General features: G+C 69.5%; 46 protein-coding genes, 2 tRNA genes, 1 rRNA gene and 2 pseudogenes (1 of these 51 cut by a window edge). 19 read left to right on the top strand and 32 right to left on the bottom strand.

Annotated elements, in window-relative coordinates; all coding sequences use genetic code 11:
• From ACZ5DS_RS04600 to ACZ5DS_RS04565, 8 genes are all read left to right on the top strand, one after another.
• A protein-coding gene (locus ACZ5DS_RS04600; protein ID WP_468234033.1) for an amino acid ABC transporter ATP-binding protein crosses the window boundary here: on the top strand, positions 1-15 show its 3' end. It extends 762 nt beyond the left edge of the window; only the last 15 of its 777 coding nucleotides appear in the window; its start codon lies beyond the left edge, outside the window; it ends in the stop codon at positions 13-15.
• Between the two features lie 76 nt (positions 16-91).
• Entirely contained in the window at positions 92-925 is an 834-nt protein-coding gene (locus ACZ5DS_RS04595) for a glutamate ABC transporter substrate-binding protein (protein ID WP_468234032.1), read from the top strand.
• 126 nt (positions 926-1,051) lie between these two features.
• The gene (locus ACZ5DS_RS04590) at positions 1,052-1,717 is read left to right on the top strand and encodes an amino acid ABC transporter permease (RefSeq protein WP_468234029.1); all 666 of its coding nucleotides are present in this window, start codon (positions 1,052-1,054) and stop codon (positions 1,715-1,717) included.
• A complete protein-coding gene (locus ACZ5DS_RS04585) occupies positions 1,714-2,661 on the top strand; it encodes an amino acid ABC transporter permease (protein ID WP_468234027.1) in 948 nt (315 codons plus the stop codon). The genes ACZ5DS_RS04590 and ACZ5DS_RS04585 overlap by 4 nt, the downstream gene beginning before the upstream one ends.
• Positions 2,662-2,837: 176 nt before the next feature.
• Positions 2,838-4,439: an FAD-dependent monooxygenase gene (locus ACZ5DS_RS04580; RefSeq protein WP_468234025.1), complete on the top strand. Its 1,602-nt coding sequence runs from the start codon at positions 2,838-2,840 to the stop codon at positions 4,437-4,439.
• 116 nt (positions 4,440-4,555) lie between these two features.
• On the top strand, positions 4,556-4,603 hold the full coding sequence (locus tag ACZ5DS_RS04575) for a hypothetical protein (RefSeq protein ID WP_309506048.1): 48 nt from the start codon (positions 4,556-4,558) through the stop codon (positions 4,601-4,603).
• Positions 4,604-4,674: 71 nt separating this feature from the next.
• The gene (locus tag ACZ5DS_RS04570; protein ID WP_468234022.1) at positions 4,675-5,220 is read left to right on the top strand and encodes a cupin domain-containing protein; all 546 of its coding nucleotides are present in this window, start codon (positions 4,675-4,677) and stop codon (positions 5,218-5,220) included.
• Positions 5,217-5,630 carry a rhodanese-like domain-containing protein gene (locus ACZ5DS_RS04565; protein WP_468234019.1) on the top strand — a complete coding sequence of 138 codons (414 nt, stop codon included), beginning with the start codon at positions 5,217-5,219 and terminating at the stop codon, positions 5,628-5,630. Before ACZ5DS_RS04570 ends, ACZ5DS_RS04565 begins: the two co-directional genes overlap by 4 nt.
• 195 nt (positions 5,631-5,825) lie before the next feature.
• Here the strand turns inward: ACZ5DS_RS04565 and ACZ5DS_RS04560 are convergent, their stop codons facing one another.
• From ACZ5DS_RS04560 to recA, 3 genes are all read right to left on the bottom strand, one after another.
• Positions 5,826-8,354 (bottom strand): ABC transporter permease, encoded by a 2,529-nt coding sequence (locus ACZ5DS_RS04560; protein WP_468234017.1) that lies wholly within the window; start codon positions 8,352-8,354, stop codon positions 5,826-5,828.
• A 177-nt stretch (positions 8,355-8,531) separates the two neighbouring features.
• Positions 8,532-9,377, bottom strand: coding sequence for a recombination regulator RecX (gene recX / locus ACZ5DS_RS04555; protein WP_468234014.1), 846 nt, complete (start codon positions 9,375-9,377; stop codon positions 8,532-8,534).
• A 4-nt stretch (positions 9,378-9,381) separates the two neighbouring features.
• On the bottom strand, positions 9,382-10,506 hold the full coding sequence (gene recA, locus ACZ5DS_RS04550) for a recombinase RecA (RefSeq protein WP_468234012.1): 1,125 nt from the start codon (positions 10,504-10,506) through the stop codon (positions 9,382-9,384).
• Between the two features lie 349 nt (positions 10,507-10,855).
• On the opposite strand from recA, the gene ACZ5DS_RS04545 reads away from it, so the two are divergent.
• Positions 10,856-11,599, top strand: coding sequence for a hypothetical protein (locus tag ACZ5DS_RS04545; protein WP_468234009.1), 744 nt, complete (start codon positions 10,856-10,858; stop codon positions 11,597-11,599).
• A gap of 81 nt (positions 11,600-11,680) precedes the next feature.
• Here ACZ5DS_RS04545 and ACZ5DS_RS04540 read toward each other — a convergent pair.
• Positions 11,681-12,016, bottom strand: a pseudogene (locus ACZ5DS_RS04540) (AI-2E family transporter); the annotation flags it as partial.
• Positions 12,017-12,040: 24 nt separating this feature from the next.
• On the opposite strand from ACZ5DS_RS04540, the gene ACZ5DS_RS04535 reads away from it, so the two are divergent.
• On the top strand, positions 12,041-13,684 hold the full coding sequence (locus tag ACZ5DS_RS04535) for a recombinase family protein (protein ID WP_468234007.1): 1,644 nt from the start codon (positions 12,041-12,043) through the stop codon (positions 13,682-13,684).
• 208 nt (positions 13,685-13,892) lie between these two features.
• Here ACZ5DS_RS04535 and ACZ5DS_RS04530 read toward each other — a convergent pair whose 3' ends face one another.
• The 6 genes from ACZ5DS_RS04530 to ACZ5DS_RS04505 form a co-directional block, all read right to left on the bottom strand.
• Entirely contained in the window at positions 13,893-15,332 is a 1,440-nt protein-coding gene (locus ACZ5DS_RS04530; protein WP_468234004.1) for a replication initiator, read from the bottom strand.
• A gap of 90 nt (positions 15,333-15,422) precedes the next feature.
• Entirely contained in the window at positions 15,423-15,755 is a 333-nt protein-coding gene (locus ACZ5DS_RS04525; RefSeq protein ID WP_468234001.1) for an SH3 domain-containing protein, read from the bottom strand.
• Positions 15,756-15,783: 28 nt separating this feature from the next.
• On the bottom strand, positions 15,784-15,975 hold the full coding sequence (locus tag ACZ5DS_RS04520; RefSeq protein ID WP_053661260.1) for a hypothetical protein: 192 nt from the start codon (positions 15,973-15,975) through the stop codon (positions 15,784-15,786).
• Positions 15,972-17,309 carry an FtsK/SpoIIIE domain-containing protein gene (locus tag ACZ5DS_RS04515; RefSeq protein WP_468233998.1) on the bottom strand — a complete coding sequence of 446 codons (1,338 nt, stop codon included), beginning with the start codon at positions 17,307-17,309 and terminating at the stop codon, positions 15,972-15,974. The genes ACZ5DS_RS04520 and ACZ5DS_RS04515 overlap by 4 nt, the downstream gene beginning before the upstream one ends.
• Positions 17,309-17,767, bottom strand: a complete 459-nt coding sequence (locus tag ACZ5DS_RS04510; RefSeq protein ID WP_468233995.1) for a hypothetical protein — start codon at positions 17,765-17,767, stop codon at positions 17,309-17,311. The genes ACZ5DS_RS04515 and ACZ5DS_RS04510 overlap by 1 nt, the downstream gene beginning before the upstream one ends.
• A complete protein-coding gene (locus ACZ5DS_RS04505; protein ID WP_468233992.1) occupies positions 17,767-17,979 on the bottom strand; it encodes a hypothetical protein in 213 nt (70 codons plus the stop codon). The genes ACZ5DS_RS04510 and ACZ5DS_RS04505 overlap by 1 nt, the downstream gene beginning before the upstream one ends.
• A gap of 431 nt (positions 17,980-18,410) precedes the next feature.
• Between ACZ5DS_RS04505 and ACZ5DS_RS04500 the strand changes: the two genes are divergently transcribed.
• Positions 18,411-19,214, top strand: a complete 804-nt coding sequence (locus ACZ5DS_RS04500; RefSeq protein WP_468233989.1) for a GntR family transcriptional regulator — start codon at positions 18,411-18,413, stop codon at positions 19,212-19,214.
• Positions 19,215-19,869: 655 nt separating this feature from the next.
• Positions 19,870-20,694, top strand: a complete 825-nt coding sequence (locus ACZ5DS_RS04495; RefSeq protein WP_468233986.1) for a radical SAM/SPASM domain-containing protein — start codon at positions 19,870-19,872, stop codon at positions 20,692-20,694.
• Between the two features lie 1,084 nt (positions 20,695-21,778).
• On the opposite strand, the gene ACZ5DS_RS04490 is transcribed toward ACZ5DS_RS04495, so the two are convergent.
• The 4 genes from ACZ5DS_RS04490 to ACZ5DS_RS04475 form a co-directional block, all read right to left on the bottom strand.
• Positions 21,779-22,153 (bottom strand): SH3 domain-containing protein, encoded by a 375-nt coding sequence (locus ACZ5DS_RS04490; RefSeq protein WP_468233984.1) that lies wholly within the window; start codon positions 22,151-22,153, stop codon positions 21,779-21,781.
• 495 nt (positions 22,154-22,648) lie between these two features.
• Positions 22,649-23,152 (bottom strand): glycine-rich domain-containing protein, encoded by a 504-nt coding sequence (locus tag ACZ5DS_RS04485; RefSeq protein ID WP_468233981.1) that lies wholly within the window; start codon positions 23,150-23,152, stop codon positions 22,649-22,651.
• Positions 23,153-23,220: 68 nt separating this feature from the next.
• A tRNA-OTHER gene (locus ACZ5DS_RS04480) sits at positions 23,221-23,311 on the bottom strand.
• A gap of 721 nt (positions 23,312-24,032) precedes the next feature.
• Positions 24,033-24,359, bottom strand: a complete 327-nt coding sequence (locus ACZ5DS_RS04475; protein WP_468233978.1) for a hypothetical protein — start codon at positions 24,357-24,359, stop codon at positions 24,033-24,035.
• Positions 24,360-25,161: 802 nt separating this feature from the next.
• On the opposite strand from ACZ5DS_RS04475, the gene ACZ5DS_RS04470 reads away from it, so the two are divergent.
• Entirely contained in the window at positions 25,162-25,998 is an 837-nt protein-coding gene (locus ACZ5DS_RS04470) for a helix-turn-helix domain-containing protein (RefSeq protein ID WP_468233975.1), read from the top strand.
• Positions 25,995-26,204: a DUF397 domain-containing protein gene (locus tag ACZ5DS_RS04465; RefSeq protein WP_468233972.1), complete on the top strand. Its 210-nt coding sequence runs from the start codon at positions 25,995-25,997 to the stop codon at positions 26,202-26,204. The genes ACZ5DS_RS04470 and ACZ5DS_RS04465 overlap by 4 nt, the downstream gene beginning before the upstream one ends.
• 140 nt (positions 26,205-26,344) lie before the next feature.
• Here ACZ5DS_RS04465 and ACZ5DS_RS04460 read toward each other — a convergent pair whose 3' ends face one another.
• The 3 genes from ACZ5DS_RS04460 to ACZ5DS_RS04450 all read right to left on the bottom strand — a co-directional run bounded on the left by ACZ5DS_RS04460 (position 26,345) and on the right by ACZ5DS_RS04450 (position 28,185).
• Entirely contained in the window at positions 26,345-26,542 is a 198-nt protein-coding gene (locus ACZ5DS_RS04460) for a hypothetical protein (protein WP_468233969.1), read from the bottom strand.
• A 230-nt stretch (positions 26,543-26,772) separates the two neighbouring features.
• Positions 26,773-27,930 (bottom strand): AI-2E family transporter, encoded by a 1,158-nt coding sequence (locus ACZ5DS_RS04455; protein WP_468233966.1) that lies wholly within the window; start codon positions 27,928-27,930, stop codon positions 26,773-26,775.
• Positions 27,931-27,990: 60 nt separating this feature from the next.
• Positions 27,991-28,185, bottom strand: coding sequence for a DUF3046 domain-containing protein (locus ACZ5DS_RS04450; RefSeq protein WP_468233963.1), 195 nt, complete (start codon positions 28,183-28,185; stop codon positions 27,991-27,993).
• Positions 28,186-28,265: 80 nt separating this feature from the next.
• On the opposite strand from ACZ5DS_RS04450, the gene ACZ5DS_RS04445 reads away from it, so the two are divergent.
• Positions 28,266-29,210, top strand: a complete 945-nt coding sequence (locus ACZ5DS_RS04445; protein ID WP_468233961.1) for a prenyltransferase/squalene oxidase repeat-containing protein — start codon at positions 28,266-28,268, stop codon at positions 29,208-29,210.
• Positions 29,211-29,222: 12 nt separating this feature from the next.
• On the opposite strand, the gene ACZ5DS_RS04440 is transcribed toward ACZ5DS_RS04445, so the two are convergent.
• The 3 genes and pseudogenes from ACZ5DS_RS04440 to ACZ5DS_RS04430 all read right to left on the bottom strand — a co-directional run.
• Positions 29,223-29,531 carry an AzlD domain-containing protein gene (locus tag ACZ5DS_RS04440; protein ID WP_468233958.1) on the bottom strand — a complete coding sequence of 103 codons (309 nt, stop codon included), beginning with the start codon at positions 29,529-29,531 and terminating at the stop codon, positions 29,223-29,225.
• Complete coding sequence (locus ACZ5DS_RS04435; protein ID WP_468233955.1) at positions 29,528-30,310, bottom strand: AzlC family ABC transporter permease; 783 nt, start codon at positions 30,308-30,310, stop codon at positions 29,528-29,530. The genes ACZ5DS_RS04440 and ACZ5DS_RS04435 overlap by 4 nt, the downstream gene beginning before the upstream one ends.
• 26 nt (positions 30,311-30,336) lie before the next feature.
• Positions 30,337-31,173, bottom strand: a pseudogene (locus ACZ5DS_RS04430) (AraC family transcriptional regulator); the annotation flags it as partial.
• Positions 31,174-31,275: 102 nt separating this feature from the next.
• Between ACZ5DS_RS04430 and ACZ5DS_RS04425 the strand changes: the two are divergent.
• From ACZ5DS_RS04425 to ACZ5DS_RS04415, 3 genes are all read left to right on the top strand, one after another.
• Complete coding sequence (locus tag ACZ5DS_RS04425; RefSeq protein WP_468233952.1) at positions 31,276-36,237, top strand: ATP-dependent helicase; 4,962 nt, start codon at positions 31,276-31,278, stop codon at positions 36,235-36,237.
• A 76-nt stretch (positions 36,238-36,313) separates the two neighbouring features.
• A complete protein-coding gene (locus ACZ5DS_RS04420; protein ID WP_468233949.1) occupies positions 36,314-37,168 on the top strand; it encodes an Fpg/Nei family DNA glycosylase in 855 nt (284 codons plus the stop codon).
• Between the two features lie 36 nt (positions 37,169-37,204).
• Positions 37,205-37,969, top strand: a complete 765-nt coding sequence (locus ACZ5DS_RS04415; protein ID WP_468233946.1) for an SDR family NAD(P)-dependent oxidoreductase — start codon at positions 37,205-37,207, stop codon at positions 37,967-37,969.
• A 321-nt stretch (positions 37,970-38,290) separates the two neighbouring features.
• Here ACZ5DS_RS04415 and ACZ5DS_RS04410 read toward each other — a convergent pair whose 3' ends face one another.
• The 9 genes from ACZ5DS_RS04410 to ACZ5DS_RS04370 all read right to left on the bottom strand — a co-directional run bounded on the left by ACZ5DS_RS04410 (position 38,291) and on the right by ACZ5DS_RS04370 (position 52,714).
• Positions 38,291-38,761 (bottom strand): Dps family protein, encoded by a 471-nt coding sequence (locus ACZ5DS_RS04410; RefSeq protein ID WP_468233943.1) that lies wholly within the window; start codon positions 38,759-38,761, stop codon positions 38,291-38,293.
• A 201-nt stretch (positions 38,762-38,962) separates the two neighbouring features.
• Entirely contained in the window at positions 38,963-39,337 is a 375-nt protein-coding gene (locus tag ACZ5DS_RS04405; RefSeq protein ID WP_468233940.1) for a helix-turn-helix domain-containing protein, read from the bottom strand.
• 109 nt (positions 39,338-39,446) lie between these two features.
• Positions 39,447-39,992: a CinA family protein gene (locus ACZ5DS_RS04400; protein WP_468233937.1), complete on the bottom strand. Its 546-nt coding sequence runs from the start codon at positions 39,990-39,992 to the stop codon at positions 39,447-39,449.
• The gene (gene pgsA / locus ACZ5DS_RS04395) at positions 39,989-40,747 is read right to left on the bottom strand and encodes a CDP-diacylglycerol--glycerol-3-phosphate 3-phosphatidyltransferase (RefSeq protein ID WP_468233934.1); all 759 of its coding nucleotides are present in this window, start codon (positions 40,745-40,747) and stop codon (positions 39,989-39,991) included. The genes ACZ5DS_RS04400 and pgsA overlap by 4 nt, the downstream gene beginning before the upstream one ends.
• Positions 40,744-42,216 carry a 30S ribosomal protein S12 methylthiotransferase RimO gene (gene rimO, locus ACZ5DS_RS04390; RefSeq protein WP_468233931.1) on the bottom strand — a complete coding sequence of 491 codons (1,473 nt, stop codon included), beginning with the start codon at positions 42,214-42,216 and terminating at the stop codon, positions 40,744-40,746. Before rimO ends, pgsA begins: the two co-directional genes overlap by 4 nt.
• A 93-nt stretch (positions 42,217-42,309) precedes the next feature.
• Complete coding sequence (locus tag ACZ5DS_RS04385) at positions 42,310-43,152, bottom strand: helix-turn-helix domain-containing protein (RefSeq protein ID WP_468233929.1); 843 nt, start codon at positions 43,150-43,152, stop codon at positions 42,310-42,312.
• Positions 43,153-43,443: 291 nt separating this feature from the next.
• Positions 43,444-46,188 (bottom strand): DNA translocase FtsK, encoded by a 2,745-nt coding sequence (locus tag ACZ5DS_RS04380; RefSeq protein WP_468233927.1) that lies wholly within the window; start codon positions 46,186-46,188, stop codon positions 43,444-43,446.
• A gap of 124 nt (positions 46,189-46,312) precedes the next feature.
• The gene (locus ACZ5DS_RS04375; RefSeq protein WP_468233923.1) at positions 46,313-46,993 is read right to left on the bottom strand and encodes a response regulator; all 681 of its coding nucleotides are present in this window, start codon (positions 46,991-46,993) and stop codon (positions 46,313-46,315) included.
• A gap of 273 nt (positions 46,994-47,266) precedes the next feature.
• The gene (locus ACZ5DS_RS04370) at positions 47,267-52,714 is read right to left on the bottom strand and encodes a HAMP domain-containing protein (protein ID WP_468233920.1); all 5,448 of its coding nucleotides are present in this window, start codon (positions 52,712-52,714) and stop codon (positions 47,267-47,269) included.
• A 411-nt stretch (positions 52,715-53,125) separates the two neighbouring features.
• Here ACZ5DS_RS04370 and ACZ5DS_RS04365 point away from each other — a divergent pair, with 411 nt between their 5' ends.
• A complete protein-coding gene (locus ACZ5DS_RS04365) occupies positions 53,126-55,882 on the top strand; it encodes a SpoIIE family protein phosphatase (RefSeq protein WP_468233917.1) in 2,757 nt (918 codons plus the stop codon).
• Positions 55,883-55,959: 77 nt separating this feature from the next.
• On the opposite strand, the gene ACZ5DS_RS04360 is transcribed toward ACZ5DS_RS04365, so the two are convergent.
• The 3 genes from ACZ5DS_RS04360 to rrf all read right to left on the bottom strand — a co-directional run.
• Positions 55,960-56,032: transfer RNA gene (locus ACZ5DS_RS04360), tRNA-Thr, on the bottom strand.
• A gap of 85 nt (positions 56,033-56,117) precedes the next feature.
• Complete coding sequence (locus ACZ5DS_RS04355; RefSeq protein ID WP_468235085.1) at positions 56,118-56,780, bottom strand: DegT/DnrJ/EryC1/StrS family aminotransferase; 663 nt, start codon at positions 56,778-56,780, stop codon at positions 56,118-56,120.
• 114 nt (positions 56,781-56,894) lie between these two features.
• Positions 56,895-56,989 (bottom strand): 5S ribosomal RNA (rrf, locus tag ACZ5DS_RS04350); the annotation flags it as partial.

The raw sequence follows: 56,989 nt of genomic DNA, 5'->3' as shown, positions 1-56,989 counted from the left end.
ATCCTGCACCACTGATCCGCCCGGCCCCCGGACGACCCGAGTCACCCGTCCCTCACGGACCTCGCCTTTCACCACTCAAAGGATGTTCACCATGAAGCTCCGCAAGGTCACCGCCGCCTCGGCCGCCGTACTCGCCCTCGCCGTGGGCGCCACCGCGTGTGGTGGCGGCAACAAGGGCAACGGCTCGGACGGCGGCAAGACGATCAAGATCGGCATCAAGTTCGATCAGCCCGGTCTCGGCCTGAAGCAGCCCGACGGCTCCTTCGCGGGCTTCGACGTGGACGTGGCCACCTATGTCGCCAAGCAGCTCGGCTACAAGCCGGACCAGATCCAGTTCGTGGAGACCAAGAGCGCCGACCGCGAGAACGCGCTGCAGCGCGGCGACGTGAAGTTCATCGCCGCCACCTACTCGATCACCGATGAGCGCAAGCAGAAGGTCGACTTCGGCGGCCCCTACCTGCTGGCCCACCAGGACCTGCTGGTCAAGAAGGACTCGACGATCAGCAAGGGCACGGACCTCAACGGTAAGAGGCTGTGTTCCGTGACCGGTTCGACCTCGGCGCAGAACCTCCAGAAGACGATCGCCCCGAAGGCCAACCTCAAGGAGAACAGCACCTACTCGGAGTGCATCGCCAGCCTGCAGAGCGGCGCGGTGGACGCCGTGACCACCGACGACTCGATCCTCGCGGGCTTCGCCGCGCAGGACAAGTACAAGGGTCAGTTCAAGCTCGCCGGTCTGAAGCTGAGCAACGAGAACTACGGCATCGGCGTCAAGAAGGGCGACACCGCGACCCTCGACAAGATCAACAAGGCGCTGGAGAAGATGGTCAGCGACGGCTCCTGGAAGCAGGCGGTCGAGAAGAACTTCGGCCCGGCCCACTACAAGTACGAGCCGGCCCCGAAGATCGGCCAGATCGTCAAGTAACGCGGGAACTCCGCCGGCGCTCACTCCGGCGGGTGACGCAGGGTTCCCCGAGGCGCGCCGCCGCCGCTTTCGCGGCGGCGCGCCCTGCCCTCCTCGTACGCCACACACCCGGAAGCGCGGGAGATCGTGTTCGACTTTCTTCAAGGTTATGACGTCCTAGGGGCGTTCTGGACGACGGTGCAACTCACCGCCCTCTCCGCCGTTGGCTCCCTGGTCTGGGGCACTCTGCTGGCCGCGATGCGGGTCAGCCCGGTGCCGCTCATGCGCGGGTTCGGCAGCGTCTACGTGAACATCGTCCGGAACATCCCCCTGACGATCATCATCCTGTTCACCTCGCTCGGCCTCGCCGACATCTTCCGCGTGACGATGGGCGCCTCCGACTTCAAGGTCCAGGGCTTCCGCCTGGCGGTCCTCGGCCTCATCGCCTACACGGCCGCCTTCATCTGCGAGGCGATCCGCTCCGGCATCAACACCGTGCCGGTCGGCCAGGCCGAGGCCGCCCGGGCCATCGGGCTGAGCTTCAGTCAGACGCTGCGCCTGATCGTGCTGCCGCAGGCGTTCCGGGCGGTCATCGGCCCGCTGGCCAACGTCCTGATCGCCCTGACGAAGAACACCACCGTCGCGGCCGCCATCGGCGTCGCCGAGGCCGCGGCCCTGATGAAGACCATGATCGAGAACGAGGCCCAGACCCTGGCGATCGGCGCGGTCTTCGCCCTCGGCTTCGTGGTCCTGACCCTGCCCACCGGCCTGCTCCTGGGCTGGCTCGGCAAGCGACTGGCGGTGAAGCGATGAGTTCCGTCCTCTACGACGCTCCGGGCCCCCGCGCCAAGCTGCGCAACGCGCTGCTCTCCGTCGTCTTCTTCGTCCTGCTCGCCGCGCTGGCGTGGTGGATCTGGCGGGTGCTGGACGACAAGAACCAGCTGCGCTGGGCGCTGTGGGAGCCGTTCACCACGTCCCAGGCCTGGACGACGTACCTCCTGCCGGGTCTTGCGAACACCCTGAAGGCGGCGGCGCTGGCCATGGTCATCGCCCTTCCGCTCGGCGCCGTCTTCGGCATCGCCCGTCTGTCGGACCACCGCTGGGTGCGGACCGTGGCAGGTGTGGTCGTCGAGTTCTTCCGGGCTATCCCGGTGCTGCTGCTGATGCTGTTCGCCAACGAGTTCTACAGCCGCTACACGCAGGTCACCAGCGACGACCGGCCCTTCTACGCGGTGGTCACCGGCCTGGTGCTCTACAACGCCTCGGTGCTCGCCGAGGTCGTCCGAGCGGGCATTCTGGCCCTGCCCAAGGGGCAGACGGAAGCGGCGTACGCGATCGGCCTGCGCAAGGGCCAGACGATGACCAGCATCCTGCTCCCGCAGGCGGTCACCGCGATGCTGCCGGCCATCGTCAGCCAGCTCGTGGTCATCGTGAAGGACACCGCGCTGGGCGGCGTGATGCTCGGCTACGGCGAGCTGCTCAGCGAGCGCGGCACGTTCGCGGCCAACTACGCCAACGTCATCGCCAGCTTCGTCGGCGTAGCCGCCATCTACATCGTGGTGAACTTCACCCTGACGTCCTTCGCGAGCTGGCTGGAGGGCAGGCTCCGTCGCAGCAAGCGCAGCACGGGTGCGGTGCTCGGCGCCGAGGACATGGAGGAGCTCAACCCCGCGGCGGTGGGCGGGACCTTCGGGACGGGGGCCGACGGTGCCGGTGCCGTCATCGGCATCAGCGATGTGGGGCGCAAGGGGAAGTGACGATCATTCAAACGGCATGACCCCTCCAGGGGCAGTGGCATGATCGCCACTGCCCCTGGTCACTTGACGCAAACTCTGCCAATGGGTTGCATACGTTCTGTGATCGTGCACCCCGCTTCACCTTCCTGTTCCTCTCCGTCCGTCAGGGCACCGCTGCGGGCAGGGGGCGCTGCGCCGTGGATCCGGTGATCATCGTCGGAGCGGGGCCCGTCGGGCTCACGCTCGCCCTGTTGCTGGCCCGTCAGGAGGTCCCGTCCGTCGTACTGGACGAGGGGCCCGGTAAGGAAGAACCACGCCCGGCGCGCACCGTCGTCCTGCGCGAGGACACGGCCGCCCTGTTGGAGCGGCTGACCAGAGTGGCGCTCGGTGACCACGGCGTGCGATGGACCGGATGGCGGTCGGTGCGGCGCAAGCAGGTGATCAGCGAGATCACCTTCGACGAGGGCGAGCCCGCCCCGCTGCACATCGCGCAGCACGTCATCACGGGCGCCCTGCGCGCCGCCGTCGCGGACGAGCCGCTGGTCAAGGTCGCCGCGGACAGCCGGCTCGACTCGATCGAGCAGGAGCGTTCCGGCGTCTCCGCCCACACCCGCGGCCCCAAGGGCACCTGGTGGCGCGGCAGTTATCTGGTCGGCTGCGACGGGCCCCGCTCGACCGTGCGCAAGCTGCAGGACATCCGCTTCCCGGGCCGTACGGCGGTGGAGCGGCACGCGGTCGCCACGCTGCGCGCGGAACTTCCGTGGGGCGGTCGGGCGTTGCTCCATCGGATGCCGCCGTGGCGGTCGTCCGGGCCCTCGGCCGGGGAGGTGACCGCCCGCCCCCTCCCGGACGGCGTGTGGCGCCTGGACTGGCTGCTGCCGCCAGGCAAGGACCTGGTCACGCCCGAGACCCTGGTGGCCCGGATCCGCGAGACCCTCGCGGGCTGGACGGACGCCTCCACACCGGCGTACGACCTGCTGGACACCGGCGTCCACATGGTGCACCACCGACTGGCCCGCCGCTGGCGCGCCGACCGGGTCTTCCTCGCCGGGGACGCGGCCCACCTGCTGGGCGCGCTCGGCACCCAGGGGCTCGACGAGGGCCTGCGGGATGCCGAGAACCTCGCCTGGAAGCTGTCCGTCGCCTGGCACCGCGGCCCGCGCGAGGCACTCCTGGACAGCTACCAGGCCGAGCGGCGTGCGGTGGTCGCCGCCCGGCTGCGCGCCGCCGACCAGGTGCTGCCGGTGCTGCGGGGCGGGGGCGGGCTGCGCCACATCGTCCCGGGCACGGCCCGGGGTCACGACGCACTGCTCACGGACGGTCACCTAGGGCGCGGCACGCTGGGCGCGCCCGCGACGTACGCCGACTCGCCGCTCGCGCCCCGGCATCTGGAGGCGGAGATCCCGGTCGACACCCCGCCCGGCGCGCAGGTCACCGATGTGCGTGTCACGGCGGAGGATGGTTCCTTCGTCCAACTGCGCGACCGGATGGGCCGCGGCGCCCTGCTCGTCGTGCTGATCGCACCGGGTACGGGCGTGTGGGACCGCAAGCACTGGGTGTCCGCCGGGGTCATGCCCCGGCTGGCCGCCGCGGTGGCGGCACTCCCGCACCCGGCCGAACTGCTGGTCGCCGAGAGCTACCCGGGTGCGCCCGCGCACAGCGTGCTGCTCGTGCGCCCCGACGGCCACCTCGTCACCGCGCTGAGCGGGGTCCGCCCGGCCGATCTGTACGCGGCGGCGGAGGCGACGCTGGGCGGCGCCGTGCGGGAGGAGGCACAGGCCGGCTCCGCCGTGCGCTGACCGTGTGCCACGTCACCCTCTGTCCACATGGTGACGGTGAGTTGACCGGAGTACAGCAGCGTGCTGTACTCCGGATCGTGACCGACACCTGTGTGCGCCTGTGGCGGAGGGTCCATATGGACCTCGTCCGCTATGCGGGCTGCGTGTGTCGCCCGTCCTGCTGAATTCGCTCCCCCTTCTTTCTCCGGGCGCCGTCGGGCGCCCGTTTCGGCGAACCTTCTTCAGGACGGTGCACGTGTCTTCCTCCCTCTCCGCATCCCCCGCCGCCACCGCCCGTGCCGTCGGCTCGGCACCGACCCAGGCGGACCTCCTCGACTTCGCGCGACGCACGGCCGCCGACACGGAGCTGATCGCCTCGCTCCCGCTCGACCCGCAGGGCCGCACCTGGGTGCGGCTGGAAGGGCCCGGCGGCAGCGAGGCCTGGCTGATCGGCTGGCCGCCCGGCACCGGCACCGGCTGGCACGACCACGCCGACTCGGTCGGCGCCTTCCTCACCGCGTCGGGCGAACTCACGGAGTACTCGCTGGCCGCCCGGCTGCCCACCGACGGCTGGAAGACCCTGGAACTCAGCGAGGGCGTGGACCGCGAGCGCCGGCTGCCCGCCGGAAAGGGACGCTCCTTCGGCCACCACCATGTGCACGAGGTGCTCAACGAGTCCCCCGACCGGCACGCGATCTCCGTCCACGCCTACTACCCGCCGCTGCCGCGGATCCGTCGTTACAGTCGCACGGGCCAGGTGCTGCGCCTGGAGCAGGTCGAGCGCCCTGAGGACTGGCAGTGAGCGGCGTCACGAACATACGGCCCGTCGGCATCGACGACCTGCTGGAGCAGGTCCGCGCGGGCTACCGGCGCATCGAGGCACAGGAGGCGCACGAGGCGGCCCGGACCGGTGCGGCCCTGCTGGTCGACATCCGGTACGCGGCCCTGCGCGAACGGGACGGGGTGATCCCCGGCGCCCTCGTCATCGAACGCAACGAACTGGAGTGGCGCCTCGACCCCCGGGGCAGCCACCGGGTCCCCGAGGCCACCGGCCACGACCTGCGCGTCGTCGTCATCTGCAACGAGGGCTACGCCTCCAGCCTGGCCGCCGCCTCCCTCCACCACCTGGGCCTGCACCGCGCGACGGACCTGGTGGGCGGCTTCCAGGCGTGGCGGTCGGCGGGGCTGCCGGTCGAGCCGGCGGCCGACTGACGTACACCCGGCTGAGCGTCCCGTCGAGCGGGTGACGGGCCGACGCACACCCGGCTGAGCGTTCCGTCGGGCCGGTGACAGCCTGACGGAACGCTCAGCCGGGCGGCGGATCGGTCGGCGGACGCTGCGACGGATCGCCGCGGCTGATCACGGCGGCTGATCACGGCGGCTGATCGGTCGGCTGATCGCGGCGAGCTACTCCTTCGCGGTGGCCACCGTCACCGCCCGTACGCGCAGCGCCGCACGCCCGGGAAGGGCACTGGAGACGAGCGCGAGCAGGGCGGCGATCGCGACCACGCCGACATACAGCAGAGGGGTGACCGTGGGGTCCGCCCGGCCGGTCATGCCGAGGCTGAACGCGGTGAGTACGGCGAGGGCGATGCCGCTGCCGAGCGCGGTGGCGAGGAGCAGCACGCACAGCGCCTCGGTGCGCAGCACACGCAGCACTTGGCGGCGGGTCGCTCCGGCGAGGCGGAGCAGGGCGAACTCCCGGACACGCTCAGCGACCGACATGGCGAGGGTGTTGACGACCGCGATGGCGGTGAAGGCCAGGACGAGCCCCATGGCCAGGTAGTTGACCTCGGCGTTCGCCTGCTGCCGGTCGGCCTGGAGGGAGTCCGCGGCGGCCGGCGAAAGAATCTGCAGACCCGGGAACTCACGCAGCGTAGTCGCGAGTTGTGTCTTTGTACGGGTCGTGCTGACGAGGACGGAGGAGGCGAGCGGGTTGTCGACGTGCTGGGCCACGAGGTCGTGGGCGAAGGTGAGGTCGCCGAAGCCGAGACCTCGGGCGTAGACGGCGGCGACGGTGAGCGTGGCGGGCGTGCCGTCGCCGAGGGTCAGTTTCAGGGTGCTCCCGGGCTTCAAGTGGTGCTGGTCCGCGGCCAGTTCACTGACGGCTACGGTGCCGGGGGCGAGCTTTCCGAGGGAGCCGGCGGTGACCTCCGGGTCCCAGGTGCGGGTCAGACCGGCCGGTGTGACGCCCTGGGCCGGGTACTTGTCGAGGCCGATGCGGACGGTCGTGCGGACCACCTCGGTGACGGTGTCGTGCTGCTCCCGCAGCCGCTTCGCGGCCTCGCCCGGGACGCCGGGTCCCTGGGCGGCGACGACCCAGTCGGCGCTGACACCCTCGCGCGCCTGGGTCCGGGCGGCGTCGCCGAGGGTCGACTGGACGAACAGGACGGTGCAGGTCATGCCGATGAGCAGGGTGAGGGGGGTGACGACGGAGGCCATCCGGGTGGCGTTGCCGCGCAGATTGGCGGTGGCGAGGCGACCGCCGTGACCGGTGAGCCGCAGCGGACCGGCGAGCAGGAGCGCGGCCGCCTTGACCAGCAGGGGGCCGAGCAGGGCGACGGAGGTGGACAGGACCACGACGGCGAGGAAGGTCACGGGAGTCGAGGCGGGCTCGGTGCGCAGGGAGGTGAGAAGGGCGACGAGGACGACTCCGCCGGCGAGGAGCAGCAGACCGGCGACGATACGGCCCCAGACCGGCCGGGTGCGTTCGGTCCTGGCCTCGGCCAGGGCTTCCGCGGGGCGGATCCCGGCGATCCTGCGGGAGGCGATCCGGGCCGCCGTCCAGGCGCCGAGCAGGGTGGCGGCGAGGGCGGCGAGCGGCGGGAAGACGCTGACGGTGTGCTCGAGTGTTGCGGGCACGGCGCCGAGGGCGACGAACCGGGAGTGCAGCCAGCTGCCCAGCGGCAGCCCGAGGAGTGCGCCGACGCTGCCCGCTGCCGCGCCGATGACCAGAGCCTCCCGGCCGAGCAGTGCGCGGATCTGTCCGGGTGTGGCGGCGATGGCGCGGAGCAGGGCGAGCTCGCGGTGGCGCTGCTGGACGGTGAGCGCGAAGGTGCCGACGACCACGAGCACCGCCACCAGCAGCGAGGTGCCGCCCATCGCGCCGCCCATGCTGACCAGCCGGGTGCGGGCGGCGGCCGCGTCCAGGAACTCGACGGGTCCGCGGGCGTCGCCGGTGCTGACCTGGGCGGTGGTGCCGTGCAGCGCCCGCATTACGGCCTGCCGCACCGTCTGCGGGTCGGCGCCCTGGGCCGGGAGCACGCCGAACGCGGTGACCTGCCCGGGGTGCGCGGCCAGCCGCTCGGCCTCCGCGGTGGCGAAGAACAGAGACGTCTGGTGGCGTACGGGGGTGGCCGGCGCGGCGATGCCGGTGATCCGGTAGGTCCGCGGGGACTGCGTCGACTGCACGGTCAGGCGGTCGCCGGGCCGGAGGCGGGCACGTGCGGCGAGGTTCTGGTCGATGACGAGATCGCCTGCGGCCTTGGGTGCGCTGCCCGTGGTCAGCCGGTAGGGCGTGAGCGCGGCGGAGTCCCAGGCGTGTCCGTAGGCGGTACGGCCTCTGGTGCCGGCCGGGGTCAACGGCTGGGCGAGGAAGGTCAGTTCGGGGACGACCCGGGCGACGCCGGGGGTGCCGGCGAGGGTCTTCTCCAAGTCCATGGTGAGCCAGGCGCGTTCGGCGATGGGTTTCGCCTTGTGCTTGACCTTGGTCTTGCCCTTCTTGTGCTTCACCGTGGTCCGGTGGACGTACTGGTCGGCGGAGACCACGACGGGAGCGGCGGCGTAGCGCTCGGTGCGGATCGTGCCGCGCAGGCCGGTGTCGAGGAGGGTGCCGCAGGCGGTGATCAGAGCGGCCGCGCACATCAGGGCGAGGAAGGCGCCGAGGAAGCCCGCCTTGCGGGCGCGGATGGTCTGAAGGGCGTAACGCAGCATCATCGGGCGGGCTCTCTTCTGTTGTGCGGCGTCTGGGAGTCCGTGCACCTGTCGGCCCTCGGCGCAGGCCGTGGTCCGACAGTGTGTGTACACACTCGCCCGTGCACGGGTCCTGAAGCACTGCGGTGGCCCGGCGTCTTGGGCGGGGGTTATCCCCACCGCAGGCCGGGCGCCCGGCTGTCAGAAGCCCTCGTCCGCCAGGAACTCCGTGTCCTCGCCCTCTTCCTCCAGGGCCTGGCGGACGACGCGGAGGGCCATGCCCTCGGGGTAGCCCTTGCGGGCGAGCATGCCGGCGAGACGCCGGAGCCGCTTGTCGCGGTCGAGGCCACGGGTGGCACCCAGCTTGCGGGCGACCAGGTCGCGGGCGGTCGCCTCCTCCTGTTCGGAGTCGAGCTGGCCGACGGCCTCGTCGATCAGCGCGGAGTCGACCCCCTTGGTGCGCAGTTCCCGGGCGAGTGCGCGCCGGGCGAGCCCGCGGCCGTGGTGCCGGGACTCCACCCAGGCGTCCGCGAACGCGCCGTCGTCGATCAGCCCGACCTCCTCGAACCGGGACAGCACCTCCTCGGCCACGTCGTCGGGGATCTCCCGCTTGCGCAGGGCGTCCGCAAGCTGCTTGCGGGTGCGCGGGGTCCCGGTGAGCAGGCGCAGACAGATCGCCCGCGCCCGCTCGGCCGGGTCCCCCGAAGACTCCCCCCGCTCGGCCCTCGACGAGGAAGGGGCGCCTTCGTCCTCACCGGGCGGCTCCCCGAAGCCGCCCTGCTGTCCGCCGCGTCTGCGACCGCCCTGCGGCCCGGCGGAGTTCCGGTAACCGCGGCCGGACGAGCCTCCCCCGTAGGGCTCTTCTCCCGGGTGCGTGCCGCCGTCCCCGTATCCGCCGTGCACGCCGTCACCGTCGCTGCCGTATCCGTCTCCCCCGTACCCGTCGTCACCGGCCATGGCGGAGCTCGCGTCGCCGCCGGTGCCCCTTCCCCGTGGGGCACCGGGGGTGGCGTACTCGTGCTCGGCCCAGTCGGTTCGTCGTGTCACGGGGTCAGCTCTTGGCTGTGGCGGCCTTGGGCTTGGCGGCCTTGGCGGCTGCCGGGGCGGGCGCCGTCTTGGCGTCGTCGGCCGCGGCGGTCACCGCCGCGTCCGCGCCCGGCTCGGCGGCGGGCTCCTCCGGACGGACACCGACGCCCAGCTTCTCCTTGATCTTCTTCTCGATCTCGTTGGCCAGGTCCGGGTTGTCCTTGAGGAAGTTGCGCGCGTTCTCCTTGCCCTGGCCGAGCTGGTCGCCCTCGTACGTGTACCAGGCGCCGGCCTTGCGGACGAAGCCGTGCTCCACGCCCATGTCGATCAGGCCGCCCTCACGGCTGATGCCCTGGCCGTAGAGGATGTCGAACTCGGCCTGCTTGAAGGGCGGCGCGACCTTGTTCTTCACGACCTTGCAGCGGGTGCGGTTGCCGACCGCCTCCGTGCCGTCCTTCAGGGTCTCGATGCGGCGGATGTCGATACGCACCGAGGCGTAGAACTTCAGCGCGCGGCCACCGGTCGTGGTCTCCGGGGAGCCGAACATCACGCCGATCTTCTCGCGGAGCTGGTTGATGAAGATCGCGGTGGTCTTGGACTGGTTGAGCGCGCTGGTGATCTTCCGCAGGGCCTGGCTCATCAGGCGAGCCTGGAGACCGACGTGGCTGTCGCCCATCTCGCCCTCGATCTCCGCGCGCGGGACGAGCGCGGCGACGGAGTCGATGACGATGAGGTCGAGGGCGCCTGAGCGGACGAGCATGTCCACGATCTCCAGGGCCTGCTCGCCGTTGTCGGGCTGGGAGAGGATCAGGTTGTCGATGTCGACGCCGAGCTTGCGCGCGTACTCGGGGTCGAGGGCGTGCTCCGCGTCCACGAAGGCGACCTGGCCGCCGGCCTTCTGGGCGTTGGCCACGGCGTGCAGGGTCAGGGTCGTCTTACCGGAGGACTCCGGACCGTAGATCTCGACGACACGGCCGCGCGGCAGGCCGCCGACACCGAGCGCGACGTCGAGTGCGGTCGACCCGGTCGGGATGACCTCGATGGGCTCCTTCGACCGCTCGCCCATGCGCATGACCGCGCCCTTGCCGAATTGCCGTTCAATCTGTGCGAGCGCGGCGTCGAGCGCCTTCTCGCGGTCGGTTCCTGCCATGGGTTCCACCCGGTTTGCTTGAGTCGATCGCTTCACGTCAAAGACGCTAACGCCTGCCACTGACAATGCGCCCCGACGTCGGCCCGGCCTGTGGATAACAAGGGGACATCTCCCCCCGAACCATCTCGAAATCCCTGTCGAGAGCCTCGCCCGAGCCCCCATGAGAATGGATGTTCGATTTTCGTGTCAAGCGCACCGCGTGGACTCCGGAGCCTCTCCCAGGCCGAGTCCGGAGCCTCTGCCCGACCGAGTCCGGAGCGCCCCTGCCAGGCCACTACTCCCGGTGTCGTACGTCGGGAGTCTTCGGCCGGACGACGACCGCGCGGGACGCTCTCGGGAGCCTGGGGCCATGAAGATTCCGCGCCCCGCCGAGCGCCTGTGCCATGCGACCGGTCTGCTCCTCGTCCTCTCCGGTCTCGCCCACCTCGTGGTGTTCGCGGTCGACGGCGGTCCCTGGGACGGACCCGTCTTCTGGCGCAAGCCCGTCACGTTCGGTCTCTCCTTCGGGGTGACACTGATCGCGATCACCTGGGTGACGTCGTACCTACGGATCGGGGGCCGGCTGCGCACCGTGCTGCTCGTCGTCTTCGCCGTGGACTGCGTGGTGGAGGTCGGCGGCATCACCCTTCAGGCGTGGCGCCGGGTGCCCTCGCACCTGAACATGGAGACCCCCTTCGACACCGCGGTGTCCATGTCACTCGCGGTGGGCGGAGGTGTGCTGGTGGTGCTGCTCACCGTCTTCGCCGTCGCGTCCTTCCGGCACCGGCCGACAGGTCCCGCCGGGATGCCGCTCGCGGTGCGCTCGGGGTTCGCGATCCTGCTCGTGGCGCTGGTCTCGGGAGCGGCGATGATCGCGCGCGGGGTCGTGCTGACCCGGACCGGCCACCAGGAGGCCGCCTACCACTCGACGTCCCCGCTCAAGCCGCTGCACGGGGTGAGCCTGCACGCCGTCCTGGTGCTGCCGCTGCTGGCCTGGCTGCTGTCCCGCACCTCTTGGAGCGAGCCGGCACGGCGGCGGATCGTGACCGTGGCCGTCGGCTGTTACGCGGCCGTCGTCACCGGTGCGGGGGTGTGGGCGGTGCTCACCTACTGAGCCGGCTCACCCTGGCCGACCGTGCACACGCCTTCGCTGCCCCACCCATCTCCGCCAGCCCCGTTGACCCACTCACCTCGGTCAGGAGGAGCCTTCCTCCGCCCCGTTCGCCCCGGACCCGGATATCTCCGGTCCCCTCGGCGGCAGTCCTCGTATGCGCGCGAGCAGCCCGGGGCCGGCCGCGGCGCGGCTGCGGTGCCCCTGCACCCGTGGGTCGTCCGTGACGTCGTACCGCTTCACGTACGCGCCGAGGAAGGCCTGAAGTGTGGCGACGGCGGGGATGGCGATCAGTGCGCCGACGGCACCGAGCAGCGCGGTTCCCGCGATGACCGACCCGAAGGCGACCGCCGGGTGGATGTCGACGGTCTTCGCGGTCAGCTTCGGTTGCAGCATGTAGTTCTCGAACTGCTGCCAAAGTGAAAGGCTGCTAAAACATGGGCCATGGCAACCGAAGAAGCGTCCAAGACTGAGATCAACCTTGAGCCCGACCGCTCGACCTGGAGCGCCGGCGAGCTGGCAGAGCTGGACCGGTGGCGCGAGATGCAAGCGGCCTTACCAAGTGACGCCCCCCGAGGGCTTCTGTCGGTGCGCCTCTCCGTCTTCAAGGACGAGACGACGTCGCCCATCCGGCAGGAACTAGACCTGTGGGCCCTGGCCACCCAGAAGGGCATCCGGGTTGTAGGTGTCGCCTCCGACCTGAACCAGTCGGCAACCAAGATTCCCCCGTGGAAACGGAAGGTGCTTGGGCACTGGCTTCACGAGAAAGCCCCTGAGTTCGACGTAATCCTCTTCTGGAAGCTCGACCGATTCATTCGCCGCATCTATGACCTGCACCTGATGATCGAGTGGTGCAAGGACTTCGGCAAGAACATGATCTCCAAGATTGAGGAGCTGGACTTCAAGTCCACCTTCGGTCAGATGATGGTGACCATGATTGCTGGCATGGCGAGGATCGAGGCGGAGAACCTAGGCATCCGACTTACCTCCCTCTGGCAGTATGCCCGCACTACGGAAAGGTGGGTTGTTGGAAAGCCGGTATTCGGCTACCACACGGTGAAGGACCCGAAAACCAAGGCAGTCTCTCTAGCTATCACTCCGGATAGGGCTCTCATGCTCCGGTGGGCTCGACTCATGAGAGTGAAGAGGAATAGGTCTTATGGGTTCATCTGCAAGGCCCTGAACCTTGCTGGATTCCGAACCGCACAAGGCAAGCTGTGGAGGGTTACCAGTCTGGTTCGCATTATGAGGAATCCGGCCCTCATGGGCGTGCGGGTAATCTCCGATGGGAAGCCCGGCCGCTACAACCCTCCCCGGATCTTCTACGGAGCTGACGGCAACCCTGTGAAGGTGGCAGAGCCCATCTACACCGAGCTTGAGTACACGGAACTCATTGAGTTCGATATGACTAGGGCTCAGGTGCATCCGCCGAAGCAGAAGAAAGCCACGAGCTTCCTGGACGTGATCAAGTGCGGCTACTGCCTGGGGAACATGATCTACCAGGCGAACAAGAGGAAACTGAAGAGCGGGGCGGAGAGGGTCAACGAGTACATCCGTTGCTTCTCCACGGTCAGCAAGCCGTGTGATCACAGGCCCTCGGCGAAACCGGACGATGCCTATGGCTCCCTCGTGCAAGCGGTGTTGGACGAGATCGGCGACTACGAGGTGGTTGAGCGCGTCTACCACAAGGGCGAGGAGACGACTAAGCGCCGGAAGGATCTGGAAGCGTCGATCCAGTTCTACGTAACCGGCCTCGCTCCTGGTGGACAGTTCGCGGTCGGCGGCTTCCTTCAGAAGACGGCAGAAGAAGCACTACAGAAGCACAACGCAGAGTTGTCGAGCCTGCCAGAGGAAGCCTCTACAGACAGGTGGAGCTACAAAAAGCTCGAAGGTACGTACCGCCAACGCTGGCTCATGGGTGACACAGAGCGTATGGAGGAAGACCTCAAGCGCGGCGGCATTCAGTTCCTGATCTATGACGACCACGCGAAGCTCATGGTCCCTGAGGATGTCAAGAAGAGGCTGGTCCTACGGGATGACTATTTCTCCGAAGGCCGAATTCGGGACAAGGTAACTACAGCAGTGTGAGCACATAAAAGCCCCCGTTATCCCTTTCCCGCCAGGGATAGCGGGGGCTGAGCTATATGCCCACTTTGACGCGCAGGAGGGCTCCGGGGGTTGTAAACCTTGTCTCGCACAACGGTCTCATTACCATTCACATCAACGCGGACAGTAATCACACGCACAGAACCTCCCCTCCGCGAAACCGAAGGAGTCATTCACAGTCGCGTATTCTTTACGCGACATATTTCCACCCCTCCGCGATCATCTCTCTTCTGATTTCCCGTAGGTTCGCTAGGTCTTCGGCTATACCGTATGCAATGTCCGCTTCTGCCGGAGAGTGCCCCGAGCCGACATAGCGCCAGGCTGATTCCGTTGCGATCTCTCGGTCCTCCAGGGCGAGCACGCCGCCGCCCTGGTAGTCCGCCCGTACCGCGCGCAGCTCCCCGTAAGTGGTGGAGTACTGGCGTGATTTGGTGAGCACGTGGCCCCGGTAGCCAAGCGTGTGGGCCCAGGCCCGCAGGTTCAGCGCCTCCAGTTCCGGCAGGCCGCCCAAGCGCCAGCAGGTAGCCATGAGGGCCCGCAGGTGGGCATTCACGGGGGCGAGACGGATGCTGTCGAAGTCCTGTATTCGGTAGTCGATGCCGCCCGAGTCGCCGACGCTTTTGGAGACGTATTTGGCGACGTAAGCCGCAACGGCACTATCGGTCACGGCGGATTCCGTGAATGCGTCGCTGCGGATCGGGTGTACGTCGATTTGTTCGCCCCACTTGATGACCCGCTCACCGGCTGCAGGGGAATACGGGGTGCGTACCTCAACTTGGTCCGCAGCCGACTGCACGGCGTCTGACAGCAGGTCGGTTGTGGCCCACAGGGGCGGAGGCGAAGAGGGACCGTCGGGCCCGTCGAGCCGGATAACCGCATGGAAGTGAACGGCGCCCCGCTTCTGGTATTCAGCGACTTTGGCAAAAGAGAGGGTCAGGTGTTCCCTTAGGCGGGTTTGTGTGATTCCTGCGGCCGTCGCCAAATGCCGCCTGAGCATGTGGCAGTAGCGGTTCCATAGCTTGCCGGCGGAGGCGTGCCAGAGGACGTGTCCGGGGTAGTCGTAGCAGTCCCGGCACAGCGGCTGACCCACCATGGGGTCTATTTCCTCGTGCCGCTGACCGCATCCGACCGGCCGCCCGTGTTCGCAGACACCGCCGTCCCGCCGAGGACGGCACACCCCGCCGTCGTGAGCACGGTGCACGGAGCCGAACGAGGAGGCAGTCAGGGTGACGAAGAGCCGCGGGTGACGCCGAACCCCGTCCGTGACGCCCTTACCGCCCAGCAGGCCGGAGCGGACCAGTTGGAACGTGTCGCCCGCGTGGAGGTAGGAGCAGGGCTCACAGCGCGTCTCGCGCCGGTTGCGGCAGCGCACCGGCATCCGGCCGCCGGGTTCGTCGCTGGTGTCGTAGTGCCGCAGCACTTCCCCCGTGACCGCATCACGAGTTGTGGTGTGCCCGGCGAGGTAAATCGGGTGAGCGCACCCGCCAATGGACTTGATCTGATCGAGCCAGCGCGCGTATCCGGGTTCGTGAACGAGCCGGATAAGGTCACGCTCGGTAGGCGAAAGAAGGCGCAGACGCTCAGCCTGATTGAGGACCGAGCGCCGCGCCTCATCCGACATCACAGACATGGGAGGACCCCTTTCACGAGGCACAGGCGCAGAATTCACGGGGTCAGTTCCCGAATTGGGCTGGTATTCGCGATGGAGTCGCGTCGGAAGTTATTTCTCTACCGGGTTGAGGTAGGCGTATTTGACCCAGCCGGTTTTACCCCTGTTCGGGCCGCTGGTGACTTTCCCGTAGCTCCACTGGTAATCCCTGTTGCAGTACTCAGTGAATCGAGCACCCTTGTACAGGATCCCCAGGGAGGCGTATTTCGTTCCGGGGCCACTGCGCAGGTTCACGGCAAACGAAACGTCTTTCGTCTGCGTCAATATCAGGTTGCACGCCTTCGGCAGGGAGGAAGCCGAGGCCGCCGGAGCGGTCAGCAGGGCGCCGCCGGCGAGGAGGGCAGCGGACGCGGCAGCAGCCGCAATGCGGGTGACGATCTTCATTTTTCTTCTCCTTGTTGATTCAGAGAGGTCAGCCGGTAAAGAGGCCGACTATGGCCGAAACAATTTCCATCACGGGGTACGAGAACGGCGTCATTGCCAGCAGGAACCCGAACAGGGAAATCAGGGTTGCCTGATACCAGCGGATTTCCCGTGACCGCGCGGTCAGGACCACGTACAGGAACAGGAACGAGTCGATGACCCATATCTGTGTCTGTGTCATTCCGTTATTCCTCCTTTCTCGAAAGTCACGGGGTCAGGCTGCGTCAGAAATGGGTCCGACGGAGAGTCCATCCGGGCGATCCCGGCAGCATCGGCGGTAGTGACAAGGCGGGAGCGGGCGCGCATCCACCGGCCGCCCATGGCGACCACGGCAACGCCCTGTTCGTCCTCGGTGATGCTCAGTGCGGTGATCACCGCATCCGGGTTGATGTCGCCCAAGGTCATCTCGGCGGACGACTCGTCATGCGCACGGTGGGCGACGCGTCCGCCGAGCTGGGCACGCAGCGCGGTCACGCGGGGGCCGATGTCGGAGCCGACCCGCTGACCGGCGATGACCAGGTGGACGCCGAGCGCCGCGCCGAGCTGGGCAACCCGCAGCAGCAGCGTTCCGCACTGCTCCGCCTCATCCTTCGACTCCCGAGAGCCGTCGGTGAGGTACAGCTCTGCCAACTCGTCCACGATCACGACGAGGGGCACCGGCCGCAGGTGTTCCGGCAGTTCCCAGACGGACCGCTTGCCCGCCGTACGGCAAACCCGCATGCGCGCCTGTATCTCTTCCACCACGCCGGAGAGCAGGCCGACCGCCTGTGTCCGGCCGGTGGCCAGCGCCGAGAGCCGCCCGCCGAACAGGCCCAGTTCCATGCCGCCCTTGCAGTCGATGCCGACCAGGGCGACCCTCTGAGGCGCCAGCGCAAGCACCAGCGCCGCCAGCAACGACGACTTCCCGGACTGCGTGGCACCCGTGATCAGCCAGTGCGGCACGCGCCGAAGGTCGATCACCCACGGGTCGCCATCCTCGATACGGCCCACGTCCGCCGACAGCAGCGCCGCAGCCGGCACACCGGCAGAGGGGACATCACCGGTCAGCGGATCAAGGGCCGTGACATGGATCAGTACCTGTCCCCGACGCGGGGAGGTGACCCGTACCCCGTGCACGTGCCAGGCGTGTTCCATGGCACGGGCCGCCGCGAAGTACGGCGCCGGAGTCTGCCCCGGATGCAGCAGCACCCGCAGCGTCAACCCGTTTTTCGTCGGCACCGGCCACGACAGCCGAGGAGACTTGGGCCGCAGCGCCTGCCCCTGCAGCACGAGATCACGGCCAATCACCCTCCGGTCCGGCGACGTACTCACCGACAAGCCGTTGAGTTGAGCCAGCCGCCGCCAGGTCGTGAAGACGCGCAGCGAGGTTCCGGGGTAGCCGACCAGCCACCAGCGCCAGGGCCACCGCCTCACCGGGATACCCCGAGCCGCAAGACGCGGTTCCCACCAGCGCTGTGTCAGCACGCCGACCAGGAGCAGCGCCGTCAGGACCCAGACCACCAGCGAGGCAGGCATCATTCCTCCCCGTTCTCTTTGGTCCGTGCGAGCACGAGCCGGGCGCGGATCATGGCCGTTTCGGCATGACGAGCCGTCAGGCCGAGGAGGAACCGAAGGGTGGGGATGTCGTCGGACGTCGCCAGCAGTGCCTCGGCACCGGCCAGCGCCCGCAGGTCTCGCAGCAGCGAGCCGAAATGCCCGTCGACGCAGAACACCGGGTCCTCGCAGTCCGCAACGTCCCCGCCGTCCATCTCCTCAGCGCCGACCGCCGCCCGCATCTCCCGGGCCATGCGGTCCGCCTCGTCAGCGATCACGGCCGCGCACGGGTCCTTGCACGCGAACACCTGTGACTCATCCGCAGGCGACCGCCCCACCGGAATGGAAGTGATCTTTGCCGTCAGGAAGTCGGCGTTGCACACCACGCAGGCCATGCCGTCCGCCTGCCGGGCGTTCAGGTGCCAGAAGTAGCGCTCCATCACGCGTCACCGCCCGCCGACTTCCCGCGCGGGCCGGCCGCCGGAGCAGCCGTCGAGGCGGAAGCACCGCCGGAGCCGGACACGGGTGTGATCGCATCGGCCCGATAGGTGGTTCCGCTCCGGCCGTCCACCGTCCAGTCGTTGGCCCACAGGTTCGTGACCCTGACCTCACTGCCCTCCGTGAGGCCCTGCGGCTGTCCGCTGGTGACCACGTGAACGACGTCTGTACGCCGTCCCTCCGCCTGTCGCACAGACAGGCCCGTGATCCACAGCGGGTTTCCCTCGCGGTCCCGGCGCGTCTCTCCTTCCGGCGTCGTACGCGGTTCCGGAGCGATCACACAGCGGATCGCGCCGAGCCGAGCAGCATCAATCGGCTTGTTGTCCAAGGGAGTTCACCTCGTTTCAGCACAACACACACCCGGCCACTCATCCGGATAAGTTGGGAGGATCATCTTGACTCGCCACCGAGGCAGGGTCAACCACTTATCCGGATGAGTGACGCTGGGGTGTGCGGCAGAGGGTCAACCACTTATCCTCATGAGTGCGCGCGTATACCACGCAGCACTGACAAGCACCACGACCAGCAGCTCAGCCCGCAAACCGCCCGAGTACCCACACCCCCGACCCGAGAAGGACACGAGCCATGGCAGCCCGAGAGCACATCGAACGTGCCCCGTCCATGTACTTGCAGGTAGCTCAGCGCATGGCCACCGACATCAAGAAGGGCCGCTACCAAGCCGGCGATCTCCTACCGTCCGAGTCGGAAATGGTGAAGATGTACGGCATCGGCAAGCACACCGCCCGCGCCGCCGTCGCCGAGCTGCGCCGCATGGGTCTGGTGGAGTCCTTGCAGGGCAAGGGCAGCAGGGTACTTCCCACCGGCGGAGTTCTCCCTGCCACCCGTGTTGACCGGTCCATCCAGCGCACCACGAAGGGCAGTTGGCACCTGCCAGAGATGACGGAGACGGAACCGCCCGCCGTCACCAGGACAGCGCTGGACGGTCCCCCGGCACTGCTGTTGGACCAGCAGGACCAGGACGCCATCAACGTGGACCGCCTGATCCACGATCCGGCCACCGGCGCCCGCATGGCTCACCGTGTTCTGATCCCGATGGCCACCGCCGCCGAAGTGCCCACGCTGGCCGAGCAGCCAGACGCCGAGATCATCGACCTGTACCGGCAGCTTGCCGAAGCCGGACTCAGCCTGTCGTTCACCGAGCATGTCACGGCCCGCACCCCCTATCCCGACGAGCGGGCCGCACTCGGACTCAGCGACGCCAGCCCCCTACTGATCACCTACCGCGTGACCACCGACGCGGACCAGGGCCGCCCGTTGCTGTGCGAAGAGCTGAAGGCCCCCGCCGTCACGTGCCAGCTCATCTACCCCGTGACCCCGACGAAGCCAGCCGCCAAGCGCGCCGCCCGCCGTCGATCCGAATCGGAGTAACTTCTCTTTACTTGCTCAAGGGCGCGCCTTCGGCGCGCCGGGCGGCCCTGCCGCCTCGGCCGGGCGTGCGGCCTTCGGCCGGTCCCGTCCGGTCGGCAGCCGCCCGACACCGCCACCGCACCCGACCAAGCAGAGAAGCCCCCCGCGGAAGATCCGTCGCGGGGGGCTTCATCGTCTGCTCCCTCGGCCGTCCGGGGAAGTCAGCCGCACGAAAGCGAGGCCCACTCTCCCATCACGGGCGCCAGCCCCGTCCGTTGACACGCCGTTGCCCGACGAGGGCAACGGCGCTCACCGTGGCATACGGCGCCGTGACGAACATGGTTGCGGGCGGTGGTACCAGGGGCGCTACAGCGCACCCCTGGACCCCGCCCACGCGTGGCAACCTCACGCGCGAAAAAGGTTTCGTCGTGGTCCAGATCCGTGCGCGCGTGAGGTCGCCACGCACGCGATCTCACACTTTCCGCCGTCGTGAGGTGCTGTAACCGACGACCCGTAGTCAGCCGGCACCGGCACGTCGAGGAGGCTTGCCGCCAGGGCGTGCCTGGTGGGTCTGGCCCCGTAGTCGGCAGGCGGCGTTCCCCCATTTGGGCCATTCAAGGTGCATCTTGGTATTGCGGAAATAATGATAGAAACCAGTCGACGCGAAAGGCTCCCCATGAGCGAAACCTCCTTTCTCTGGCTGGAGATAACAGGAAAGTGCCAGCTGGAATGCGTTCACTGCTACGCAGAAAGCGGACCCAGCGGCACGCACGGGAGTATGGCACGGCACGACTGGGAACGTGTCATCGACGAAGCCGCCGACCTGGGCGTGAAAATGGTCCAGTTCATCGGCGGTGAACCCACCCTGCATCCCGACCTCGCGCCGCTGGTCACTCATGCACGTAAGCGTGGACTGGGGATCGAGGTGTACAGCAATCTCGTGCGAGTACCTCCCCAGCTTTGGAACTTGTTCTCTGATTTGAGTGTTCGGCTTGCCACCAGCTACTACACCGATGACCCGCAGGAGCATGCCGTAATCACCAGCCGCTCAACCCATCACCGCACGAAAGCCAACATCGAGGAAGCGGTGAGACGCGGAATTCGGCTGCGTGTAGGAATCGTCGACATGCACGACGGGCAGCGCATCGCCGAAGCTCGTGAAGAACTGGCCGCTCTAGGCGTCACACGCGTGAAAGTTGACCGCATCCGCGGAGTGGGCCGCGGGACTCCGAATCGTTCGAAGGACGTCTCACAACTGTGTGGTGGCTGCACAAAGAGTCGCGCAGCCGTAGCGAGCAATGGCGATGTGTGGCCGTGCGTCTTCTCGCGCTGGCTGCCCGTCGGAAACGTTCTTCGGGAGCCCCTCTCGAATATTCTTTCCGGCCCTAAGATGGCCCGGACGACAGCGGATTTGAACGCACACTTCGCATCCCGAAAGAACAATCCAACCGAAGAAAAGAGCAAGGAGAGTGACCATGAACCGGAAATCCGTCAGCATTGATGACATCGAGACCAGGAAGCGACACGACACCCGTCACGACGAGGTGACGGAATGCAACCCGAACGACGACGATTGCCACCCTTGGGCTTCTGACGAGCCCAGCGATCCTGAAGACAAAACGTCCCCTCGGGACTAACGAGCTCGTTAGGCGACGCCCGGTGGGACTCCTTGTCGTGACCCACCGGGCGCGCCCCAGCGTGATCGAAGAGACGGACCCTAGTTCCGGCAAGTCCGCGCGTGCCGCTCGGCGGCGAACCGAGCAGGACCCGCACCCGTGATCAGGATCGGCCTTCGGCACCCTTCGCACCGTATGAACTCCCCGCGCCGATCCGTCTCGACCCACACGCGCGAGCCCGCCGCCGTACGCCAGTCATCCCGCCTCATCCCGTCTTCCCTTCCCCCTCGTTCCAGCTCTCGCGCGAGCAACCGGGCTCCCTCCGAACGCAGCCCCACCACCGGCTCACCGTCGGCCCGAGCATGGGGACACGCGAACCTGCCGCCGTCCGCCAGCCGTCCCTCCTCATGCCATCTACCGTTCCTTCTCAGCTATCGTCCGGCCGCGCATCATCAACCCGCCCGCCGCCGTTCTCCCACCGCCGCACCCAGGGCCTGAGCAATCACACGCGCGCTCTCTAGGCGGAGCCACACCACCGGTTCACCGTGGGGACCCGCGTGCGGTACCGCGCGCACCAGTCGCACGCAGAAGCCGAGTTGCTCAAGCGCAGCGTTCAGTTCCTGCGCCACTTGGTCCGCCTCCAGCCAGGCTGACACGTAGTCAACTCCTGTCACGAATACGGCGTCATCAGGACCGCCGTAGCCCCCGCCCGGCGACGTGTTCTCTACCATCGCGCAACTCTCCCCAGTCAAGCCGACTGTTCATGGGCGACCGGCCACCCCGCGAACCGAACGCGTGTGCAATCGGAAAACAGACCACGCAGTCTACTTCGAGCCAAGCGCATATGCACGGCTACTGCCTGTCAACTTTGGTATCGGTCCAGTCAATACGCCCCCACCAAGGGGCCCCCTCCCCGCCGAAGCAGAGAGGGGGCCGATCGCTGGTCGCACAGACTTACTGAACACTGGGTCAGTAGAGGTACATCTCCGAGACCCAGCCCGTGAAGCCCCGAGGCAGGCCGCCCGGCGAAGCCCTCTGAAGCCTCACCTTGTCCCAGCGCTGCCCGCGGCGGTCGCGAGCCGTCGCGATGGCCCGAACACGCTGCCCCCGGTAGACCAGACCGAGGATCGTCCGGTTCGTGCCCGGACCCGTGCGCACTCGCAACCCGTTGACCGTCGCCGTCTTGTACGGACCCTCGTTCTGGATCGCCGCCGTCCCGCCGGAGTGAACCACCGAGTACCCCGGATCCGGGATCACCGCCGATGCCACCGAGGTGCCCACCAGGCCGACGCCGGCCACCAGTGCACCCGACACGACCAGCGCCCGCAGGGCCTTACGTCCCATGATCGAAACCCCTTCAATTCGGAAGAGGACAGGCAGCTGCCAACCCACCGTTGGTCAGCCACTCATCCGGATGAGCCGCCAGCATCCAACACTCACACCAGAACGGTCAACCACTTATCCGGATAAGTGTGTGCCGGTCAAGACGACGGGCAAACGCACACCGGGCAGACAAAGCCCCGCCCGTGCGCCACGGGGAGCAGCGCACGAGCGGGGCGATCTTGGGTTCTGACTACCTAGCAGACGAACACGTGCAGGTCTCTGTGATCGGCTGCTTGGTGTTCAAGTCGACCATCACGACAGTGCCCAGACCATGGCAGGAGGGGCAGCCGCGAACAGTGCCCCGCTTGGCTCGCTGCCGACACAACTCGCCCCACTTCTCGACCAACTTGGCGTAACGGGGGTCAATCCATGTGGAGTCGTCCATCGCCCCTCCTCGCAGTCAGGTACCGAGTGTAGGGCCGTCAGCACCCGCTGTGATGGCCTTTCAGCCGGTTCTCAGGAGCCGGGGAAGATCTGCGGCGCCGTGCAGGAGCCCCCGCCGTTGTCGTCGTTGCACTCGGTGTGCATGCAGTCGCCGCCCTTGATCTCAGTCTCAGCCCTGTCGCCCCACAGGTACTCGTTGGGGGCGTAGCCGGCCGCGCGGATGGCCTCGGTGGTGTTGTCCAGCGTGGTCGCGTCTCGGCGCAGCGTCTCCGGGCCCTCGGGGCGGTGGTGGATGTAGCGACCGAACTGCTTGCTGCACACGTTGAAGTACGTCTCAGTGTGCAGGATGAGGGCGTGCCAGCCCATGTCAACGACGCGCGAGGGACGCAGAGCCTTGCCGCTCGTGTTGCTGTTCGAGGCGGCAAGGAACTTCAGCGCCTCGTCCACGATGGACAGGGCAAGGGCCTGGTCGTTGACGCCTTCGTTGTCGCGGATGACCAGGGCGGCAACACGGTTCGCCTCGTCCCCGCTGAGGAGGTCAAGCGCGGATGCCTTGTAATCGGTGCTCGTGCCCATTGGGTTCCTTCCTTGGCTCTTTGAGGTTCTGCACTTGCGAGCCGTCCGGCTGCTTACGCCATCGGCCGTCCCCTTGCCCGGAATCGAACCGGGGTCCTCACCAGCGCCAAGCCACCCGGGCCACGCTGAAGTGCCGCCTTCCCACTGGACTACAAGGGGTGGCGCCCGTGTCCGGGGTCGGACCGGATATCAGCCGACGCGGCCGTTGATATTCGCGACTCAGCTGTGTCTCACGGGCTCTCTGTCGCACACTCGCTGTTCCCCCCGCTTGAGGATCGCCCAACTCAGGGAGAGCGACAGAGGAATTGGTGCCCGCCCTGACCGGAGAGCGGGTGGGAGGGGGATCATCCGGCCAGGGCGGGGGCTAGGCGGGGGTTCGCAGACCCTTGCGGCGCTGGATGCAGAGCCGCGCAAGCGCCTGGAGCTGTCTCTGCTCCCGTTCCGTTGCCGGGCGGACGGAGACCCAGCGCGAGCACCACGGACGGCCCATGGGGCGGACAAGGGCAACCGTGGCTCCTCGTATCCCCGTGACTCTCGCGACCATGTCACGGCGGTTGTCGTAGACGACCATGCCGACCGTTATTTCAGGCAGCTTCGCGTCAGCCATCGGCCCGCCCCAGCGTCCGTGAGTCCTTCGGGTGGCCGTAAACCATGTGGTCGCGCATGGCGTACAAGACCGCCTTTCCTGCTGCGGCGTTCTTGGTCTCCAGCGACTCCTTGAGCGCCCCTCGCAAAGCCCGGCACATGGGGCACCGTTCGGGGTCAACAGGCCCCGCGCATGGCGCCCTCAGGGAATCCAGCTTGGCGGGGAACCGGGCTTTGAAGTACTCCCAGCTGCTGTCATCCAGCTTGGGGCCTTCCGCGCTGCATTCAACGTGGCTCACTCGTATCGCTCCCAGGAGTGGCCGCCCCGATGCGCTTCGGGAAGCCAGCAGACGAGGTCCCCGCCAGACGACTTGCAGACGTCACGGCGCTGCACCTTGATGTCGTCGGAGTCGTCGTCCCCGTCACAATTCCAAGTGATCCATACGGCGGCACCTTCGCCCAGGTCCCGCATGATCGCGGCGTGTTCGCCGTAGGGGTGCTTGTCGAGTTCGCACGACACGTCATCTGGCAACGGGATGTCGCCGAACGGCACGCTGCCCGGGAAGTCCAGTGCCGCCTTGCGCATCCCTTCGGGCACCTCCAGCCGCTTGTCACACGTCATCTCTCGCCTTCCTCTGCATCGCTTGCACTCGGGGATGCGGAAGGAGGGAGCGCTCCGCGCGGGAACGCGATCACACCGGACGCCGGATCACGCCTACCGCTGTAGCGCCTCCACCTCCCGTCAGCGCACACGCCGGTTCTCCCGCTCCACAAGGGACCGGAGACGCTGCGTGGTGGGGCTGTCGGACCGGTTGTCGGCCCCCCTGTGCTTCGGTGGGGCGTCGGGGCAGTTGGGCTTGCCGCACTGGCACGGCGGCCAGTTCAGCGCCGACTGGATCGGGGGCAAATCGGCGTTCACGCTGCTCCCTCCCTCACGTCCGTTGCCCGGCGGTGCGGATGCTGCCGGATCGCCTCGCTGGCGCTGCGGACGCTCGCCACGTTGCCAAGCCGATGCGCCGCTTCCCGCTGTCGTGCAGCGGCTGCGCAGAACGAGCAGCCGTCCACGGGTACAGGCTCAAGCTCCGGTGCGCGGAGCGCAGGCGTGCTATCGCTCATCGCTCAACCTCCTCTTGAGCCCGTTCTCAACAGCCCGCAGTACGGCGGGGGTCGACAGGGCGTAGCCGGCGCGCGGTACCCAGTCCGGGGCCAGGCACCAGAACCCACCAGCGGCTACGAGCGCTTCCAGCTCCGCCACGTCGTCAGCCGGGCGGGGCGTGGAGGATTCGTGCGGTTCTGCGAGATTGCGCTTACCGAACACGGCCGCTCCTCTCCGTAGTGCTACGACTACCGGGGAGGTTCAGCGTGGCCCATGCCTGGGAACCATTCAACCTGTTGGATGAGAACGAAAGGTCGGTGAACAACCCTTGAATCGCAAGGAGTTGAACCCGGATGCCTCTCCCCAGGCGGCCTACGGAGCACGTCTACGCCGCTTGCGGGAGTCACGCGGCTGGACCCAAGATGACCTTGGCGAACGCATGGAATATTCCAGTGTGCATATTTCAGCGGTTGAAACTGGGCGGAAGCCTCCAACCCTTCGTTTCTCGCGTAGCGCAGACAGGGTGTTCGGTATCGAGGGCACAGCTGACGGGTTCGAGCGCGAGTACCGCGAACTTCAACACGGCTCCTTGCTGGAGGGGTTCCCTGAGTACGTTGGGTACGAGGGGCGAGCAGTAGAGATCCGGTTGTTTGAGATTGGGATCATCCCCGGCTTGCTTCAGACACCCGCGTACGCACGCGCCCTGGCGGACGGTGATGTACGCCGAGGCACCATCACACCCGAACAAGCAGATGAACGCGTCTCGGTTCTGGCGGAGCGGCAGGCGACGCTAGTACGGTCCCGCCCGCCCACGATGCTTGTGGTGATAGATGAAAGTTGCATCCGCCGGCCCGTCGGTGGCGCCGAGGTCATGAGCGAGCAGCTGCAACACCTCGTTGAGTTCGCCGCACTACCGAACTCCATGCTTCAGGTTGCCCCGTACGACATAGGCGAGCGACGCCCGTTCAACTTGCCGATCAACCTACTGACGCTGCCGGACCGGTCCATGATGGCGTACGCGGAGTCCCAGGCCCGGGGGCACCTGGACCGCGAATCCACGTTCGTCCTGTCTGCGTTGTCGGCCTACCATCAGTTGCAGGCCGAAGCGCTGTCACAGACAGAATCCGTGGCCGTGATCAACCAGTTGCGAAAGGGCACCCCGTGACGACCGAATCCCCCCGCTGGGTCAAGTCCTCCTACAGCTCCAACGGCGGCAACTGCATCGAGGTCGCCGCAAACCTCGTCGCCTCGCGCGGCGTGGTCCCCGTCCGTGACTCCAAGACCCCGAGCGGTCCGGTTGTGGACTTCCCTGCTGACGCGTTCTCGTCCTTCGTGGCAGGCGTCAAGGCCGGAGAGTTCGGCGCAGTCTGACCGCCTGTCCCGGGTTCATCAGCTCGTGAGGTAGGTACACAAGCCCCCTTGCCCCGTTCAGGTCGGGACAAGGGGGCTTCCACTTGTTCGTCTCGCCTCTTAGGGCGTGCCCGGCGGGTCTGCCACGTGGCCCGCCGGACTCAGCACTTCTGGACGTCTACCGCGTGCCCGGGGCTGTCCATCTTGAAAGAGACCTTGTCCTGTGCCCGCAACGTCTTGCCTTCGGCAGGGTTCTTCAAGTCACGGGAGGAAAATTCCAGGAAGTGAGGACTGTTGTCCTCCTGAATCGAGCCGTGGTCGGATTCCGAGTCCCACTCCTGCACCTTGCCTGTGGACATGGGCGTGTCTCCTTCGTTCGACGACGCTGAGAGGCCCCCCACTGACGAGTCGGGGCTCGCTGCCATCGAATCCGAACTGTCGCGCTACGGCAATCGCTGTGGGCTGTACGGGGGATGTACCAGCAGCCCCGTCACACGACTCACCGGACACGCCCTAAGGCGCCTGGTTCCTGGTGCCGACGAAGGGCGCCGCCCACTGGGCATCTACGCCGGGTCCCGTACTTGAACTCTCATCCGGTTCGGACGACACGCACGGGCATAGCCTTCCTGGGCCTGGGGAGGGGGGTGCTTGTACGAGGTCTTGGGGTGTCGCTTCGTCGTGGTCCATCCCCTAGCTGGTCGAGGAGCTGACCGCGCTCCTCCGCACTCAGCTGGAGCACCCGGGCAGCTAGCTCACGGTACGTTTCCGCAGGTGAGAGCACGTTTAGTAGCCTTTCGATTTGCTGGTAGACCACGACGAAGACCAGCACCCACAGCGCGTACCAGGGATCGACCGTGAACGCGATCAGCATGGGCAGCGCGCCCGCGAGATACGTGCCGATGGTGGGGATGAACTGCGACACCAGGCCCACCCAGACACCCAGCACGGGCGCGTAGGGCACACCCAGCGCCTCCAGCAGGATGTAGTGCGCGATGCCGGAGATGAGCGCCATGAGGCCGCGCGAGTACAGATACCCGCCGGTCTTGTCCACGGCGATCTCCCACGCGCGCAGCACCTCGGCCTGCCGGGCGGGCGGCAGTACGGAGCACAGGGCGCGGCGCAGCCTGGGCCCGTCGGCGGCGAAGTAGAACGAGAACAGCGAGACGGTCAGCAGCTGGAACAGCCCGCCGAGCACCTGGGCGGACACGTCCAGCACGCCGGCCGCGCTGTTCTGCGCGTACTTGCGCAGCCAGCCGGAGCGGAGCAGGCCCTGCTGGATGTCCACGCGTCTGAGGTCGGTGTGGAACGTCTGGTTGATCCAGTGGATGACCGAGTCGAAGTAGTCCGGGAAGCCCTCGACCATCTTGATGATCTGGCCCGCGAGCATCGAGCCGAGCAGCGTGATGAAGCCGGCGGTGACGATCAGCAGGCCGAGGAAGACCAGGAAGGTCGCGAACCCCCTGCGCATGCCGCGGGCGGCCATCCAGCTCACGGCGGGCTCGATGGCGAGGGCCAGGAAGAACGCGATGAGGATGTTGATCAGCAGGCCGGTCAGCTGGTGGAAGGCCCAGCTGCCCAGCTGGAAGGCGGCGATCAGGGCGAGCGCGAGCACCATGGCGCGCGGCAGCCAGCGCGGCATGCGGGTGCCCGGCGCGGCGGCGCCCTCGGCCGGGGGCCGGGTGGGCGGCGTCGTACCGAACGAGGGTGCGTGCTGGGCGAGCTGCCCGGTGTCGTCAGTGGGTGGCACGGTGCAAGTCTCGCCCACGCCACTGACAGTCCGCTGCCCCCTTGCGATCTTCGCGCCCGGTCAGCGCCTCTCCCCCGGAACGTTCATGACCGAGCAGACCACGCGCCACACGTCCTTGGCCGCCCAGCCGGCGTCCAGGGCCTCGTTCACCGTGCGCCCGCCCAGCTGGGACATCACATGATCGCGCGCGAAGGTGTCGGCGTACCCCGGACCGAAGTGCTCCGCCATCCGCTGCCAGAAGACCGTCAACCGCATGACACCAGTATCCCGCCCCTGGGGGTGGGGCCTGCCGGGGACCGCTTGCCGAGACCGCTTTCCGTCCTACGGTCTGTCGCATGGCCGAAACAGGAGCTTCCCCACTCCCCCCTACGTCCCCGGCGCGCTCCCCGCTCTTCCGCGCCGAGCAGTTCGTCTGGCTGACCGCGCGCGTGCTGGAGCAGCGGCTCTTCGCGTACCACTTCCTGAACGGCGCCGCCGCTCCGGTGGAGGCGGCGCTGGACGCCTACCGCAACGAGGACGGCGGGTACGCCCACGCGCTGGAACCCGATCTGCGCGGCCCTGTGAGCCAGCCTCTGCACACTGCTCACGCGCTGCGCGTGCTGGATGCCGTCGGGCGCTGCGGCGGGCAGCGGGTGGAGCGGGTGTGCCGCTATCTGACCTCCGTCTCCACCGCGGACGGCGCCCTGCCGGCGGTCCGTCCCAGCCAGCGCGGCTACCCGGTGGCGCCGTTCGTCCCGGTCGTGGACGACCCTCCCAGCGAGCTGCTCGCCACCGGGCCCGTCGTGGGCGTGCTGCACCGCAACGAGGTGTGGCACGCCTGGCTGTTCCGGGCCACCGACTTCTGCTGGCTGGCGGTGGAGTCCCTGGACAGGTCCCATCCCTACGAGGTGGAGGCCGCGGTGGCCTTCCTGGACTCCGCTCCCGACCGCCCGCGCGCGGAGGCCGCCGCCGACCGTCTCGGCCGTCTGGTGCGCGAGCAGCGGCTGGCCGTCCTGGACCCGGACCGTCTCGACGCCTTTCCGGTCGCCTCCGGCTATGCCCCGGGCGAGCACCACTTCCCGCACGACTTCGCGAAGAGTCCGCTGTCGCTCGCGCGCGCGTGGTTCACGGACGAGGAGATGGCACGGTCCCTGGACTTCCTCGCCGCCGAGCAGCAGGAGGACGGCGGCTGGCCCGTCCGCTGGCGCCAGTGGGCGCCGGTCCCCACGGTGGAGGCGCGCCCCATGGTGACGATCGAGGCCCTGCGCACCCTCAGGGCGTACGGCCGCTTCATGGGCTGAGCCCGGCCGTCCTCACCCGCCGATCGCCCGCACGCCCGCCGTGACCACCACGGCCGCCGCGACGACCAGCAGGAACGGTGCGCGCAGCACGAGCGCCACGGCGGCCGCGCCGAGCCCTGCGGCCCTGGCGTCCAGGACGAGCGCGTGCCCGTCGGCGAACGTCTGCTGGGCGGTGAGCGCGGCGAGGAGGGCGACGGGCAGCAGGGCGGCGAGCCGTCGGACGAGCGGCCGCTCCAGGGCGCCTGCGGGCACGAGCAGCCCGGCGAGCTTGACGGCGTAGCAGCCGAGAGCGGTGATGCCGATCGCGATCCAGGTGTTCATCGGTCCTCCTTCGGTCCGACCGGTTCCTCGGTTCCGTCCCGTCCGGCTGGTGCGTCCTGTTGGCTACGACCGCCGCGCCGGCCCTCGGCGAACAGCGCGGCCGGCGCCGCCAGGGCCGCCACCAGGACCGGTACGCCGGCCGGCAGGACGGGCAGCAGGCCGAGGCCGAGCAGGACCGTGAGGCCCGCGACCGCGCGCTCGGTTGGCGTCTTCAGCATCGGGGCGAGCAGGGCCAGGAAGACGGCGGGACCGGCCGCGTCCAGGCCCCACGCGTCGGTGTTCCCGATGGCCTTCGCGCCGAGTGCGCCGAGCAGCGTGGTGAGGTTCCACAGCAGATACAGGCTGAGCCCGGTGACGGTGAAGCCGAGCCGCGCAGCACGCCGGGTCGGCTGGGCCAGGGTCACCGCCGTGGTCTCGTCGATCACCCACTGCGCGGCCAGCGGCCGCACCGCGCGCGGGAGGGCCAGCAATTGCGACAGGCGCAGCCCGTAGAAGGCGTTGCGCACGCCCAGGAAGAAGGCGCCGGCGGCGGCCGTGAACGGGTTGCCGCCGGCGGCGAGCGCGCCCACGAGGGCGAACTGGGAGGCGCCGGTGAACACCAGGAGGCTGAGCGCGCAGGTCTGCAGGAGCCCGAGTCCGCTGCCGGCCGAGGTCACGCCGAAGGCGAACCCGGACAGGCCGACGGCGACGCCGACGCCCAGGGCGTCCCGTACGACGGCTGCGTCGGGCTTTTCCGTGCCGTCGGCGGCCTGATCCGCCAGTGCTATGTCTTGTGCCACGCCCCGGACGGTACGGGCGGCCGTCAGCCCGGGTCTTGTACGTTCTTGCGCTCGCGTCGGTAGGCGCCCGGGGGTACGCCGACGATCCGGGTGAAGTGCCGGTTGAGGTGCGGCTGGTCGGTGAAGCCGACGGCCAGGGCCGCCTCGGCGGGTGCCGTACCCGCGTCGAGCAGGAGCCGCGCGCGGCGCACCCGGGCGTCGGTCAGCCAGGTGTGCGGCGGCATCCCGTAGGCGTCCCGGAACGCCCGCAGCAGGGCGAACGGGCTGGTTCCGAGGTCGGTGGCGAGGCGCTCCAGGGTCGGCGGCTCGGTCATCCGCTCCTCCAGCACGGCACGCGCGCGTGCGGCGATCCGCGCTCCGGCCGTCCGCGTCCGCCGCTGTGGCAGCGGCCCGCCGTTGAGCCGCAGCAGCCTGGTCACGGCCACGCGCAGCAGGGTGTCGGCCGCGAGTGCGTTGCCCTCGTCGGCGGCGCGGAGCACCTGGTGCACCAGGCGGACCGTGTACGGGTCGTCGAGGACCGGGCTGGCGAAGCCGGGCGTGCCGCGGATCGTGGTGGTCTCCGCCGCTATCTCGGCCACCACCTGAGGCGACGGATAGACCGCGCCGTACCGCCAGCCCTCGGGCACGCCGGCCCGGCCGGTGTGCGGTGTGTCCGGATTGACCAGCGCGAGGGCTCCCGCGCCGGCGGACACGTCGGAGCCACGGTGGTGGAAGACCTCGACGCCGTCGGCGATGGCCGCGATCACGAAGTTCTCGTGGGTGTGCCGGACGAAGGTCTTGCGGATGTACCGGGCGCGCAGCAGGTCGACGCCGGGCAGCTGCTCGTACCGCCAGTGGCGCGCCCGCTCCCCTGATCCCGCCATACGACCATTGTCCGTCCCGCCCACCGACCGCTCCCGTCCCCCTGCTCTCCCGCGATTGCGCAGGTCGGCGTGATTGTCAGTGGCGGGGTGCAGGATGGACGCATGGTCAGCTCCGCACACCGAGCCCTCGACGGCTTCTCCCCCGCGACCCGCGGCTGGTTCACGGGGGCGTTCTCCGCGCCCACCGCGGCCCAGGCCGGCGCGTGGCAGGCCATCGGCGCGGGCTCGGACGTGCTGGTGGTGGCCCCGACCGGCTCGGGCAAGACGCTGGCCGCGTTCCTGGCCGCCCTGGACCAGCTGGCCTCGACGCCTCCCCCGGCCGACCCCAAGAAGCGCTGCCGGGTGCTGTATGTGTCTCCGCTGAAGGCTCTCGCGGTCGACGTCGAGCGGAACCTGCGCAGTCCGCTGACCGGTATCCGCCAGGAGTCCGTGCGCCTGGGCCTGCCCGAGCCCGAGGTGAAGGTGGGCATCCGTTCCGGCGACACCCCGCCCGCCGAGCGGCGTGCTCTGTCCACGCGCCCGCCGGACATCCTGATCACCACCCCCGAGTCGCTGTTCCTGATGCTGACGTCCGCCACGCGTGACGCGCTGACGGGCGTGGAAACGGTGATCCTGGACGAGGTGCACGCGGTCGCGGGCACCAAGCGCGGCGCCCACCTCGCGCTGTCCCTGGAGCGGCTGGACGAGCTGCTGCCGAAGCCGGCCCGCCGGATCGGTCTGTCGGCGACCGTGCGCCCGGTGGACGAGGTGGCCCGGTATCTCTCGCCGCGCCGCAAGGTGGAAATCGTCCAGCCGGAGTCCGGCAAGGAGTTCGACCTCTCCGTCGTCGTCCCGGTCGAGGACATGGGCGAGCTGGGCGGCTCCCCGGCGGCCGACGGGAACGAGGGGGCGGAGAAGCCGTCGATCTGGCCGCATGTGGAGGAGCGGATCGCCGATCTGGTCCAGGCCCACCGCTCCACGATCGTGTTCGCCAACTCGCGGCGTCTGGCGGAGCGGCTGTGCAACCGGCTCAACGAGATCGCCTACGAGCGGGCGACCGGCGAGACGCTGGAGGAGCATCACGCCCCGGCCGAGCTGATGGGCGGCTCGGGGGCGGCCCAGGGCGCACCCCCGGTGATCGCCCGCGCGCACCACGGCTCGGTCTCCAAGGAGCAGCGCGCCCTGGTGGAGGAGGACCTGAAGGCGGGCCGGCTACCCGCTGTGGTCGCCACGTCCAGCCTGGAGCTGGGCATCGACATGGGCGCCGTCGACCTCGTCGTGCAGGTCGAGTCGCCGCCCTCGGTGGCCTCCGGGCTCCAGCGCGTGGGCCGCGCGGGGCACCAGGTGGGCGCCGTGTCCACCGGCGTGGTCTTCCCCAAGTACCGGGGCGACCTGGTCCAGGCGGCCGTGGTCACCGAGCGGATGCGCACCGGCGCCATCGAGTCCCTGAAGGTCCCCGCGAACCCGCTGGACGTGCTCGCCCAGCAGCTCGTCGCCATGACGGCGCTGGACACCTGGCAGTTCGACGACCTCCTCGCCGCGGTCCGCCGCGCGGCCCCCTTCGCCTCGCTGCCCGAGTCGGCGTTCACGGCGACCCTCGACATGCTCGCGGGCCGCTACCCGTCCGACGCGTTCGCCGAGCTGCGCCCGCGCGTGGTGTGGGACCGCGTGGCGGGCACGATCACCGGCCGCCCGGGCGCCCAGCGCCTCGCCGTCACCTCCGGCGGCACGATCCCCGACCGGGGCCTCTTCGGGGTCTTCCTCGCCGGTGCCGACCCCAAGAAGGGCGGCGGCCGGGTCGGCGAGCTGGACGAGGAGATGGTGTACGAGTCCCGGGTGGGGGACGTCTTCACGCTGGGCACGAGTTCCTGGCGCATCGAGGACATCACGCGCGACCGCGTCCTGGTCTCCCCCGCGCCGGGCGTGCCGGGCAGGCTGCCGTTCTGGAAGGGCGACCAGCTGGGCCGCCCGCTCGAACTGGGGCGCGCGGTGGGCGCGTTCCTGCGCGAGGTCGGCTCGCTGCCCAAGGACGACGCCCGGCTGCGCCTGCTCGCGGCGGGCCTGGACGCGTGGGCCGCGGACAACGTGCTGTCGTACCTGGACGAGCAGCGCGAGGCCTGCGGCCATGTCCCGGACGACCGCACGATCGTGGTCGAACGCTTCCGCGACGAGCTGGGCGACTGGCGGGTCGTCGTCCACTCCCCCTTCGGCGCCCAGGTCCACGCCCCCTGGGCCCTCGCGCTCGGCGCCCGCCTCTCCGAGCGGTACGGCATGGACGCGCAGGTCATGCACGCCGACGACGGCATCGTGCTGCGCCTGCCCGACGCGGACCTGATGGGCCTGGACCTGCTCGACCAGGAGCCCATGAAGGCCGGCACCGAGTACGACAGCGAGCAGGCGCCGGTCGGCGCGGCGGACGTCGCCTTCGACAAGGGCGAGGTCGACCAGGTCGTCACCGACCAGGTCGGCAGCTCCGCCCTGTTCGCCTCCCGGTTCCGTGAATGCGCCGCCCGCGCGCTGCTGCTGCCGCGCCGCAACCCCGGCAAGCGCACCCCCTTGTGGCAGCAGCGTCAGCGGGCGGCCCAACTGCTTCAGGTGGCGAGCGAGTTCGGCTCGTTCCCGATCGTCCTGGAGGCGGTCCGCGAGTGCCTTCAGGACGTCTTCGACGTCCCCGGGCTCGTGGAGCTGATGGGCGACATCGAGTCCCGCAAGGTCCGCCTGGTCGAGGTCACCACCCCGGAGCCGTCCCCCTTCGCCCGTTCCCTCCTCTTCGGGTACGTCGCCCAGTTCCTGTACGAGGGCGACTCCCCGCTCGCCGAGCGCCGCGCCGCCGCGCTGTCCCTGGACTCCCGGCTGCTGGCCGAGCTGCTGGGCCAGGCGGAGCTGCGCGAGCTGCTCGACGCGGACGTGCTGACCGAGCTGGAGCGCGAGCTGCAGTGGCTGACGGAGGACCGGCGCGTCAAGGACGTCGAGGGCGTGGCCGACGTGCTGCGCCTGCTCGGCCCGCTCACCGACGCCGAGCTGGCCGAGCGGGGCGCCGAGCCGCAGTGGGCACGAGAGCTGGCCGCCGCCCGTCGGGCCATCAAGGTCCGGATCGCAGGCCAGGACCACTGGGCGGCCGTCGAGGACGCGGGCCGGCTGCGCGACGCGCTCGGCACGGCGCTGCCGGTCGGCGTCCCCGAGGCGTTCACCGAGCCGGTGAAGGACCCGCTGGGCGACCTGCTCGCGCGCTATGCCCGCACCCACGGCCCGTTCACGTCGGCCACCGCCGCGGCCCGCTTCGGCCTGGGCGTGGCGGTCACCGAGGGCGCCCTGCACCGGCTGGCCGCGAACGGCCGTGTCGTACAGGGCGAGTTCCACCCGGCCGGCATCGGCCAGGAGTGGTGCGACGCGGCCGTACTGCGCCGGCTGCGCCGCCGCTCCCTGGCAGCGCTGCGGCACGAGCTGGAGCCGGTGCCACCGGCCGCGCTGGCGCAGTTCCTGCCGCAGTGGCAGCACATCGGCAAGGGTCATGGACTGCGCGGCATCGACGGACTGGTGCGCGCCGTCGAGCAGTTGCAGGGCGCCTCCGTACCGGCCTCCGCCCTGGAGAAGCTGGTGCTGCCCTCCCGCGTGGCGAACTACTCGCCGTCGATGCTCGACGAACTCACGGCTGCGGGCGAGGTGGTGTGGGCCGGAGCGGGTGCCCTGCCCGGCAAGGACGGCTGGGTCTCGCTGTACGTGGCGGACGCGGCCCCGCTGCTCCTGCCGCCCCCGCACCCCCTGGAGCTGACCGCGCTGCACCAGTCCGTCCTGGACGCCCTCTCCGGCGGTTACGGCCTGTTCTTCCGCCAGATCGCCGACCAGGTGCGCGCCACCACCCACCCCGACGTCACCGATCCCCAACTGGCCGACGCCCTGTGGGACCTGGCCTGGTCGGGCCGGCTCACCAATGACACGCTCGCCCCGATGCGCTCTCTGTTGGGCTCGGGTCGTACGGCGGGCTCGACGGCCCACCGCGCCAAGCGCACCGTCCCGCGCGGCCGCTACGGCTCCCTGACGGCCGCCGCCCGCCCCGCCTCCCGCAGCGGCCCGCCGACGGTGGCCGGCCGCTGGTCCCTGCTCGCCGCGTCCGAACCGGACGCCACCGTGCGCGCCCACGCGCTGGCCCGCACCCTCCTCGACCGGCACGGCGTGGTCACCCGGGGAGCGGTCGCCGCGGAGGGCGTCGAGGGCGGCTTCTCGGCGGTGTACCGGGTGCTGTCGGCGTTCGAGGAGAGCGGACAGGCGCGGCGCGGTTACGTGGTCGAGGGCCTGGGCGCCGCCCAGTTCGCGATGGACGGTGCGGTCGACCGCCTCCGCGCGATCTCCAACGCCCGCGAACGCGGCGAGGACCTGCTCACCCCGGGCGTGCCGGACGGGTTCGGCGGCGGCAGCGGAAACCCGCTGTTCCTCGACGGCGGCCACACCACTCCGAACGCGTTCGACCAGGCCGACGGCGGGCTCGCCCACCCGGGCCTCGACGGCGACTTCACCTGGCCACCGGCGAACCCTCGTGCAGACGAATATGTCTCTGCCCGCGACCTGGCTCCAGTCGCCGACCCCTTCGCCTCCCCCGGCTACGGCGGCCCCCGGGGCGGCGGCTCCGCCTCCTCCTACGGCTCGCCGGCGCCCAGAGGCTTCGGCGGCCGCCGTACGGACGCGTCGTCCCCCGACCCCCGCGCGGTGGTCCTCGCCGCGGCCGACCCCGCCAACGCCTACGGCGCGGCGCTTCCCTGGCCGGAGCCGCCGAACGGGGCAGGGCACAAGCCGGGCCGCAAGGCGGGTTCGCTGGTGGTGCTGGTGGCGGGCGAGCTGACGCTGTACATGGAGCGCGGCGGCAAGACACTGCTGGCCTGGCCCTCAGAACCGCATGCCGCCGCCACCGACGACCCCCGCCTGCGCACGGCGGCCGAGGCCCTGGCCGCGGCCGCCCGCGCGGGTTCCCTCGGCACGGTCACGGTGGAGCGGATCAACGGCGCCCAGGCCCTGACCTCCCCCGTGGGCACCCTCCTGGAGGCGGCGGGCTTCATCGCGACCCCGCGCGGTCTGCGCCTGAGAGCCTGAGCGCGGCGCTCCCGGGGCGGATCGGTGCCCCGGGACACGGCCGCCCCAGGTCACCCCGCCGTGGCACCCTGGACGCATGCCCGAAGGTGACACGGTCTGGCAGGCCGCGCGGCGGCTGCACGAGGCCCTCGCGGGCAAGGTGCTGACCCGCAGCGACTTCCGGGTGCCGAAGTACGCGACAGTCGACCTCACGGGCCGTACGGTCCTGGACACGACCCCGCGCGGCAAACACCTGCTCACCCGCTTCGAGGGCGGCCTGACCCTGCACACGCATCTGCGCATGGAAGGCGCCTGGAAGGTGTACGGCACGGGCGAGAGCTGGCGGGGCGGCCCGGCGCACCAGATCCGAGCGATCCTCGGCACCGCCGATCGCACGGCCGTCGGCTATCGCCTCCAGGTGCTGGAGTTCCTGCGCACCGGCGAGGAGGAGCGCGTCGTCGGCCACCTCGGCCCCGACCTGCTCGGCCCGGACTGGGACCCCGAGCGCGCCCTCGCCAACCTCCTCGCGGACCCCGGGCGCCGGCTCGGCGAGGCCCTGCTCGACCAGCGCAATCTCGCCGGCATCGGCAACGTCTACAAGAGCGAACTGTGCTATCTGCTCGGCGTGACCCCCTGGCTGCCGGTCGGCGCCCTGCCCGCGGACCGTGCCGCCAGGCTGCCCGCCCTCGCCAAGAGGCTCCTGGAGACCAACCGCGACCGCCCGGTCCGCCAGACCACGGGCCTGCACCGGCAGGACCTGTTCGTGTACGGCCGCGCCCCGCGCCCCTGTCTGCGCTGCCACACGCCGGTCCGCGTGGCCGACCAGGGCGACGGATCCCGGGAGCGCCCGACCTATTGGTGCCCGACCTGCCAGACGGGCCCGGCACCGGCACCGGGGGCATCGCAGAAATGGCGTGAGCGCAGGCCCCGACGGCCGTCCCCGCCCAACTAATTGACGGACCGTCAGAAGCACTCGTACCGTCGCTGTATGCCTCTCAAGGCGTACGACCTCAGTGGACGCACCGCGTTCGTCACCGGAGCCGCCGGCGGCATCGGCCGGGCCTCGGCCGTCCTGCTCGCCGAGGCGGGAGCCTCGGTGCACTGCGCCGACCTGGACGCGGACGGCCTGCACGGCACCGCCGAGCTGATCAAGGACCGCGGCGGCAGCGCCCTTGTGCACGTCGTCGACGTCACCGACCGGACCCGTCTCACCGAGGCCGTCCGTTCCTGCGGGCGCCTGGACGTGATGGCCGCGATCGCCGGGATCATGCACAGCAGCCCGGTCCTGGAGACCCGGGACGAGGACCTGGACCGGGTGCTGAACGTCAACTTCAAGGGCGTGCTGTACGCCTGCCAGGATGCGGCACGGCTGATGCTCGACCACGACACCCGGGGCAGCATCGTCACGATGGCCTCCGGCGCCATCGACACCGGCGGCTCCGGGCTGCTCTGCTACGGCGCGGCGAAGGCGGCCGTGGTGCAGCTGACGAAGACGCTGGCCAGCGAGGTCGGCCGGCACGGCATCCGGGTCAACGCCGTCGCTCCGGGCTGGATCCGGACCCCCATGACCGACCGCCACGACCAGGAGGCACAGGCGCACACCGAGTCCCTGATGGCCCGGATGTCTCCGCTGGGCCGGGTCGGCGAGGCCGATGACGTCGCACACACGGTGCTGTACCTGGCGTCGGACGCCTCGGGGTTCACGACGGGGCAGATCCTCCGTCCGAACGGGGGCGTGGCGATGCCCTGGTAGCGCCCCCCGCCCGCCAAGCGGCCGTCCACCGTCCCGATGGGACCGCGCCAAGGGCGCGCCCTTTGGGCACGCAGTGCACCGGCAGCACGCTCAGCCCCCAGCCACCGATCGCGACGGCCCCTTCGACGACGCCGGAGTCCGCCCCCAGGGCGATGCGCAGCACGGCCCACCACCACACCGCCCCCAGCCCGAGCACGGCCCCCCAGCGCAGTATCCGCCCCACCATGGCCGCCACCTCCAGCCGGACGCTAGAACGCCACGCGACCCGCACGGGAGGCGCACCGAGGGCTCACTGATGCAACACCGGACGCTCCGGAACGCTCACGCATTCTCTGCCTGGAACATCCAGTGGTGCTTCTCCAGGTCCGCCGTGATCCCGATGAAGATGTCCTGGGACACCGGATCCGCCTCCCCGGTCGCATCGACGCGCTCCCGCATCCGGATGATCAACGCCCCGAGGGCGTCCACCATCGTCCGGACCGCGTCCGTGTCCTTGACCCAGCCGGCCGGAGCGGTCCCTATGCCGCTGCCGGCGGCCACCGTGGCCGCGCGCCCGTCGGGCGGGACGCCGAGCGCGGAGGCCCGCTCCGCGACCGTGTCGGAGTGGATGCGCGCGGAGGCGACGACCTCGTCGAGCTGGAGGTGGATGGACCGGAAGCGGGGTCCGACGACGTTCCAGTGGATCTGCTTGGCGACCAGCGAGAGGTCCACCAGGTCGACCAGGGCGCCCTGCAGCGCCTCGGACACGGTCTTCAGGGCGTCGTCGGGCAACGGGCTCTTCACGACGTACATCCGCTTTCCTCCGGAGGTTCGGCACCGTCACGTCCCTCCCACCATGACCGCCGCACCGAATACCGGCAAATGGACGCAAATGAGACACAAATCACACATGCGGGTAACACGAAAGCCCCGGCCGGGCACCCCAGGTCTCTCCCTGGAGAAGCCCGGCCGGGGCTTCACACGTATCGGGTCGCTAAGCCGCGCACGCGAACGTCACGCGGCGACCACGTCCACTGCCCCGGCGGGCGCCTTGATGGTCACCCGTTCCGGTGGCACGCCGGTCACCGACACGGAACCCAGCACCGGACGGACCGGCGTGGGCACGGGCTCGGTGGCCCGGGCCGACTGCGCCAGCTCGGCGAGCGCCAACTCGTCGCTGACTTCTCGCATCAGTTCCGACATCCGTACGTCCAGCGCGTCGCAGATGGCGGCGAGCAGTTCGGAGGAAGCCTCCTTCTGCCCCCGCTCCACCTCGGAGAGATAGCCGAGTGAGACTCGGGCGGACGAGGAGACTTCGCGCAGAGTACGGCCCTGGCGTTGGCGCTGCCGACGCAGCACGTCACCAAGCAGGCGACGGAGCAGAATCATCGGTGGCTCCCTCCTCGGACCGCGTAGCCGCATCCTTCTCGCCCCACCGTACCGCCTTGCGCCGCGGCCGTGCGGGGAGCGATGTCGTGTTCACTCAGGGCTGCAAACATCAAAACCCCCCGTTCCGTTCCGTATCCTGTGCCCGCTCATTCCCGGTCTGTTCGCCCGCAAGCTCTCTCAGGAGCAGTGCGAGTACGCTCCGTACACTCTCCATACGAATGTCCGCACGGTCGCCGTTCAACCGCAGGGCCTCCACTTTTCCGCCACCGGCAGAACCGGGGCCGGGCGTGAGCGGCCCGTCGACGGCCACGAAGACCGTCCCGACGGGCTGGCCGTCCTGCGGTTCGGGCCCGGCGACACCGGTGGTCGCGATGCCCCAGTCGGCCCCGAGAGCCTTTCGCACCCCGGCCGCCATCTGGGCCGCGACCTGCGGATCCACCGCCCCCCGCTCGGCCAGCAGGGTGGCGTCGACCGCCAGCAGCTCGTGCTTCAGCCCGGTGGCGTAGGCCGTGACCGAACCCCGGAAGACCTTGGACGCCCCGGGGACGGACGTGATCTCCGCCGCGACCAGACCACCCGTGAGCGACTCCGCGACGGCGATGCTCTCGCCTCTCACGGTCAGTAGTCGCACCAGTTCGGTGGCCGGGGAACTCACGCTTCCGTCTCCTCCAACGCTGCCGCGCGCTCGGCGATTCCGCGCCGGCGCAGCACAATGGCTTGTCTCACATAGTCGAGGCCGGTGACGACGGTGAGGACGACCGCCACGGCCATCACCCAGAACCTCAGGGTCGCCAGCCACCCCGTCAGTGCCAGGACGTACATCCCGACGGCCACGCCCTGGGTGAGTGTCTTCAGCTTGCCGCCCCGGCTCGCGGGGATCACGCCGTAGCGAATGACCAGAAAACGCATCAGGGTGATGCCGAGTTCCCGGCCGAGGATGACGGCCGTCACCCACCACGGAAGATCGCCCAGGGCGGACAGACAGATGAGCGCCGCCCCCATGATCGCCTTGTCGGCGATGGGGTCGGCGATCTTCCCGAAGTCGGTGACCAGGTTGTAGGTGCGCGCCAGATGCCCGTCGAACAGGTCGGTGATCATGGCGATGGCGAAGGCCGCCCAGGCGAGCGAGCGCCAGGCCGGGTCGTAGCCGCCGCCCGCCAGCATCAATGCCACGAATCCGGGCACGAGCAGCAGCCGGAGCATCGTCAGCAGATTGGCGACGTTCCACACGCTGGCCTGGTTGACGGCCGCGGCCGCGAGCTTCCCGCCGCGCGCGGGCTTTGCGCCGTCGGCGGAGCCGGAGGCAGAACCGGAGACCTCGGAAGCAGCGCCGCCGGCCCCGGCGGCGGAACCCCGCGCACCGTGCGCGCCGGAGGAGCCGCCCGCGGCGGATGCCGGGACTCCGGTCATCTGCCCGCCTCCTCACTACACCCGAGCGAGCCCGTCAACGGCTCGGCCACCAGGTCGACACCTTCCGTACCGACCACCTTTGCCTCGACCATACGTCCGACACTCAGGCCCTCGCCGCTCGTGAGCAGCACCTGGCCGTCCGTCTCCGGCGCCTGGTGCGCGGCACGGCCGTACACGCCCTCCTCCTCGTCCACCGACTCCACGAGGACGCGCACGGTCTCCCCGACGCGGTCCTCGGCGCGCTGCGAGACGAGTTCCTCGGCGAGCCGGGAGATGCGGGCCAGGCGCTCGGCGACGACGTCCTCGTCGAGCTTGTTGTCGTACGTCGCCGCCTCCGTGCCCTCCTCGTCGGAGTAGCCGAAGACACCGATGGCGTCCAGGCGGGCGCCGTTCAGGAAGCGCTCCAGCTCGGCCAGGTCCGACTCGCTCTCGCCGGGGAAGCCGACGATGAAGTTGGAGCGCACACCGGCCTCGGGGGCCTTGGTGCGGATGGTGTCCAGCAGCTCCAGGAAGCGGTCGGTGTCGCCGAAGCGGCGCATGGCGCGCAGCACGTCGGGCGCGGAGTGCTGGAACGACAGGTCGAAGTAGGGGACGACCTTCGGGGTGGAAGTCAGCACGTCGATCAGGCCCGGGCGCATCTCGGCCGGCTGCAGGTAGCTGACGCGCACACGCTCGATGCCGTCGACCTCGGCCAGCTCCGGCAGCAGGGACTCCAGGAGGCGGATGTCGCCCAGGTCCTTGCCGTAGGAGGTGTTGTTCTCGGAGACCAGCATGATCTCCTTCACTCCCTGCTCGGCCAGCCACCGCGTCTCGTTCAGCACGTCGCTCGGGCGGCGTGAGATGAAGGAGCCGCGGAAGGACGGGATGGCGCAGAAGGAGCAGCGCCGGTCGCAGCCGGAGGCGAGCTTGACCGAGGCGACCGCGGAGCCGTCCAGGCGGCGGCGCAGGGGTGCGCGCGGGCCGGAGGCCGGCGCTACGCCGTCGGGCAGGTCGGCCGGGCCGTGGCCGGGCAGCGCGACCGAGGCGGCCGATTCCTGCCGCTCGGCGGGGCTGATCGGCAGCAGCTTGCGGCGGTCCCGCGGGGTGTGGGAGGCGTGGATGCCGCCGGACAGGATGGTCTGCAGGCGGTCGGAGATGTCCGCGTAGTCGTCGAAGCCGAGCACGCCATCGGCCTCGGGCAGCGCCTCGGCCAGGTCCTTGCCGTACCGCTCGGCCATGCAGCCCACCGCCACGACGGCCTGGGTTCTGCCATGGCCCTTGAGGTCATTGGCCTCCAGCAGGGCATCGACGGAGTCCTTCTTGGCGGCATCCACGAAGCCACAGGTGTTGACCACGGCGACATCGGCGTCCCCGGCGTCCTCGACGAGCTGCCAGCCGTCCGCCTCCAAACGGCCTGCGAGCTCCTCCGAGTCCACCTCGTTACGGGCGCAGCCGAGAGTGACGAGTGCGACGGTACGGCGTTCAGGCATGGGCTCAAGACTACTTCGTCTGTCTGACACCCCATGTCGAAGGGGTTGGCCGATCTTGGCCAACCCCTTCCCGTCAGCTGTCCCGAAGGCGGCTCATCCGGCCTCGGGGTCGCCCTTCGTGTACGTGAGGCGCTCCACCGCGCCCTTTTGGAAGTTGTCCTCGATCTTCTTGCCGTTGACGTACAGCTGGATCGCGCCGGCGTCGCCCAGGATCAGGTTGATCTTGGAGCTGTCCTGGAAGGTCTTGGACTCGCCCTTCTTCAGCAGCCCGTCGAAGAGCATCCGGCCGTTGTGGTCCTTGGCGGAGATCCAGCTGCGTCCGTTCGCCGCGCTGAGCTGGACGGTCACCTTGTCCTGCGGCGCGGCCGCGATCGCGCTGTCGGAGGCCTCGGACGACGGCGCGGCGGGCTTGTCCTTCGTGGGCGTGGGCGAGGCGGGCTTGCTGGGCGTGGTGGTGGCACCCTCGGCGACCTGCGATTTGGCGTCGTTGTCGCCGTTACCGCCGCTGAATGCGGTGAACCCGACGAAGCCGATCACGACGACGATCGCGGCGACCATGGCCGCGGTCCAGTTCGGTCCCCGGCGCTCCGGGCGGATACGTTCCGCCTCGAAGAGCGGCGCGGCCGGGGTGGGCGCGGGCCGCCCGCCGTGGTCGGCTTCGAACTGCTCGATCAGCGGTGCGGGGTCGATCCGGACGGCCCTGGCCAGCGTGCGGATGTGCCCGCGCGCGTAGACGTCACCGCCACAGGGGGCGAAGTCGTCCGCCTCGATGGCCTGCACGATGGCGACGCGGACACGAGTGGCGCTGCTGACGTCGTCGACGGTGAGCCCGGCCGCGATGCGCGCCTGCTTCAGGGCGCGCCCCACGGAGGTACGGGCTTCCTCGGTCACGTCTTCGAACGGACGCTCGTCTTCAGGGGAGTTGCCGATGGACACGGGGGCGCCTTTCGAGCGTTTAAGCCACCTGTGCTGGAGGTTCAGTCTAGGGGGGTGCGAAAGGGTGAGGCGACTGGGCAGTGCGATTTGTACGCCATCTGAAGGTCATCCTGACGGCGGGACAGTCGCGGACCCCAGCATGGGCCCCGAAACTGTCCTCTCGCTCAACTTGACGTACGGCAAAGGGAAACGGTTGCCCGCAGCTCTCTAACGGGTGGATCACGGCGATGCCTCCACCCGGCGTACGGCCGACACGCCGGGCGGCCCGCTGCCCGTTGCCTGCCAGTCGCCCTACCCGTCCGACTCCCCGCGAATCACGGCGAGCACGCCGTCCAGCTCATCGGGCTTCACCAGAACGTCGCGCGCCTTGGAGCCCTCGCTGGGCCCGACGATGTTCCGGGACTCCATGAGGTCCATCAGCCGCCCGGCCTTGGCGAAGCCGACGCGCAGCTTGCGCTGGAGCATCGACGTCGACCCGAACTGGGTGGAGACCACCAGCTCGGCCGCCTGGCACAGCAGATCGAGGTCGTCGCCGATGTCCTCGTCGATCTCCTTCTTCTGCTTGGTGCCCACGGTGACGTCGTCCCGGAAGACGGGCGCCATCTGGTCCTTGCAGTGCTGGACGACGGCTGCGACCTCGGCCTCGGTCACGAACGCGCCCTGCATACGGGTCGGCTTGTTCGCGCCCATCGGCAGGAACAGGCCGTCGCCCTTGCCGATCAGCTTCTCGGCGCCGGGCTGGTCGAGGATGACCCGGGAGTCGGCGAGTGAGGAGGTGGCGAAGGCCAGCCGGGAGGGCACGTTGGCCTTGATCAGACCGGTGACCACGTCGACCGAGGGGCGCTGGGTGGCGAGCACCAGGTGGATGCCGGCCGCGCGAGCGAGCTGCGTGATGCGCACGATCGCGTCCTCGACGTCCCGCGGGGCGACCATCATCAGGTCGGCCAGCTCGTCCACGATCACCAGCAGGTACGGGTACGGCTGCAGCTCCCGCTCGCTGCCCTCGGGCAGTTTCACCTTGCCGTCGCGGATGGCCTGGTTGAAGTCGTCGATGTGCCGGAAGCCGAACGCGGCCAGGTCGTCGTAGCGCAGGTCCATCTCGCGGACGACCCACTGCAGCGCCTCGGCGGCCCGCTTGGGGTTGGTGATGATCGGCGTGATCAGGTGCGGGATGCCCTCGTAGGCGGTCAGTTCGACGCGCTTGGGGTCGACCAGGATCATCCGGACGTCCTCCGGGGTCGCCCGCATCATGACCGAGGTGATCAGGCAGTTGATGCACGAGGACTTGCCGGAACCGGTCGCGCCGGCGACGAGCATGTGCGGCATCTTCGCCAGCGAGTGCATCACGTACCCGCCCTCGACGTCCTTGCCGAAGGCGACCAGCATCGGGTCGTCGTCCTCGGCGGACTCCGCGAGACGCAGCACGTCGCCGAGGTTGACCATCTCCCGGTCGGTGTTCGGGATCTCGATTCCGACCGCGGACTTGCCCGGGATGGGGCTGATGATCCGTACGTCCGGGCTGGCCACGGCGTACGCGATGTTCTTGGTCAGCGCGGTGATCCGCTCGACCTTCACGGCGGGGCCGAGCTGGACCTCGTAGCGGGTGACCGTCGGGCCGCGGGTGAAACCGGTGACGTCGGCGTCCACCTTGAACTCGGAGAAGACGGTGCGCAGGGAGTCGACGACCGCGTCGTTCGCCGCGCTGCGCGCCTTGCCCGGGCCTCCGCGCGTGAGGAGGTCCAGCGACGGCAGCGCGTAGGTGATGTCCCCGGAGAGCTGGAGCTGCTCCGCGCGCGCGGGCAGGTCGCGGGGCTCGTCGGGGGCCGACTTCGTGAGGTCGGGGACCGCCTCGACCTTCAGCTTCTCCTGCTTGGGGCGGGCGGCCGGTGCCGGCTCCGGAGACGGCGAGGGCACGGGGACCGGTGTGGTCTCCTCGCGGTCGCCCACGCTGACGCCCTGGGTGAGATCGGCGACGAGCGGGGACGGCGGCATGCCGTGCAGGACGGCACCGTCGAGCGCGGCAGCGGCGGCCGCCGCGACGTCCACCGCGTCCATCTGGCGCTGCAGATCGGGCTGCGGCACCGCGGAGCGCCTGGGGCGGCCTCGGCGCTGCGAGAGGGCTTCCTCCTCTGCGCCGTCCGTGTCGAAAGCCTGGGAGGCGCTCCGACGCCTGCGGGAGCGCGCGGGCAGCGCCTCGCGCCACTGTTCGTCGTAGCGCGCGTCGTCCTCGGATGGCTCGTAGGAGGGCTCGTACTCCTCCGGGTCGGGGAGCAGGCCCAGGCGCACGCCGAGCGCGCGCAGCCGCTGCGGGATGGCGTTGACCGGGGTGGCGGTCACCACGAGCAGGCCGAAGATCGTCAGCAGTACCAGCAGCGGTACGGCCAGCGCCTCGCTCATGGAGTACGTCAGCGGGGTCGCCGCCGCCCAGCCGATGAGGCCGCCGGCGTCCCTTATGGCCTGCATGCCCTCGCTGCGGGCGGGCGAGCCGCAGGCGATGTGGACCTGGCCGAGCACGCCGATGACGAGTGCGGACAGGCCGATCACGATCCGGCCGTTGGCATCCGGCTGCTCCGGGTGCCGGACGAACCGTACGCCGATCAGCGCGAGCAGGACCGGCACCAGCAGGTCGAGCCGGCCGAACGCACCCGTGACGAGGATCTCCACCAGGTCGCCGACCGGGCCGCGCAGATCGGCCCACGTGCCGGCGGCGACGATCAGTGCGATACCGAACAGCAGCAGCGCGACGCCGTCCTTGCGGTGGGCCGGGTCGAGGTTCTTCGCACCGTGCCCTATGCCCCGGAAGACAGCGCCGACGGCGTGCGCGAGGCCGAGCCAGAGGGCGCGCACGAGCCGGTACACGCCCCCGGTGGGGTTGGGTGCCGGCTTGGGTGGCGCGGCCTTCTTCGCCGGGGCCTTCTTGGCGGGCGCCTTCTTGGCCGGGGCCTTTTTCGCGGCGGCCTTCTTCGCCGGAGCCTTCGCGGGAGCGGCCGCCTTCTTCGCGGGCTGCTTCTTGGCTGCGGAGGGACGTGAGGCCATGGGTGTGAGGTTACCGGGGGAGGCGACAGCGGACACGCGTGCCCACTGCTTCACCCGTTCGTGTCGCCCCGGCCGGGGCGCGGAACTGACGCACACTCATGGGCAACTGTGCTCCCCGCGGGCGTCAGTTCTGCGTCGGCACCGACGGGCTGCCGCTGCCCGCGCCCGGCTCCAAGGCGTCGAGTGCGCGGCGCAACCCCGTCAGCTTGCGCTCGAGATGGGCGGCCGTGGCCACCGCGGCAGCGTCCGCGGACTCGTCGTCCAGCTGCTTGGACAGCGCCTCCGCCTGCTCCTCGACGGCCGCGAGCCGCGCGGACAGCTCGGCGAGCAGCCCGGCGGACTCCTTGCCGCCGACCGCGCCCTTGCCGCCGCCCTCCAACTGGAGCCGCAGCAGCGCCGCCTGCTCCCGCAGCTGGCAGTTCTTCATGTACAGCTCGACGAAGACGGACACCTTCGCGCGCAGCACCCACGGGTCGAAGGGCTTGGAGATGTAGTCGACCGCGCCCGCCGCATAGCCCCGGAAGGTGTGGTGGGGGCCGTGATTGATCGCGGTGAGAAAGATGATCGGGATGTCCCGGGTCCGCTCGCGCCGCTTGATGTGCGCGGCGGTCTCGAATCCGTCCATGCCCGGCATCTGGACGTCCAGCAGAATGACCGCGAAATCGTCCGTGAGCAGTGCCTTGAGTGCTTCCTCCCCGGACGATGCCCGCACCAGCGTCTGATCGAGCGCAGAGAGGATGGCCTCCAGCGCCAGCAGATTCTCCGGCCGGTCATCGACCAGGAGGATCTTGGCCTTCTGCACCATGGCCCGCCCTCCTCGCCCCGGCGGTACACCGGGCGCCGCCCCAGGGGACGACTCCCTTTCGCCGCCCGTCCTTGTGCCGGTCATCGTAGCCGCACCCCGCCCGTCGCCACACCCTGTCACCGCGATGTCACTGTGCACGCAAAGGAAACGCCGCGGGAGACCGGAAGGTTCCCGGAATCCGGGGTTCCCACACATCGCAGGCCCCTCCGGAACAGCAACTCCCCGTGCACACCCAGGGTTCCCGCAACGTTCACATCCGCTCTGGTCATCCGGTCACTCCGCGCGCATCCACTGCCGCATGACGGCCAGCAGATGGTCGGGGTCGACCGGCTTCGTCACATAGTCGGAAGCACCCGACTCGATCGCCTTCTCCCGGTCGCCCTTCATCGCCTTCGCGGTCAGTGCGATGATCGGCAGCCCGGCGAACTGCGGCATCCTCCGGATCGCCGTCGTCGTCGCATACCCGTCCATCTCGGGCATCATGATGTCCATCAGCACGACCGCCACGTCGTCGTGCTGCTCCAGCACCTCGATGCCCTCACGGCCGTTCTCCGCGTACAGCACCGACAGCCCGTGCTGCTCCAGGACGCTGGTGAGCGCGAACACGTTGCGGATGTCGTCGTCGACGATGAGCACCTTCTCACCGGCGAACCGCACCGCGCGGGCCGGCTCCGGCGCGCTCTCCTGCTCCGCGTCCGTCGCCCACTGCTCGGACTGCGGCAGGCTCCGGCGGCGGCGCCGGAAGAGCGCGGCGGCACCGTTCTGCGTCTCCTGGTACGACTTCACCTCGGCCGGCGTCACGATCTCCACGGCGGACAGCTCCGAGGACCGCTCGGCCTCGGAGGCGAGCAGCTCACCGGCCTCCAGCGCGGGCACGGACGGCTGGTAGCCCTGCGGCGGGAGTTCGCTCGGGTGCACCGGCAGATACAGCGTGAACGTCGAGCCGCGGCCCGGCTCGCTCTGCGCGTGGATCTCACCGCCGAGCAGCTGCGCGATCTCCCGCGAGATCGACAGACCCAGACCGGTGCCGCCGTACTTGCGGCTCGTCGTGCCGTCCGCCTGCTTGAACGCCTCGAAGATCACCCGCATCTTGCTGGCCGCGATGCCGATACCGGTGTCCGTCACCGAGAACGCGATCAGCGGCGCGTCCGGATCGGTCAGCGAACCGGCCTCCAGCAGCTGCTCCCGGATCGACTGCGGCACCCCCGCGCCGGCCGGCCGGATGACCAGCTCCACCGAACCGGAGTCGGTGAACTTCACCGCGTTGGACAGCAGGTTGCGCAGCACCTGGAGCAGCCGCTGCTCGTCGGTGTGCAGGGTCGCGGGCAGCTCCGGGGAGACCCGCACGGACAGGTCCAGGCCCTTCTCCGCGGTCAGCGGCCGGAAGGTGGCCTCCACGTAGTCCACGAGCTGGACGAGCGCGATGCGCGTCGGGGAGACGTCCATCTTGCCCGCCTCGACCTTCGACAGGTCGAGGATGTCGTTGATCAGCTGCAGCAGGTCGGAGCCCGCGCCGTGGATGGTCTCGGCGAACTCGACCTGCTTCGGGGAGAGATTGCCCTCCGCGTTGTCGGCGAGCAGCTTGGCCAGGATCAGCAGCGAGTTGAGCGGCGTACGCAGCTCGTGCGACATGTTGGCGAGGAACTCGCTCTTGTAGCGCATCGACACCGCGAGCTGCTCGGCGCGCTCCTCCAGGACCTGCCGGGCCTCCTCGATCTCGGTGTTCTTCACCTCGATGTCCCGGTTCTGCCGGGCCAGCAGCTCGGCCTTCTCCTCCAGTTCGGCGTTGGAGGCCTGCAGCGCCTTCTGCCGGTTCTCCAACTCGGCCGACCGCTCCTGAAGCTGCTCGGTCAGCTCCTGCGACTGCTTCAGCAGCAGCTCGGTCTTGGTGTTCACCGAGATGGTGTTGACGCTGGTCGCGATCATCTCGGCGATCTGGTTGAGGAAGTCCTTCTGGATCTGCGTGAACGGCGTGAAGGACGCCAGCTCGATCACACCCAGCACCTTGCCCTCGAACAGGACCGGCAGCACGATCACCTGCGCGGGCGGGGCCTCGCCGAGCCCGGAGGAGATCTTCAGATAGCCGCTGGGCGCGTTCTCCACCAGGATCGTGCGCCTCTCCTGGGCGGCCGTGCCGATCAGCGCCTCACCGGGCCGGAAAGACGTCGGCATGGAGCCCATCGAGTAGCCGTACGAGCCCAGCATCCGCAGCTCGTACTGGTGCTCGGCGTCGCCGCTGAGCTCCTGGCCCTCCATGAGGGGCATCGCCACGAAGAACGCCCCGTGCTGCGCGGAGACCACCGGCGTCAGCTCGCTCATGATCAGCGAGGCGACGTCCTCCAGGTCGCGGCGTCCCTGCATCAGCGCGGAGATGCGGGCGAGGTTGCCCTTGAGCCAGTCCTGCTCCTCGTTGGCGATCGTGGTGTCCCGCAGGTTGGCGATCATCTTGTTGATGTAGTCCTGCAGTTCCTGGATCTCGCCGGACGCGTCGACGTCGATCTTCAGGTTCAGGTCGCCACGGGTCACCGCGGTCGCCACGCGCGCGATGGCGCGCACCTGCCGGGTCAGGTTCCCGGCCATCTCGTTCACCGACTCGGTCAGGTCCCGCCAGGTCCCGTCGACGTCACGCACGCGTGCCTGACCGCCGAGCTGTCCCTCGGTACCCACCTCGCGGGCGACCCGGGTGACCTCCTCGGCGAAGCTGGACAGCTGGTCGACCATCGTGTTGATCGTCGTCTTCAGCTCGAGGATCTCGCCACGGGCGTCGATGTCGATCTTCTTCGTCAGGTCACCCTTGGCGATCGCCGTGGTCACCATGGCGATGTTGCGCACCTGACCGGTCAGGTTGGACGCCATCTGGTTCACGGACTCGGTCAGGTCCTTCCACGTACCCGCCACACCCGGTACGTGTGCCTGGCCACCCAGGATGCCGTCCGTGCCCACCTCACGGGCCACCTTGGTGACCTGGTCGGCGAACGAACTCAGCGTCTTGACCATGGTGTTGATGGTGTCGGCGAGCTGCGCCACCTCACCGCGCGCCTCGATGGTGACCTGTCGCGTCAGGTCACCGTTGGCGACGGCCGCCGACACCTGGGAGATGTTCCGCACCTGCATGGTCAGGTTGTTGGCCATCAGGTTGACGTTGTTGCTCAGGTCCTTCCAGATGCCCGTGACACCCGGCACGTGCGCCTGCCCGCCCAGGATGCCCTCGGTGCCCACCTCACGGGCCACCCGGGTCACCTGCTCGGCGAAGCTGGACAGCTGGTCGACCATCGTGTTGACCGTCGTGACGAGCTCGAGGATCTCGCCCTTCGCGTCAACGGTGATCTTCTTGGACAGGTCGCCCTTGGCGACCGCGGTCGTGACCTCGGCGATGTTGCGCACCTGGATGGTCAGGTTGTTCGCCATGAAGTTCACGGACTGCGTGAGGTCCTTCCAGGTACCGGAGACGCCCTGGACCTCGGCCTGACCGCCGAGGATGCCCTCCGTACCCACCTCACGGGCCACACGCGTGACCTCCTGGGCGAACGACGACAGCTGGTCGACCATCGTGTTCAGGGTGTTCTTCAGCTCCAGGATCTCCCCGCGCGCGTCCACGGTGATCTTCTGGGAGAGGTCACCGCGGGCCACGGCGGTGGCCACCTGGGCGATGTTGCGCACCTGGGCGGTCAGGTTGCCGGCCATGCCGTTCACGGAGTCGGTGAGGTCCCGCCACACACCGGCCACACCCGGCACCTGCGCCTGTCCGCCGAGCCGTCCCTCGGTACCCACGTCCCGCGCGACCCGGGTCACCTGGTCGGCGAAGGCGGAGAGCTGGTCGACCATCGTGTTGATGGTGTTCTTCAGCTCCAGGATCTCCCCGCGCGCGTCGACGTCGATCTTCTGCGACAGGTCGCCGCGCGCCACGGCCGTCGTCACCTGGGCGATCTGCCGCACCTGGGACGTCAGGTTGCCGGCCATGAAGTTGACGGAGTCCGTCAACTCCTTCCACGTACCCGACACACCGTCCACGCGGGCCTGACCGCCCAGCCGGCCCTCCGTGCCCACGTCCCGGGCCATCCGCGTGACCTGGTCGGCGAAGCTCGACAGCTGGTCCACCATCGTGTTCACGGTGTTCTTCAGCTGGAGCATCTCGCCGGAGACGTCCACGGTGACCTTCTGCGAGAGGTCGCCGTTGGCCACCGCCGTCGTCACCTGGGCGATGTTGCGCACCTGACCGGTCAGGTTGCGGAACGCGGTGTTGACCGAGTCCGTCAGGTCCTTCCACGTGCCCGCCGCGCCCGGCACCTGCGCCTGCCCGCCGAGCTCACCCTCGACACCGATCTCGCGCGCCACCCGCGTGACCTCGGCACCGAACGCCGACAGCTGGTCCACCATCCCGTTGACGGTGTTCTTCAGTTCCAGCATCTCGCCGGCCACGTCCACCGTGACCTTCTGCGACAGATCACCGCTGGCCACGGCGGTCGTCACCGCCGCGATGTCCCGCACCTGGGTGGTCAGGTTCCGGAACACCGTGTTGACGGAGTCCGTCAGGTCCTTCCAGGTACCGGCCGCGCCCGGCACATTGGCCTGACCGCCGAGCCGCCCCTCCCCGCCGACCTCGTTGGCCACGCGCGTGACCTCGTCCGCGAAGATCCGCAGCGTCTCGGTCATCTGGTTGATCGTCTCGGCCAGCTGCGCGACCTCGCCGCGCGCCGGAACCGTCACCTTCTGCGACAGGTCACCGTTGGCGACCGCGGTCGTCACCTGGGAGATCCCGCGCACCTGTGCGGTCAGGTTGCCCGCCATCGTGTTGACGGAGTCCGTCAGCTCCTTCCACACGCCGGCCACCCCGGGCACCTGCGCCTGGCCGCCCAGGATGCCCTCGGTGCCCACCTCACGGGCCACCCGGGTCACCTCGGAGGAGAAGGAGGACAGCTGCTCCACCATCGTGTTGACGGTGTTCTTCAGCTCCAGCATCTCGCCGGCGACATGCACGGTGACCTTGCGGGACAGATCACCCCGGGCGACCGCCGTCGTCACCAGGGCGATGTCCCGCACCTGCGCGGTCAGCCGGTTCGCCATCGTGTTGACGGATTCCGTCAGGTCCTTCCACGAACCGGACATACCGCGCAGCCGGGCCTGGCCGCCCAGCTTGCCCTCGGTACCGACCTCGCTGGCCACGCGCGTGACCTCGTCGGTGAACGTCGACAGCTGGTCCACCAGATTGTTGACGGTACGGCCGACCTTCAGGAACTCGCCCCGCAGCGGATGCCCGGTCCCGTCGGGCGCCTGGGTGCGCAGGTCCATGCGCGGCGAGAGATCACCCTCGGCGACCGCCGTCAGCACCCGGCTGACCTCCGAGACGGGCCAGACCAGATCGTCGACCAGCGCGTTCGAGTGGTCGATGGCGGTCGCCCAGGAGCCCTCGCAGGCGCCCGTCTCCAGCCGCTCCGTGAGTTTTCCCTCACGCCCCACCACGCGCCGCACCCGGGACAGCTCGCCCGTCAGATGCAGGTTCCGGTCGGCCACCTCGTTGAAGACCGCCGCGATCTCCGACATCACGCCGTCCCCGGACACCGTGAGCCGCTTGCGGAAGTTGCCGTCGCGCATCGCCACGAGGGCCACCAGCAGCCGGTTCAGGGCAGCCGTGTCCACTTCGGTGGTACCGCCGTTCCTACCCACAGACGGTCCGCCTTTCGCGCGCGCCTTCGTGCCCCGCGTCGCTGCGCCAGACTCCACTGTGTCCCTCCCGAAGGGGTAGACCGTTACTGCCGTGCTTGGCCGCGTCGGCCCGGCCCGCCGATCCTCCGGCTTACCGGTTACTTCCGCGTACTCGTTACTGCTCGGTATTCGTGCCAGACGAGATCCGGCCACACCAGGGGCTGCTGCCCGCCCTCCATGAAACACACGCAGCATGCCCCGACCTTCATCAGAAGCTTGCCCAGTGTTTCACCCTGGCCGAACCAGGCCATAACAGTTCGGCAGCTTCGCACATCGTCCGCACACCCTGGGGGCGTAATCACCGGCAACCGGCATCCGCTCGGACGGCGAAGGTAAGTAACCTTGCATGCGGCTGTCCAGCCGCACCGGTCCGACCGGCCTGGGCGGTGGCACGAGAACGAGCGGGCATCGGAGGGGCGGCCGCAGACCATGACCACCGGACTGATCCCCGGGGGACATCCCCCGGAGCCACGGCCGACGGGCGAGCGGATGCCGCAGCAGCGGCGCGAGCCGACCGGCCATGCAGCCCTGCACGTCGACAACCGGCCGAGGAGTTCTGTGATCACCGCGCGCGCGGCCGCCAGCTTCGAGCCCGTCGGGCGATCGGTCGCGACCGCCCGGTCCTTCGTCCGTGACACCCTCCAGGGCTGGGGCTTCGCCGACATCGTCGACGACGCGGTGGTCCTCACCAGCGAACTGGTGACCAACGCGGTCGTACACGCGGGAACGCACGCGGACGTGCTGTGCCTGCGCACCGAGGACGGCGTGCGCATCGAGGTCGCGGACCGCTACCCCGAGCGCGAGGTCCCGCTCCAGGGCTCCCCGGCCACCATGGGCAGCCCCGACCGCGAGGGCGGCCGCGGCCTCCAGCTGTGCGCGGCCCTGGCCGCCCGCTGGGGCGTGGACTACACCCCCACGCACAAGAACGTCTGGTTCCACCTCGACCCGCCCGAGCGCCCCGTCGGCACCCGCGCCGCCGGACCCTCCCTGCCCGCCGACCTCCTCCCGCTGGCCGACGGCCGGGTCCGCGTCGCCGTCCTCCAGATCGACCGGAAGGGATCCATCAACGCCTGGAACGAGGACGCGGAGGAACTGTTCGGGTACCCGTCGAACGACGTCATCGGCAAACCCCTCACCGACCTCGCCGCCTGGCCGCACACCCCGGGCACCGGCACCGGCATCGCCGAGGCCCTCCAGCTCTCCCGCTGGGAGGGCAGCTACGGCGTCCGCGGCGCCGACGGCCGGGTGGTCCCGGTGTACGCCTCCCACCTCAGGGTCCGCGACACCGGCGGCGAACCCTCCACGGTCTGCCTCCTGGTACGGGACCACGAACGCGCCGTCCTGCAGACGCCCTTGCGCGTCCCCGCCTCCGACCAGACCGCAGGCTCCGACGGCCAGAGCACCGACCCCTTCGAGGTGTTCATCGGCTCCCCCGCCCCGGACGACCTCGACGGCCTGCTCCAGCGCACGGTGGAACGGGCCCGCGACATGCTCGACGGCGACTCCGCGTTCCTCCTCCTCGCCACCGACGACGAGACGGAGCTGGAGGTCCGCGCCTCCACCGGCCTGCCCTCCGCGCGCCAGCGCTTCGCCCGCGTCCCCGTGGAAGCGGGCCCCGGCCGCTACGGCTCCGCACGCATGCCGGCCGTCCACGACGACCTCACCGCCCTGCCCGGCGCCGTACCCCTGCTGTCCGGCACCGGCATGCGCTCGGTCGTCACGGTCCCCCTCAAGGTCGAGGGCCGCCTCACCGGCTCCCTCGGCGTGGCGGCCGAAGCGCCCGGCCGGTACTCCAACGAGGAGGCGCTGCGCCTGCAGTTCGCCGCCGACCGCATCGCCCTGGCCGTGGAGTCGGCCCGTCTGGGCGAGCTGGAGCGGCTGCGCCGTGGCTCCCTGAGCTTCCTGGTCGAGGCCTCCGACCTGCTCGCCGGCACCCTGGACCGCGACCAGACCCTGGCCCTGATGGCCCAGATGACCGTCCCCACCCTGGCCACCTGGTGCGCCGTCTACACGATCGCCGACCAGGCCTCCGAGCCGTACCTGTCGTACGTCCTGCACGAGGACGAGGAACTCATCGACGGCATCAAGTCGTTGCTGTCGAAGATGCCCCCGCCCGATCCGGTACCGACGCCCGGCGCCCGCGTCTGGACCGCCCCCGGCGAGGCCGCCCACCAGGCGGCCCTGCGTTCCTCCATGCGCAGCCTCGGCCTGGCCGGCGGCCCCACCAACCAGGTCACCCCGGGCATCGGCACGACGCTCGCGACAGCCTCCGCGGTCGGCGGCGAGACGGTCGTGCTGCCACTCGTCGCCCGCAACCGCGTGATCGGCATGCTGACCCTCGGCAAGCCCACCGACGAGCACTTCCGGCAGGAGATCCTCGAACTGGCCGAGGACCTGAGCCGCCGCGCCGCGCTCGCCCTGGACAACGCCCGCCTGTACTCGGAACGCACGGCCATCAGCCAGTCCCTCCAGCGCAGCCTGCTGCCACCAGGCCTCCCCCAGATCGACGGCGTCGAGGTCGAGGTCATCTACCGCGCGGCCGGCGAGGGCAACGAGGTCGGGGGCGACTTCTACGACCTCTTCCCCATCGGCAACGGCGCCTACGGCTTCGCCATCGGCGACGTCTGCGGTACGGGCCCGAACGCGGCGGCGGTCACAGGCCTCGCCCGGCACGCGCTGCGCCTGCTGGCCCGCGAGGGACTCTCCGGCCCGGCGGTCCTCGAGCGGCTGAACTCCGCGATCCTCGACGAGGGCGACCGCAGCCGCTTCCTGACCCTGCTGTACGGCGAGTTGCGGCCGCAGCAGGACGGCAGCGCCGAGCTGAAGGTCGTCTGCGCCGGCCACCCGCTGCCGCTGCGCCTGCGCCAGGACGGCACCGTGGTGACGGCGGCCGAACCCCAGCCGCTCCTCGGCGTCATCGAGGACCTGGAGCTGTACGAGGAGACGGTCACCCTCGACCCCGGAGACGTCCTCCTGTGCGTCACGGACGGCGTCACCGAACGCCGCGAGGGCACCCGCATGCTGGGCGACGACGGCCTCACCGACGTCCTGACCACGTGCACGGGCCTCACGGCGGGCGCGGTCGCGGCACGCATCATGCGGGCGGTCGAGCGCTTCGCGTCCGACGCCCCGTCCGACGACATGGCGATCCTGGCGATGCGGGTCCCGGGGCTTCAGAACGACTGAGGCTCCCGGGCCCGCCCGGGCACACGCCCTGGCACACAAAAAAGGCCCCGCCCTGATGGGCGAGGCCTTTTCTTCGGAGCCCCCAAACGGAATCGAACCGTTGACCTTCTCCTTACCATGGAGACGCTCTGCCGACTGAGCTATAGGGGCCTTGTCGCTTTCGAGGTTTCCCTCGCGGCGACAAGAAAAGAGTACCCCGAACAGGCCCGAGTTCCCAAATTCGTTCAGTGCCCGCTCAGAAGGCGGGCTGGAGCAGTCCGCCAAGGGCGTTGCAGGCAGAGACAATCCGCTGCATCTCACGCTTCGTCAGTGAGGCCTCCACGGGCAACGCCAGCGTCTCGTCCGCGGCCCGCTCGGTCTCCGGCAGCACCACGGAGCGCCGGAACTCGGGCAGCCGATGCGCAGGCGTCTTCACGGGGACCCGGCACTCGACTCCCTTGGCCCGCAGGGCTCGTGCGAAGGCGTCACGGTCCGGCCGGCCATTACCGGGCACGCGCACGACGTACTGCTGGTAGGTGTGCCCGTCGCCCCCGTCCGGGGTGTTCACACCCTTCAACTTGGCATCGAGATAGGCGGCCCGCTCCCTGCGCTGCGCCATCTCGTCGTACGGCGCCTCGGACTCGCCCTGCTCGAGCACGAGCAGCCCGTAACGCTGCCCGATCTCGTGCAACCGGGGGATGTCGGCACGCCGTCCGAAGCGGTGGACGACAACGACGGCAGCCGTGCGGGGAGTTACGGCCGCTTCCACGGAGGACGCGTCGAGGCAGTAGGTGACCGGATCTATGTCCGCGAACACCGGGAGCGCACCCGCCAGGGTCACAGCCTCGGCTACTTCGACGTTCCCGAAGGCCGGGACGACGACCTCGTCACCGACTCCGACGCCGGCGGCCCTGAGCATTGCAGCAGTACCCATGTGCTGGATGCTCGGCGCGCAAGTTGAACGACACGTTAAGCACAACGTAAAAAGGTCGGACCCCGAACCGAAGTTCAGGATCCGACCTTTTCAAATTTTGTTCGGCGGCGTCCTACTCTCCCACAGGGTCCCCCCTGCAGTACCATCGGCGCTGTGAGGCTTAGCTTCCGGGTTCGGAATGTAACCGGGCGTTT

This window comes from Streptomyces sp. NPDC031100 (genome assembly GCF_055570785.1).
Note: the sequence above shows the minus strand (reverse complement) of the source record. Positions and strands in the feature narration are given on the sequence as shown.

Excerpts from the sequence above, each read along its gene's own strand:
- ACZ5DS_RS04595 (WP_468234032.1), top strand. The coding sequence starts at position 92 with ATGAAGCTCCGCAAGGTCACCGCCGCCTCGGCCGCCGTACTCGCCCTC.
- ACZ5DS_RS04585 (WP_468234027.1), top strand. The coding sequence starts at position 1,714 with ATGAGTTCCGTCCTCTACGACGCTCCGGGCCCCCGCGCCAAGCTGCGC.
- ACZ5DS_RS04560 (WP_468234017.1), bottom strand. The coding sequence starts at position 8,354 with ATGATGCTGCGTTACGCCCTTCAGACCATCCGCGCCCGCAAGGCGGGC.
- recA (WP_468234012.1), bottom strand. The coding sequence starts at position 10,506 with ATGGCAGGAACCGACCGCGAGAAGGCGCTCGACGCCGCGCTCGCACAG.
- ACZ5DS_RS04545 (WP_468234009.1), top strand. The coding sequence starts at position 10,856 with ATGAAGATTCCGCGCCCCGCCGAGCGCCTGTGCCATGCGACCGGTCTG.
- ACZ5DS_RS04535 (WP_468234007.1), top strand. The coding sequence starts at position 12,041 with ATGGCAACCGAAGAAGCGTCCAAGACTGAGATCAACCTTGAGCCCGAC.
- ACZ5DS_RS04530 (WP_468234004.1), bottom strand. The coding sequence starts at position 15,332 with ATGTCTGTGATGTCGGATGAGGCGCGGCGCTCGGTCCTCAATCAGGCT.
- ACZ5DS_RS04525 (WP_468234001.1), bottom strand. The coding sequence starts at position 15,755 with ATGAAGATCGTCACCCGCATTGCGGCTGCTGCCGCGTCCGCTGCCCTC.
- ACZ5DS_RS04520 (WP_053661260.1), bottom strand. The coding sequence starts at position 15,975 with ATGACACAGACACAGATATGGGTCATCGACTCGTTCCTGTTCCTGTAC.
- ACZ5DS_RS04515 (WP_468233998.1), bottom strand. The coding sequence starts at position 17,309 with ATGCCTGCCTCGCTGGTGGTCTGGGTCCTGACGGCGCTGCTCCTGGTC.
- ACZ5DS_RS04510 (WP_468233995.1), bottom strand. The coding sequence starts at position 17,767 with ATGGAGCGCTACTTCTGGCACCTGAACGCCCGGCAGGCGGACGGCATG.
- ACZ5DS_RS04500 (WP_468233989.1), top strand. The coding sequence starts at position 18,411 with ATGGCAGCCCGAGAGCACATCGAACGTGCCCCGTCCATGTACTTGCAG.
- ACZ5DS_RS04495 (WP_468233986.1), top strand. The coding sequence starts at position 19,870 with ATGAGCGAAACCTCCTTTCTCTGGCTGGAGATAACAGGAAAGTGCCAG.
- ACZ5DS_RS04490 (WP_468233984.1), bottom strand. The coding sequence starts at position 22,153 with ATGGGACGTAAGGCCCTGCGGGCGCTGGTCGTGTCGGGTGCACTGGTG.
- ACZ5DS_RS04485 (WP_468233981.1), bottom strand. The coding sequence starts at position 23,152 with ATGGGCACGAGCACCGATTACAAGGCATCCGCGCTTGACCTCCTCAGC.
- ACZ5DS_RS04475 (WP_468233978.1), bottom strand. The coding sequence starts at position 24,359 with ATGACGTGTGACAAGCGGCTGGAGGTGCCCGAAGGGATGCGCAAGGCG.
- ACZ5DS_RS04460 (WP_468233969.1), bottom strand. The coding sequence starts at position 26,542 with ATGTCCACAGGCAAGGTGCAGGAGTGGGACTCGGAATCCGACCACGGC.
- ACZ5DS_RS04450 (WP_468233963.1), bottom strand. The coding sequence starts at position 28,185 with ATGCGGTTGACGGTCTTCTGGCAGCGGATGGCGGAGCACTTCGGTCCG.
- ACZ5DS_RS04445 (WP_468233961.1), top strand. The coding sequence starts at position 28,266 with ATGGCCGAAACAGGAGCTTCCCCACTCCCCCCTACGTCCCCGGCGCGC.
- ACZ5DS_RS04440 (WP_468233958.1), bottom strand. The coding sequence starts at position 29,531 with ATGAACACCTGGATCGCGATCGGCATCACCGCTCTCGGCTGCTACGCC.
- ACZ5DS_RS04425 (WP_468233952.1), top strand. The coding sequence starts at position 31,276 with ATGGTCAGCTCCGCACACCGAGCCCTCGACGGCTTCTCCCCCGCGACC.
- ACZ5DS_RS04420 (WP_468233949.1), top strand. The coding sequence starts at position 36,314 with ATGCCCGAAGGTGACACGGTCTGGCAGGCCGCGCGGCGGCTGCACGAG.
- ACZ5DS_RS04415 (WP_468233946.1), top strand. The coding sequence starts at position 37,205 with ATGCCTCTCAAGGCGTACGACCTCAGTGGACGCACCGCGTTCGTCACC.
- ACZ5DS_RS04410 (WP_468233943.1), bottom strand. The coding sequence starts at position 38,761 with ATGTACGTCGTGAAGAGCCCGTTGCCCGACGACGCCCTGAAGACCGTG.
- ACZ5DS_RS04405 (WP_468233940.1), bottom strand. The coding sequence starts at position 39,337 with ATGATTCTGCTCCGTCGCCTGCTTGGTGACGTGCTGCGTCGGCAGCGC.
- pgsA (WP_468233934.1), bottom strand. The coding sequence starts at position 40,747 with ATGACCGGAGTCCCGGCATCCGCCGCGGGCGGCTCCTCCGGCGCGCAC.
- rimO (WP_468233931.1), bottom strand. The coding sequence starts at position 42,216 with ATGCCTGAACGCCGTACCGTCGCACTCGTCACTCTCGGCTGCGCCCGT.
- ACZ5DS_RS04380 (WP_468233927.1), bottom strand. The coding sequence starts at position 46,188 with ATGGCCTCACGTCCCTCCGCAGCCAAGAAGCAGCCCGCGAAGAAGGCG.
- ACZ5DS_RS04375 (WP_468233923.1), bottom strand. The coding sequence starts at position 46,993 with ATGGTGCAGAAGGCCAAGATCCTCCTGGTCGATGACCGGCCGGAGAAT.
- ACZ5DS_RS04365 (WP_468233917.1), top strand. The coding sequence starts at position 53,126 with ATGACCACCGGACTGATCCCCGGGGGACATCCCCCGGAGCCACGGCCG.
- ACZ5DS_RS04355 (WP_468235085.1), bottom strand. The coding sequence starts at position 56,780 with ATGCTCAGGGCCGCCGGCGTCGGAGTCGGTGACGAGGTCGTCGTCCCG.